This is a genomic window from Acinetobacter sp. UBA1297 (assembly GCF_002307755.1).
Lineage (GTDB): Bacteria > Pseudomonadota > Gammaproteobacteria > Pseudomonadales > Moraxellaceae > Acinetobacter > Acinetobacter radioresistens.
In genome coordinates this window covers 1-55,671 of sequence record NZ_DBUF01000027.1, presented here as the reverse complement: position 1 = coordinate 55,671, position 55,671 = coordinate 1, and the positions used below count along the sequence as shown (strand labels likewise).

The 55,671-nt window shown below is 42.6% G+C and carries 51 protein-coding genes, 3 tRNA genes and 1 riboswitch; of the genes, 27 read left to right on the top strand and 27 right to left on the bottom strand.

Annotated features, from left to right (window positions below; all coding sequences use genetic code 11):
* The first annotated feature begins 148 nt into the window (after positions 1-148).
* Entirely contained in the window at positions 149-1,426 is a 1,278-nt protein-coding gene (locus B3R63_RS12045; protein WP_286731390.1) for a M20/M25/M40 family metallo-hydrolase, read from the top strand.
* Between the two features lie 49 nt (positions 1,427-1,475).
* Here the strand turns inward: B3R63_RS12045 and B3R63_RS12040 are convergent, their stop codons facing one another.
* The gene (locus tag B3R63_RS12040) at positions 1,476-2,858 is read right to left on the bottom strand and encodes a dihydrolipoyl dehydrogenase (protein ID WP_286731387.1); all 1,383 of its coding nucleotides are present in this window, start codon (positions 2,856-2,858) and stop codon (positions 1,476-1,478) included.
* 207 nt (positions 2,859-3,065) lie between these two features.
* On the opposite strand from B3R63_RS12040, the gene B3R63_RS12035 reads away from it, so the two are divergent.
* Positions 3,066-7,388 (top strand): Ig-like domain-containing protein, encoded by a 4,323-nt coding sequence (locus B3R63_RS12035; protein WP_286731384.1) that lies wholly within the window; start codon positions 3,066-3,068, stop codon positions 7,386-7,388.
* Between the two features lie 162 nt (positions 7,389-7,550).
* Here B3R63_RS12035 and B3R63_RS12030 read toward each other — a convergent pair whose 3' ends face one another.
* A complete protein-coding gene (locus tag B3R63_RS12030; RefSeq protein WP_005018431.1) occupies positions 7,551-7,985 on the bottom strand; it encodes a beta-lactamase hydrolase domain-containing protein in 435 nt (144 codons plus the stop codon).
* On the bottom strand, positions 7,978-8,313 hold the full coding sequence (locus B3R63_RS12025) for a TIGR01244 family sulfur transferase (RefSeq protein WP_005018435.1): 336 nt from the start codon (positions 8,311-8,313) through the stop codon (positions 7,978-7,980). The genes B3R63_RS12030 and B3R63_RS12025 overlap by 8 nt, the downstream gene beginning before the upstream one ends.
* 262 nt (positions 8,314-8,575) lie before the next feature.
* On the opposite strand from B3R63_RS12025, the gene trxC reads away from it, so the two are divergent.
* Both trxC and B3R63_RS12015 read left to right on the top strand, forming a co-directional pair.
* Positions 8,576-9,007 (top strand): thioredoxin TrxC, encoded by a 432-nt coding sequence (gene trxC / locus B3R63_RS12020; protein WP_286731379.1) that lies wholly within the window; start codon positions 8,576-8,578, stop codon positions 9,005-9,007.
* A 55-nt stretch (positions 9,008-9,062) separates the two neighbouring features.
* The gene (locus tag B3R63_RS12015) at positions 9,063-9,431 is read left to right on the top strand and encodes an acyl-CoA thioesterase (protein WP_171071758.1); all 369 of its coding nucleotides are present in this window, start codon (positions 9,063-9,065) and stop codon (positions 9,429-9,431) included.
* 42 nt (positions 9,432-9,473) lie between these two features.
* On the opposite strand, the gene B3R63_RS12010 is transcribed toward B3R63_RS12015, so the two are convergent.
* A complete protein-coding gene (locus tag B3R63_RS12010; protein ID WP_034680273.1) occupies positions 9,474-9,977 on the bottom strand; it encodes a DUF4442 domain-containing protein in 504 nt (167 codons plus the stop codon).
* A 27-nt stretch (positions 9,978-10,004) separates the two neighbouring features.
* Positions 10,005-10,493 carry a YajQ family cyclic di-GMP-binding protein gene (locus tag B3R63_RS12005; RefSeq protein ID WP_005018442.1) on the bottom strand — a complete coding sequence of 163 codons (489 nt, stop codon included), beginning with the start codon at positions 10,491-10,493 and terminating at the stop codon, positions 10,005-10,007.
* 91 nt (positions 10,494-10,584) lie between these two features.
* On the opposite strand from B3R63_RS12005, the gene B3R63_RS12000 reads away from it, so the two are divergent.
* Positions 10,585-10,899: a rhodanese-like domain-containing protein gene (locus B3R63_RS12000; protein ID WP_005018447.1), complete on the top strand. Its 315-nt coding sequence runs from the start codon at positions 10,585-10,587 to the stop codon at positions 10,897-10,899.
* 77 nt (positions 10,900-10,976) lie between these two features.
* Here B3R63_RS12000 and mnmC read toward each other — a convergent pair whose 3' ends face one another.
* The 4 genes from mnmC to B3R63_RS11980 are packed head-to-tail and all read right to left on the bottom strand — an operon-like array spanning position 10,977 to position 14,360.
* The gene (mnmC, locus tag B3R63_RS11995) at positions 10,977-12,884 is read right to left on the bottom strand and encodes an FAD-dependent 5-carboxymethylaminomethyl-2-thiouridine(34) oxidoreductase MnmC (protein ID WP_286731375.1); all 1,908 of its coding nucleotides are present in this window, start codon (positions 12,882-12,884) and stop codon (positions 10,977-10,979) included.
* Positions 12,885-12,923: 39 nt separating this feature from the next.
* Positions 12,924-13,412 carry a hypothetical protein gene (locus B3R63_RS11990; RefSeq protein ID WP_286731372.1) on the bottom strand — a complete coding sequence of 163 codons (489 nt, stop codon included), beginning with the start codon at positions 13,410-13,412 and terminating at the stop codon, positions 12,924-12,926.
* Between the two features lie 4 nt (positions 13,413-13,416).
* Entirely contained in the window at positions 13,417-13,719 is a 303-nt protein-coding gene (locus B3R63_RS11985; RefSeq protein ID WP_286731370.1) for a YciI family protein, read from the bottom strand.
* Between the two features lie 26 nt (positions 13,720-13,745).
* Entirely contained in the window at positions 13,746-14,360 is a 615-nt protein-coding gene (locus B3R63_RS11980; protein WP_005018456.1) for an inner membrane-spanning protein YciB, read from the bottom strand.
* Between the two features lie 44 nt (positions 14,361-14,404).
* Between B3R63_RS11980 and B3R63_RS11975 the strand changes: the two genes are divergently transcribed.
* A complete protein-coding gene (locus B3R63_RS11975) occupies positions 14,405-15,271 on the top strand; it encodes a PHP domain-containing protein (protein ID WP_286731368.1) in 867 nt (288 codons plus the stop codon).
* A 6-nt stretch (positions 15,272-15,277) separates the two neighbouring features.
* Here the strand turns inward: B3R63_RS11975 and B3R63_RS11970 are convergent, their stop codons facing one another.
* Both B3R63_RS11970 and radC read right to left on the bottom strand, forming a co-directional pair.
* Positions 15,278-16,189, bottom strand: coding sequence for a bestrophin family protein (locus B3R63_RS11970; protein WP_005018461.1), 912 nt, complete (start codon positions 16,187-16,189; stop codon positions 15,278-15,280).
* A gap of 42 nt (positions 16,190-16,231) precedes the next feature.
* A complete protein-coding gene (radC, locus tag B3R63_RS11965; RefSeq protein WP_005018462.1) occupies positions 16,232-16,957 on the bottom strand; it encodes a RadC family protein in 726 nt (241 codons plus the stop codon).
* 111 nt (positions 16,958-17,068) lie between these two features.
* On the opposite strand from radC, the gene coaBC reads away from it, so the two are divergent.
* The gene (coaBC, locus tag B3R63_RS11960) at positions 17,069-18,334 is read left to right on the top strand and encodes a bifunctional phosphopantothenoylcysteine decarboxylase/phosphopantothenate--cysteine ligase CoaBC (protein ID WP_286731365.1); all 1,266 of its coding nucleotides are present in this window, start codon (positions 17,069-17,071) and stop codon (positions 18,332-18,334) included.
* A 60-nt stretch (positions 18,335-18,394) separates the two neighbouring features.
* Here the strand turns inward: coaBC and secB are convergent, their stop codons facing one another.
* The 4 genes from secB to rsgA all read right to left on the bottom strand — a co-directional run bounded on the left by secB (position 18,395) and on the right by rsgA (position 20,727).
* Positions 18,395-18,847, bottom strand: a complete 453-nt coding sequence (gene secB / locus B3R63_RS11955; protein WP_005018466.1) for a protein-export chaperone SecB — start codon at positions 18,845-18,847, stop codon at positions 18,395-18,397.
* A gap of 27 nt (positions 18,848-18,874) precedes the next feature.
* Positions 18,875-19,132: a glutaredoxin 3 gene (gene grxC / locus B3R63_RS11950; RefSeq protein WP_005018469.1), complete on the bottom strand. Its 258-nt coding sequence runs from the start codon at positions 19,130-19,132 to the stop codon at positions 18,875-18,877.
* A gap of 11 nt (positions 19,133-19,143) precedes the next feature.
* A complete protein-coding gene (locus tag B3R63_RS11945) occupies positions 19,144-19,566 on the bottom strand; it encodes a rhodanese-like domain-containing protein (RefSeq protein WP_005018472.1) in 423 nt (140 codons plus the stop codon).
* A 102-nt stretch (positions 19,567-19,668) separates the two neighbouring features.
* A complete protein-coding gene (gene rsgA / locus B3R63_RS11940) occupies positions 19,669-20,727 on the bottom strand; it encodes a small ribosomal subunit biogenesis GTPase RsgA (RefSeq protein WP_075041306.1) in 1,059 nt (352 codons plus the stop codon).
* 126 nt (positions 20,728-20,853) lie between these two features.
* Between rsgA and orn the strand changes: the two genes are divergently transcribed.
* The gene (gene orn, locus B3R63_RS11935; RefSeq protein WP_005018477.1) at positions 20,854-21,417 is read left to right on the top strand and encodes an oligoribonuclease; all 564 of its coding nucleotides are present in this window, start codon (positions 20,854-20,856) and stop codon (positions 21,415-21,417) included.
* Positions 21,418-21,505: 88 nt separating this feature from the next.
* On the opposite strand, the gene B3R63_RS11930 is transcribed toward orn, so the two are convergent.
* From B3R63_RS11930 to B3R63_RS11920, 3 genes are all read right to left on the bottom strand, one after another.
* Positions 21,506-23,287, bottom strand: coding sequence for an acyl-CoA dehydrogenase C-terminal domain-containing protein (locus B3R63_RS11930; protein ID WP_286731358.1), 1,782 nt, complete (start codon positions 23,285-23,287; stop codon positions 21,506-21,508).
* A gap of 170 nt (positions 23,288-23,457) precedes the next feature.
* Positions 23,458-25,260 (bottom strand): acyl-CoA dehydrogenase C-terminal domain-containing protein, encoded by a 1,803-nt coding sequence (locus B3R63_RS11925; protein ID WP_286731355.1) that lies wholly within the window; start codon positions 25,258-25,260, stop codon positions 23,458-23,460.
* Between the two features lie 309 nt (positions 25,261-25,569).
* Positions 25,570-25,977, bottom strand: a complete 408-nt coding sequence (locus tag B3R63_RS11920; protein ID WP_005018481.1) for a hypothetical protein — start codon at positions 25,975-25,977, stop codon at positions 25,570-25,572.
* Between the two features lie 133 nt (positions 25,978-26,110).
* On the opposite strand from B3R63_RS11920, the gene baeS reads away from it, so the two are divergent.
* Both baeS and B3R63_RS11910 read left to right on the top strand, forming a co-directional pair.
* Positions 26,111-27,778: a sensor histidine kinase efflux regulator BaeS gene (gene baeS, locus B3R63_RS11915; RefSeq protein ID WP_034430262.1), complete on the top strand. Its 1,668-nt coding sequence runs from the start codon at positions 26,111-26,113 to the stop codon at positions 27,776-27,778.
* Positions 27,779-27,790: 12 nt separating this feature from the next.
* A complete protein-coding gene (locus B3R63_RS11910; protein WP_005018483.1) occupies positions 27,791-28,477 on the top strand; it encodes a response regulator in 687 nt (228 codons plus the stop codon).
* Positions 28,478-28,811: 334 nt separating this feature from the next.
* Here B3R63_RS11910 and B3R63_RS11905 read toward each other — a convergent pair whose 3' ends face one another.
* Together B3R63_RS11905 and B3R63_RS11900 are read right to left on the bottom strand one after the other, a co-directional pair.
* Positions 28,812-30,254, bottom strand: coding sequence for a protein adenylyltransferase SelO (locus tag B3R63_RS11905; protein ID WP_286731349.1), 1,443 nt, complete (start codon positions 30,252-30,254; stop codon positions 28,812-28,814).
* A gap of 173 nt (positions 30,255-30,427) precedes the next feature.
* Complete coding sequence (locus tag B3R63_RS11900) at positions 30,428-31,591, bottom strand: acyl-CoA desaturase (protein WP_005018486.1); 1,164 nt, start codon at positions 31,589-31,591, stop codon at positions 30,428-30,430.
* A 196-nt stretch (positions 31,592-31,787) separates the two neighbouring features.
* Between B3R63_RS11900 and B3R63_RS11895 the strand changes: the two genes are divergently transcribed.
* Positions 31,788-32,321 (top strand): META domain-containing protein, encoded by a 534-nt coding sequence (locus B3R63_RS11895; protein WP_286731347.1) that lies wholly within the window; start codon positions 31,788-31,790, stop codon positions 32,319-32,321.
* Between the two features lie 9 nt (positions 32,322-32,330).
* Here B3R63_RS11895 and B3R63_RS11890 read toward each other — a convergent pair whose 3' ends face one another.
* The 3 genes from B3R63_RS11890 to B3R63_RS11880 form a co-directional block, all read right to left on the bottom strand.
* Positions 32,331-33,044 (bottom strand): glycerophosphodiester phosphodiesterase, encoded by a 714-nt coding sequence (locus B3R63_RS11890; protein WP_286731344.1) that lies wholly within the window; start codon positions 33,042-33,044, stop codon positions 32,331-32,333.
* Positions 33,045-33,088: 44 nt separating this feature from the next.
* Positions 33,089-33,667, bottom strand: a complete 579-nt coding sequence (locus B3R63_RS11885) for a cob(I)yrinic acid a,c-diamide adenosyltransferase (RefSeq protein ID WP_111282340.1) — start codon at positions 33,665-33,667, stop codon at positions 33,089-33,091.
* Between the two features lie 99 nt (positions 33,668-33,766).
* Positions 33,767-35,623, bottom strand: a complete 1,857-nt coding sequence (locus B3R63_RS11880) for a TonB-dependent receptor plug domain-containing protein (protein ID WP_286731340.1) — start codon at positions 35,621-35,623, stop codon at positions 33,767-33,769.
* Between the two features lie 39 nt (positions 35,624-35,662).
* Positions 35,663-35,867: riboswitch (cobalamin riboswitch) on the bottom strand.
* Between the two features lie 145 nt (positions 35,868-36,012).
* Between B3R63_RS11880 and B3R63_RS11875 the strand changes: the two genes are divergently transcribed.
* The 4 genes from B3R63_RS11875 to B3R63_RS11860 all read left to right on the top strand — a co-directional run bounded on the left by B3R63_RS11875 (position 36,013) and on the right by B3R63_RS11860 (position 39,892).
* Positions 36,013-36,654 carry a phosphoribosylanthranilate isomerase gene (locus tag B3R63_RS11875; protein ID WP_111282336.1) on the top strand — a complete coding sequence of 214 codons (642 nt, stop codon included), beginning with the start codon at positions 36,013-36,015 and terminating at the stop codon, positions 36,652-36,654.
* A complete protein-coding gene (gene trpB / locus B3R63_RS11870; protein WP_005018505.1) occupies positions 36,638-37,867 on the top strand; it encodes a tryptophan synthase subunit beta in 1,230 nt (409 codons plus the stop codon). The genes B3R63_RS11875 and trpB overlap by 17 nt, the downstream gene beginning before the upstream one ends.
* 264 nt (positions 37,868-38,131) lie before the next feature.
* Entirely contained in the window at positions 38,132-38,641 is a 510-nt protein-coding gene (locus tag B3R63_RS11865) for a DUF1543 domain-containing protein (protein WP_286731335.1), read from the top strand.
* Between the two features lie 255 nt (positions 38,642-38,896).
* Positions 38,897-39,892, top strand: a complete 996-nt coding sequence (locus B3R63_RS11860) for a DUF2804 domain-containing protein (protein ID WP_005018509.1) — start codon at positions 38,897-38,899, stop codon at positions 39,890-39,892.
* A 74-nt stretch (positions 39,893-39,966) separates the two neighbouring features.
* On the opposite strand, the gene B3R63_RS11855 is transcribed toward B3R63_RS11860, so the two are convergent.
* Positions 39,967-40,845 (bottom strand): metal-dependent hydrolase, encoded by an 879-nt coding sequence (locus B3R63_RS11855; RefSeq protein WP_286731332.1) that lies wholly within the window; start codon positions 40,843-40,845, stop codon positions 39,967-39,969.
* Positions 40,846-40,971: 126 nt separating this feature from the next.
* Here B3R63_RS11855 and B3R63_RS11850 point away from each other — a divergent pair, with 126 nt between their 5' ends.
* Positions 40,972-41,997, top strand: a complete 1,026-nt coding sequence (locus tag B3R63_RS11850; protein ID WP_286731329.1) for an AraC family transcriptional regulator — start codon at positions 40,972-40,974, stop codon at positions 41,995-41,997.
* A gap of 41 nt (positions 41,998-42,038) precedes the next feature.
* On the opposite strand, the gene B3R63_RS11845 is transcribed toward B3R63_RS11850, so the two are convergent.
* Entirely contained in the window at positions 42,039-43,370 is a 1,332-nt protein-coding gene (locus tag B3R63_RS11845; protein ID WP_265761543.1) for a Na+/H+ antiporter NhaC family protein, read from the bottom strand.
* 353 nt (positions 43,371-43,723) lie between these two features.
* Between B3R63_RS11845 and trpA the strand changes: the two genes are divergently transcribed.
* From trpA to B3R63_RS11825, 4 genes are read left to right on the top strand one after another with little or no spacing between them, the layout of a single operon-like run.
* Entirely contained in the window at positions 43,724-44,527 is an 804-nt protein-coding gene (gene trpA, locus B3R63_RS11840) for a tryptophan synthase subunit alpha (RefSeq protein WP_286731325.1), read from the top strand.
* Positions 44,524-45,420, top strand: a complete 897-nt coding sequence (accD, locus tag B3R63_RS11835) for an acetyl-CoA carboxylase, carboxyltransferase subunit beta (RefSeq protein ID WP_005018522.1) — start codon at positions 44,524-44,526, stop codon at positions 45,418-45,420. The genes trpA and accD overlap by 4 nt, the downstream gene beginning before the upstream one ends.
* Positions 45,417-46,700 (top strand): bifunctional tetrahydrofolate synthase/dihydrofolate synthase, encoded by a 1,284-nt coding sequence (gene folC / locus B3R63_RS11830; protein ID WP_119879581.1) that lies wholly within the window; start codon positions 45,417-45,419, stop codon positions 46,698-46,700. Before accD ends, folC begins: the two co-directional genes overlap by 4 nt.
* Complete coding sequence (locus B3R63_RS11825; protein WP_005407027.1) at positions 46,691-47,698, top strand: SPOR domain-containing protein; 1,008 nt, start codon at positions 46,691-46,693, stop codon at positions 47,696-47,698. Before folC ends, B3R63_RS11825 begins: the two co-directional genes overlap by 10 nt.
* 8 nt (positions 47,699-47,706) lie before the next feature.
* Here B3R63_RS11825 and B3R63_RS11820 read toward each other — a convergent pair whose 3' ends face one another.
* A complete protein-coding gene (locus B3R63_RS11820; RefSeq protein WP_286731319.1) occupies positions 47,707-48,237 on the bottom strand; it encodes a dual specificity protein phosphatase family protein in 531 nt (176 codons plus the stop codon).
* 149 nt (positions 48,238-48,386) lie between these two features.
* Positions 48,387-49,028: a peroxiredoxin gene (locus B3R63_RS11815; RefSeq protein ID WP_075041321.1), complete on the bottom strand. Its 642-nt coding sequence runs from the start codon at positions 49,026-49,028 to the stop codon at positions 48,387-48,389.
* Positions 49,029-49,367: 339 nt separating this feature from the next.
* Here B3R63_RS11815 and secA point away from each other — a divergent pair, with 339 nt between their 5' ends.
* The 7 genes from secA (at position 49,368) to B3R63_RS11780 (ending at position 55,646) form a co-directional block, all read left to right on the top strand.
* Positions 49,368-52,097 (top strand): preprotein translocase subunit SecA, encoded by a 2,730-nt coding sequence (gene secA / locus B3R63_RS11810; protein ID WP_017401168.1) that lies wholly within the window; start codon positions 49,368-49,370, stop codon positions 52,095-52,097.
* 135 nt (positions 52,098-52,232) lie between these two features.
* Entirely contained in the window at positions 52,233-52,592 is a 360-nt protein-coding gene (locus B3R63_RS11805) for a hypothetical protein (RefSeq protein WP_286731393.1), read from the top strand.
* A 164-nt stretch (positions 52,593-52,756) separates the two neighbouring features.
* Positions 52,757-53,977 (top strand): bifunctional glutamate N-acetyltransferase/amino-acid acetyltransferase ArgJ, encoded by a 1,221-nt coding sequence (gene argJ, locus B3R63_RS11800; RefSeq protein ID WP_034683709.1) that lies wholly within the window; start codon positions 52,757-52,759, stop codon positions 53,975-53,977.
* Positions 53,978-54,117: 140 nt separating this feature from the next.
* Positions 54,118-55,182 carry a quinolinate synthase NadA gene (nadA, locus tag B3R63_RS11795; protein ID WP_286731313.1) on the top strand — a complete coding sequence of 355 codons (1,065 nt, stop codon included), beginning with the start codon at positions 54,118-54,120 and terminating at the stop codon, positions 55,180-55,182.
* Between the two features lie 153 nt (positions 55,183-55,335).
* Positions 55,336-55,412 (top strand) — tRNA-Pro (locus B3R63_RS11790).
* 45 nt (positions 55,413-55,457) lie between these two features.
* Positions 55,458-55,534: transfer RNA gene (locus B3R63_RS11785), tRNA-Arg, on the top strand.
* Positions 55,535-55,570: 36 nt separating this feature from the next.
* Positions 55,571-55,646: transfer RNA gene (locus B3R63_RS11780), tRNA-His, on the top strand.
* Positions 55,647-55,671 lie beyond the last annotated feature (25 nt).

Sequence of the window (55,671 nt, the reverse complement as noted above, 5' to 3'; positions counted from 1 at the left end):
TGAGGGGGCTTTTTTTTATGCGGAGGGTTTTATATAAAATAATAATTACTTTTAATAAATAAATTATTATATTGATTTTTCACTTATTTAAACTTCAGCTTGTGAGCTGTATTTATAAAGCAGATAAATTGATAGGGATTATTATTAAATGAAAAGACAATTAAAATATGGCATAGGTATAGGTGTATCACTTTTTATTTGTACTTCAATCAGTCATGCCGCCTCAGCTCAAGAATTAATAAAAGTAGCTGAGTCACAAAAGCAGCATTTTTTAAATACTTTAAAAGACTTAGTAAATATTGAGTCCAGTAGTCGCGATATAGAAGGGCTGAATATAATTGCCAAGCAGGTAGCCCAACAACTTAAAAATACGGGTGCTCAAGTAGAAATTATTACTAATCACGATATTTATCGTATGGATGATACGCCCGAGCAAGTGGGACCAGTTGTGAAAGCAACCCTTAAAGGTAAGGGGCAAATTAATATTATGCTAATTGCGCATATGGATACAGTTTATCCAAAAGGCTCATTAGCAAAACAGCCATTTCGCATTGAAGGTGATAAAGCATATGGTTTGGGAATCATTGATGACAAGCAGGGAGTTGCATCGATTATTCATATTCTGTCTATACTTAAAAAATTAAACTATCAGGACTACGGCACCATAACAGTATTGATGAATTCAGATGAAGAAATCAGTTCGCCAGGTTCCCGTAAACTGATTAGTAAAATTGCTCAACAGCAGGATGTCATATTTTCATTTGAGGGTGGGGGAACAGATGGAAGTTTACGCTTGGCTACCAGCGGTATTGGCGCTGCCTATTTAGAGGTTAAAGGTAAGGCCTCTCATGCGGGTGTTAAGCCTGAAGATGGGGTAAATGCATTAACTGAGCTTTCTCACCAGATATTACAGCTGCAGGATCTGTCTGATGCTAAAACAGGTTTAAAATTAAACTGGACAGTTGCTACAGCTGGCAGAACCCGTAATGTAATACCAGAAGAGGCTCAAGCCCAGGCAGATGTACGTGCCTTAGACAATGCCGATTTTAAGAAAGTTGAAAGAATATTGGCTGAGCGGATAAAAAATAAAAAATTAAAAGACAGCCAAGTGGCAGTTAAATTTGAATTGCGCCGGCCTCCTTTATCTGCAAGTGAGCAAGCTCTACCAATTGCCAAGCAGGCCCAACAAATTTATTTGCAAGAATTCAAACAGCCGTTAAATATTCTAACTGAGGCAAAAGGTGGAGGGACAGATGCTGCCTTTGCTGCGCTGGATTCCAAAGCAGCAGTCATCGAAGGAATGGGAGTTTCAGGATATGGAGCCCATTCCAATCAGGCCGAATATATTCTGGTAGAAAGTATTGTTCCACGTTTATATATGGCTACTCGGCTCATTATGGATATTTCAGAGCAGAAAAATAAATAGTTTTATATAAGACTAGAGTAAAGCCATGAATTCTTATTCATGGCTTTATTTAATTTAGGACATTTAATTGTCTGCGTGCGTGCTTTAATGCTGTTCTTAATCCTTCTTCCATAGTTGGGTGATAAAATGGTTTTGCAAGTAAGCGATCAACAGTTATATTTTCGGCCATCATCCAGTTTAGCAGATGGGCAAAATGTTCAGCATTGTTTACTAATAGTTCTGCACCCAGTAATTGTTTAGTCTGTTTATCTACGTATACCTCAACTTTGCCCATATTCTTTCCTAATACGATGGCTCTTCCCTGTTTCTCATAAAAAACTTCTCCAGTCACAAATTGAGAGCCTGCTTTAACCAGTTGTTGATAACTTTTTCCAACTATAGCCATTTCTGGTTGGCTAAATACAATAGATAGGGGCGTAAATAATTTTATAGGTTGAATATGGGGGTAACTTAAACAGTTATGTACAGCAAGCTTGCCTTCTTGTGCTGCCTCATGCTGAATGGGAGTATCTGTATATGCATCGCCTACTATAAAGATAGGGTACTCTGCAAGCTGTTTGGTTTCTGGATGAACAGGAAGATTTTTAATATCTTTAAAATCAGAGTGAATCTGGTCAAGTTTTAATGTATTTAGAAGACTTTTCCTTCCGGTAGCTACTAACAAATAATCAACTTCTAAGTCTTTAAATTTTCCATTCTGCTGATAACTTAACTTTACCCCATACTCTGTTTTTAATACCTGTTCAGGTAAGGTGTTATATAAAATAGATAACTCTTTAGCAAATTCCTGCTGGGCGATTTTCTGAAGTTCTGGACTACTTAAATTACCTATCCGCTGACTACGTGCAAATATGGTTGTTTTTACATTTAAACGTTGCATGGCTTGTGCGAGTTCAAGGGCAATTACACCGCTACCCACTACGGCCAGTGAATTGGGTAGAGTCTCGAGCTCAAAAATATCATCTGATGTAATTAAACGATCCTGAAGTTCTTTTTTCCATTTAATATCGAAGCTTGGAGTTGAGCCAACTGCAACAATAAAGCTTTTAGCCTGATAATGCTGGCTATTCACTTCTATGGTGTTGGCATCAATAAAATGTGCCTGTCCAGAGATTTTATGAGCTTCATTCCAGCTTTTTACATCCATCAGAGTAGCTTTTACAAATTGATCTCTGAGCCGTCGTACATGTGGCATGACGTGAGCTGTATTAATCTTGCTTTTAGCTTCTAAGCCAACTTCATCTGCATGATGTATATCATGCATCCGGTTAGCTGAAGAAATCAGAACTTTACTTGGCATACAACCTACACGGGCACATGTAGTATCCCAAGAGCCATCATTGATAATTAAAATATTTTGTGTATGTTTAATTGCCTCCTTATAGGCACCGATGCCGGCTGTGCCTGCCCCAACAATAATAAGATCGTACATTTATCTACCTATTTTAAAAGATTTTTTATATTCAAGGATTCATCATATAGTGTTGTAATTTTTGGTTTGTATCTTTTGTTAAAACTAATTAAAGAAAGGTATTAATAAAGAATCAGATTGATAAAAAATGTTATTTTAAGTAAATTTCACTTATAACTAATCAATTTTTAAATGATTTGAATTTTACAAGAAATATAGGATCTATAAATGTCTAACTATTTAATCAAGTTGAAAAAACTTGGGGTAAATTTTACTCTTCTTGCTACCTCTATATCGTTAGTAGCTTGTGGAGGTGGAGGAAGCGAAGGATACTTTAATAATGAGGGCAGCGGCTCTTCTCCTGGTAATAATTCTGGAGGTAATGAGTCAACTCCAGATTCCTCTCAAGTTGCTGAAAGCTTAAATATCAATTTGCGTGATAGTTCTGGTGAAAGCTTGATTCAAGCTATTGATAATTCTAATGTACAGATTACTGTACAAGTACTCAATGCTGATAAAGGTGGAATTTCAAACAAAAATGTACGTCTCTCTATAAACGATAGTGAAAATCTGGGTATAACTAGTAAAAGTTCTTTAGTCACTACAGCAGAAAATGGTATTGCTGTATTTGAGGTCAATATACCTCGATTAAATACTCAATCTGGAAAGGTGCAAATTACAGCTACTTTAGATGGAACAACTATCAAGCAGATTTATACTTTGAATATTGCTAAGACATCAACAGTTCAGAGTAACTATAATTTAAATGTCCAACAGGGAGTTGTCCTTAATATACCAAAAGGTTCAGTCACAATTAATGCACAAGTAACTGACCAGAATGGAGGAGTTAAAACAGGACAAAATGTTATCTTAGCCCTTCCAAAAGAAATGCAGGAAAAATTTTCTATCTCTTCTGGCTCCTCATTGACTACAGATAATAAAGGTAATGCTTCTTTCACAATTACTTCAAATTCTGATTTAAGTGCTGAAGAAATTCAAAACTTTATTGGAACTTCACAGAGTCTGGAATTCAAGCTTATTGATGAGTATCAAGCACAACGTATTGTTAAAGCTGCAATTACCTTTAAAGACATATCTCAAATAGTACAAAAGCTTGAAATTATTAAAGAAGATACCCCTATTGTTGCACAAGGCGGTTCTACTATTATTAAAGTCCGAGCTAAAAATAGTAATGATATACCTTTAGCAAATAAGAAAGTAAAGCTAATTTTTACAGATAAGAGCGATGCTTACGGCGTGAGCCTGGATCAAACCGAAGTAACGACCAATGCTGCCGGATATGCAGAATTTATAGTACGTACTAATTCCTCATACCCAATTGCACTTTCTCAGCAAGGTATTAATTTAAAAGCTCTCTATACAGATAATGCAGAAGTTTTTGCCCAAGATACGGTTTCTGTAATTACTACAAATACTGGTGCTACTGACCAGCTAGCTTTACAGCGTTTAGAAATAGCATCATCTTATAAAATTAACGCGAAAAATGACTCTGTTAGTATTACTGTAAAAGGTATTAATAATAAAGGAGAAGCTGCTACTAAAGGTAAAGTAACTTTGAGTTTAAACTCGGAAGCTCTCGCGAATGGGGTAACTTTTGAAGGTAGTGCAGAACAGGAATTCAGAACAGGTTATGTCACTTATATTTTAAAAACCAATGCTAAGACAGAGGCAGCAGTAGCAGATTTAGTTCAAGCCGGCATTACTGCAACGTTTAAAACAGACAATAATTTAACTAATACTATTAAAATTGCTGTAGAGGATGAAGCAAAGTCTGAGGAGGCTGTAGGTTATCTGACAATTGATCCCATTAATAATGCTTTTGATTATACAAAAGATCAGACTGTTGAATTAAGAGTAAAAGCAGTGGGCGTTAAAGGAAGCGCATTAAAAGGTGAAACAATCAACATTAGCCTACCTGCTTTAGTTACTTCAGACTTACAAGCTTTAGGTCTAAGTTTAATGGGCCAATCTTCAACTAATACTGATGAAACAGGATATGCCACATTCCGTTATCAATATAAAGCAAATAATAGTGAGCGACAGAGAGAGCTGGTTGGAGGAGGTATACGTATTACAGCTACATCAGCTTCTGATAATGCTCAGCAGTCTATTATTTTAAATTTTAAAGCACCTACTGAACAAAATGAAATAGATTTAGATTACTTGACTGTAGATATGCCCGGGAATCTGGTATTGAAACCAGGGATAGAACAGACAATTCAAGTGGCAGTTAAAGCTACAGGTACGAATGGAACAGCCTATGCAAGTCAGAAAATTGGCATAGGTTTAAATGAAGCAGCTCTAAGTAATGGCGTCAGCCTTGCAACAGCTTCATCTTTAATTACTAATTCAAGTGGGCAGGCTGTTTTCAGTTTAAAGGTTAAAGCTAACAGCGTCACCGAACTAACAAATCTGATAGCAAATGGCATTACGATTTCTGTAAAAGGCTACCGTAAGGATGGCTCTAGCTACCTACTGACACGTAAAATTGATATTAGTCAACCACCTGTAATTTTACCAAATTTAGTAGGTCTAGCAATTTCTTATGATATGCAGACTGTATCAGTATTAGGTGGAGAAGTCCGAGTTAAAGTTATCGCAAAAGATAGTGCAGGGAATATCATTCCGAATACCCCGTTGGCTCTTGCATTGTCTGGTCTAGCCGGCTCAAGAGTTTCTTTATCAGATTCAGCTCTTTCTACAAATAGTAAAGGTGAAGCTGAGTTTTCAGTTAAGGTCGCTGAAGGTACATATGATGCTAATTTGATTAAAAATGGAATTACTTTTGCAGTTGTAGGGACTAATTTAAATAATGGTGATCGTATCCAGCAGACTGGAACTATTCAAGTGGCAATACCGAGAGATTCAGTTAATCTGCGTTTAACCTCGGAACAGGATAATCTTGAGTTGGGTAAAGCTTACCAGATTCAAGTTGCAGTAAAAGATGAATTAGGTGCTAATACAGCTTATCCGGTCAATTTAACTTTAAATAGTGAAGCAGTTACAGCAGGAGTTAGACTCAGTGCGGATTCTGTAATGACTTCTGCAAATACTAGTGTTCCTGTTTCAATTACTCTTCCGAAAAATATACCGGAGATTACTAAGCAGGCATTGTTAACATCAGGCATTAAGGTTTATGGCTTTATTACCAATCCTAAGGGTGAAAAACTTGAGACTGTTCTAAATTTCACAGTTTCTGAAGTGATTAATACCAACCATTTAATCTTGCAAAGTTCAAAAACAAATTTAAGTGTCAATGGTGACAGAGCAATTATCACAGCCACATTGTTAGATCAGAATAACCAACCTGTTCGTAATCAGGCAGTTAAATTATCAGCAAATAATTCAGCAACATTAATTATCGGTACTCCTGGAGCAGGTCATCCTACTAATACCAGTGAACCACAAACTGTAATAACAGATTCAAATGGTAATGCATTCTTCTCAGTAGAAATTGATAGTAAAACAGTTGATGGTGGCTTATTAGTTGCCAGTGGGATTGAATTAACTGCTAGTCATACTAATGAAGCAGGTACTATTACACAAATTCATCGCTTAGCACCTTTTAGACCTGTATCAGTTGACCCACAGCCAGCTCGTTATAATGTACGTATACAAGCCACAAAGCCAAGTTTAAATGTACGTAATGATTTAACTGATGTCACAGTTACTTTAGTCGATGCAAATGGTGGTGGAATTTCTGATAAATATATTGAGTTAGCTATTGAAGATTTTAATCGTAATGGAGCAATTATTGTTGGCCCTTCAGGATTAACTACCAATATAAATGGTCAAGCTACATTTAAGGTTCAGATTGATGAATTTGCGCGGGCTGTGGGTTATGATGCCGCCTCCTTTGCAGCAGATGATCTAAAACTGACTGCAAAATTTAAAGAAGATGGTTACCTAGAAGCTACACAAACAACTCAAGTGAATATAGTTCAATCACTAATACAGAATCCAGTAGCTTCAATTGTAATTGGCGTAAATCCTACCGAAGTTACTTCATCTACAGATGGGGTGTATTACACACGTAATCTTTCAGTTAGTGTAGTAGACTTTGATGGTAAACCTCTGTCAAAACAGGAGGTTAAAATGGATATTACCCCGATTCTGTATACTAAAGGCCAATATAAATGGGAACTTGTAACAGATGCATTAGGTAACCAAAAAGAAGATTGGGTTATACATCCAACAGCAGGATGTCTTGCTGATCCTAATGGTACTGCTGTAACAAATGGGCAAGTAATTAATATTCCTGTGAAGGTACCTACATTCTTGGGATCAGAAAGTACAGTTGCAACATATACAACAGATGCGCAAGGAAAATTTGATTTTACGATTCGATACCCGAAAATATATGCACAATGGTTAACTGTTCAAATTGGGGCGGCTTCTACTGTAGCCACTTTGCCTGCCCGTACAACTTATAATCTTGGTTTAGCTTCACTTAAATCTGATTATAGTACAGATGGTTCTTATGGTCCTAATTTAACAAGCCCGTATGGTACGAATTTTTCTTGTCCTTAATAGATGAAAGAAGCTAAAAAACAGCGCCTAGGCGCTGTTTTTTTATGAATGTCCGTATCTGAAAATTAAAGTGAGGTTCCCACACTTACCCCAACAGTTGGGCGTACATTCATAGAACTGCAGCCCATCAAGGTAAGTGAACATAAAAGAACGAGTAAAATTTTATTCACGTAATAATCCCTGTTGCTTGGCCTGATTAAATAGAGCAGTCGAGCGCCCCCCACTACGACAGACCAGCAGAATCGGTTTGGGCAGGCTATTATAATAACGAGCAAACTCAACAATATCTGGCTGTGAAACTTTTACACTTTCAACAGGCTGGTAAATCAGACTGACATGAGACTTTTCTGCAACAGTCCGGAGCTGGTTTACGGTTACAGGATTGCCGAGTTCACCGTCGGGCCGGTTAACAATGACTGATTTAAAACCCTGCTTGAGTAACTGCTGAAACTTTACCAAATCCATCTGTCCGGCTACGCTAACCTCTTCATTTAAAGGTTTGCTGATGGCCTGGTCAGTAACAGCAGCATTGACTGAAGAGATGGCACTTCCACACCAGCCCAGACTGAGCAGAAGGGCGCATATGTATTTAGTCATCCAGCAGGTCCATCTGTTTTGCTAATTGATAGAGGTTATTTGAGCGATTGCCAGTACGGCAGAACATTAAAATAGGTTTTGGCAGTTCATTATAGTGATTTGCAAATGTGCGCACATCAAGTTCACTGATCTGGCCAGCAACAACAGGCTGATAGACATAATCTAGGCCCGCAGCTCGAGCGGCCTCTTCAATCTGCGCACTGGTAGGCTGTTCAGCACCACCTTCCATATCTGGACGGTTATTGATGATCGATCTGAAACCTTTTTCAACTACTTGTGACACATGATCAGGGCCAATCTGGCCTGCAAAACCTACATTCTCGCTCATTTTTTTACTCCATAGACTCATAAGGAATTTATGCAGACATGATAGCATTAAGCAAGATTATGCGTCGAAATCGGTAGAAAATTAATAAATTTTTCCCAACAAAATATTAATGGATCTGATGAATATTTTTGATTGTAAGGTTTTTTAATCATATATGGGCTGAGGGCAGATTTAGAGTTTCTATTCTTATAAAATAATACTATTTGAAAAGTCGGGCATACTCGCATTAAAATTTTCATATACATTGACTGGATGAAAATGAATGATTCTTGTATGTCCAAGCTGCAGTGCAAAAAATCGTGTACCAGAGGAAAAGCTTGATGCAGCTCCGAATTGTGGACAATGTCATGCTGCCTTGCTTCCACTAGCACCAATTGAGTTAACTGAGCAGAATTTTAGTAATTTCATGAGTCATAGTGATCTGCCTGTACTGATTGATCTATGGGCCGACTGGTGTGGGCCATGCAAAATAATGGCGCCACATTTTGCTGAGGCTGCCAAACATAACCCGCATGTTATTTTTGCCAAGATTAATACCGAGACTTCTCCACGCTTAGGTGCTGCATTTAATGTCAGAAGTATCCCGACCCTGGTACTGATGAATAAAACCACAGAAGTTGCTAGAATAAGTGGCGTCCTTCGATCTGCCGAGTTACAACAATGGCTGGATCAGCAACTTAAAGTCCGGAGTTAATGTGTCAGATACTAATCTAAAACCTGAAGGGGTATTGTCTCTTCAAACAATTGCTATGCCTGCTGATACCAACTGGAGCGGAGACGTGTTTGGTGGCTGGATCGTTTCCCAGATGGATTTAGCTGGTGCAATTCATGCTGAACGTTTTAGTAAAGGACGATGCGCCACTATTTCGATTAACCAGATGACTTTTCTGGTACCGGTTAAAGTGGGCGATGTAATTAGCTGTTATACCAAGATTTTAAAAGTTGGTAATACTTCAATCCAGATGCAGATTGAAGTCTGGGATAGCCATGATTCATCACGGCCAGCTAAACGTGTTACAGAAGGAGTTTTTACTTTTGTCGCTGTAGACGTAAAAGGTAATAAACGCATAATTCCAGAAGAGGTTAAGCAGAAGTTTTTAGAGTCACAACAGGTTTAAAATAAAAATCCCAGACATAATCTGGGATTTTTTATATTGTCATTAAGACGGTTTAAGCCGATCTTTAGCGACCCAGGCCCACAGCATTTCACACTGAATGGGCTCTTCACCAGACTCGTCTACCACTGAGACTGTAACGAGCGTTTCGCCTTTCTCAGAGGTTTGCATCATCTGCTGCTGTTCAGCAGACAAAGTTGCTACAGCGGTCATCGCTCCTTGAGTGGGCCGTTTAAAGTCAATTTTAAAACTTTTAATCAGTACAATAGCATTTTGAGGAACATTCATTGCAGTTACAAAACCAGTAGCAGTTTCGGCAAGAAGTGTCATGGCACAGGCATGAATCTGACCAATATGGTTCTGCATGACATGATGATTTGCCATACTGACTACCACTTTGGATGCGGTTACTTCAAGATAACGAATCTTTGCTGTACCTACCATTGGCACCACCCGACCAAATGCTCTACTCCACAAAGTACTGCGCAGGCCTTTAGGAAGCTTTGAGGTGGTCTTGATCAGTCTGGACAAGCGATTATTATGGGCCATGAGGTTTCTCTTGCAAGCAATAGTGTCTTAATCTTTGAAGTTGTTAAATTGTAGTGGCAAGCCAAACTGCTGCTCACGCAGAAAGTTCATTACCTGCTGCAGGGTATCGCGCTTTTTGTCTGTTACACGGATTTTGTCACCCTGAATCGATGATTGCACTTTAATCCCACTTTCTTTAATGGCTTTATTAATTTTTTTTGCCGTATCTGAGTCAAGGCCATCTTTAAGTTTGATCACCTGGACTACATTTTTTCCTGAAGCAGTCGCTTTTTGGGGATCGAGTGCCTGTACATCAATTTTACGTTTATAAAAGTGATTCTCTAACATGCTATACACTTGTTCACATTGGAAATCACTTTCTGTGCTAATTTTAATTTCTTTATTTTTTTCATTTAGTTCGATGGAAACATCCTGGCCGCGGAAGTCAAACCGGGTTGCAATTTCCTTTTGGGTATTTTGAACAGCGTGATTAACTTCAAATAACTCTAATTCGGATACAATATCGAAAGATGGCATGGTTTAGACCTTTACAAAGGGAAAGAATATCTGAGATGCTAGGGATGTTTTCTTCATTTGCCAAGTATTGTTTACATCAAAGGAGTGCGCAATGATCCGTAAACAAGAAATTACTACATTTGAGTTCCCAGAAAATGCTGTTATCTGGGATGTCCGTGACACAGGTGCATATGCAGAAGGTCATATTCGAGGTGCGATCAATCAGCCTATCAATGATCTGAGCGCAGAAAGCTTGTCTCAGGTAGCAGCGGATCAACCGATTTATATCCTGTGCGGTGGTGGCAGTAAAGCCCCGCGTGCGGCTGAAATGCTTGAAAGCATAGATGACTCGCGTGAATACGTGGTGTTGATGGGAGGGACCCGAGCAGCACGTGATGCAGGATTGCCTTTGGAACAAGAAGGATAGAAAAAAGCGCCCCAGAGAGGGCGCTTTTTTTCAGACTATGAGTACTGTACTGTCCAGCTTCGCACAGGCTGGTTGATTCAAGAATTTCTTTGCTGTTTTAAACGTTTTTGAAACCGTTGAGGGTTGAGCTTCTGTACTACACTGGCCGGTACAGGGCAGGCTTCTTTAAATACCAATGCGGCCAGTATTTCACTGCATAAGGGTGCATACAGAAAACCTTTAGAGCCTAAACCGGAAAAAGTATAGATTTCTGTATCAGACCCCGTTTTGCCGAGCAGGGGAAAGTAATCCATAGTTTGGGCACGAATAGAGGCACGGCCCTGCCAAGCTTCTATAGGTAGCAAAGTGGCTGCATATTCTGGAAATACTTTTGCAAGAAGTTCTGCATTATGCTGATGATCTTCCGCCAGGACTTCATCATCTTCACGGCTTGGTAAGAACGAAGCGCCAAGAAGCAAATTTTCAGCATCAAATTGCAGACAATAGCCGCCATAACTGATGGCTTCCTGCATATTCAAAGGTTGTGCCGTATTATTGACCCAGCTTACTTGCCCTCGAATTGGCCGTAGTGTCGGGCAATTGCTGAGCAGTGACTGGCTCTGCCGAGCACAGCACACCACCACATGGTCAAATTTACCCAGAGATTTACCGTTGGCGTCATATAAGACGGTGTCTTGAGCTTCCGGAATAATACGTTCCACGGCTGCCTGCGCAAACTGGATCAGTGAATGTTCTAAAATCTGGTCACGTAACAGATGTGGAGAGACACCGCCAGCTCGATTAAGCCGTATACTTTCAGACTGTGTAGAAAGCGGGTGACATTGAGCAGTTTGTACTGTAAGTAATTCATCCGGATATTGTTCTGCCAGACTCAAAAGCTGCTCGCTTTCTTTTAAAGCCATCTGGTGAATCTGTAATGGCCGGAAAGCTCTAAATTGCTGATAATGATTAAGTGCATATTGCCAAGTAACTGTCATTAAATGGGTATGACTTTTTTCGATCTGGCTGAGCTTCGGATTTAACAGGGCAAGTGGATTTCCGGAGGCGCCAGCTAAAGGCGCATTGTAGTCAAACAGTTTAACCTGATGGCCACGCTGGGCAAAAGACCAGGCTACGCTTAGTCCGGCAATACCTGCACCAATCACAGCGATCTGTTTTTGCCGATGAGTTGTTTTAACAGCTATTCGGGGGGGGAGTTGCCCTGAAGACAGACTCTCTGGTTTTTCCTGCTTTTCAGTTGCAGCATCGGCAACGGACGGCTGCCAGATCGCTTTTAACATTTCACGCTTATGACCAAAACCACGTGGACGTGTAACCTGAATGCCGTGACTACGTAACCCCCGCTTGAGAACACCGGCGACGCTGAATGAAGCAAATGTAGTACCATGGTCAGATAAACGGACAATATGATTTAAAACCTGTTCTTCCCACATATCCGGATTACAAGAAGGCGCAAAGCCATCCAGAAACCAGGCATTTACAGATGCTGTCTTTTCCATAAGGGGGAACATATCATGTGCATCTCCCAGCCATAGGTCAAGGCTAAAGCGTTCTTCAGGAAATGACAGCCGGTGACAGCCTGCAATCAGTAAGGGATACTGCTGGAGCAGCTGCTCAGCTAAAGGAGCAAGTTCTGGCCAGGCTTTTAATGCACGGATCAGATCAGGTTTGCCAAGCGGAAACTTCTCTACACTGATTGCATGCAGATGGCTATGATTATCAGGTCTGACCTGTTGCCAAAGTTGCCATAACGCTAGAATATTCAGTCCAGTACCAAAACCGGTTTCACCTACACAGAAATATTCAAAGTCGTTTAAGGTAGCGAGGCGTTCAGTCAAGTCATTGCCATTTAAAAAAACATGGCGTGTTTCCAGCAGACCGTTATCTTTGGAGAAATAGACATCTCCAAACTGTCGGGATACCGGTACCTCAATATTATCGATAAGTTGCCAGTCTAAAGCAGCTGTTTGAATCGGATAGGACAAACCATAAAACCCTTTATTTATGCAGAGAAAAAGTGGAAATTACCACTGACGCCGGCGCTTGGTGTATACATAACTTGCAATAAGAAAACCCATCAATACGCCTACAGCTAAAGTTGCTGCGCCGTAGAGAAACATCTGGGCACTACGTTCACTCTGTAAAACCTGAACCTGTACAGCAAGGCTATCATTTTTTAATTGCAGTTCCTGATTTTGTGCCAGTGCGTCCAGATTGGCTTTTTCCAGTTGTTGCAAGCGTATACCTTGATCTTTGATCAGTGTTTTAATCTTGGCATCTTGCAAGGCCTTGTTTTTGGCGAGTTGTTCAGCTGTTAAAGGCCGGACTTCCTGAGGTTGGCCTGTAGGGGCGACTGTTGCAGCAACAGCCATAGCGGCTGGCCGGTTAACTGTATTAGCATTTAGTGGGGCTGTTACAGGTGCAGCTGCTATAGGTTCACTGACTACTTCAACAGCCCAGGCGGTAGAACAAAAAAATAGAATGCCCAGACAGCTTTGGACTACAACACGCATGAATTTATCCTTGAGGAAAGGCTTTATTGAAAGGCTTGACATCGATATGCGCATAAACACCAGCTTTTAGGAAAGGCTCTTCTTTAAGCCAGACATCCAGTGCTTCACGGCTATCAAACTCAACAATCATAGTACTGCCATAAAAACCTGCCTGAGGATCAGCAGGGTCTTTAGGCATCGCACCTGCTACGATCAGGCGGCCTTCGTCATTTAACTTTTGTAACCGTTCAATGTGTTGAGGACGTGTGGCGAGACGCTTTTCAACTGTACCCTCGTGATCGGTACAGCTTAATACAAATAAAGGCATGAAATTTTTGACCTGTATGACACACCTTAAGCTTCGGGTGACTTAAAGTGTTTACGTAAGACTATGAACTGAATAATGATAAAGGAAAACATAACAATCATGTCACCAAATGCCGTAAATTCTCCCCAATATTTTCCATTCATCCAGATAAAGGCAAAGAAAATATGCAGGCAGGCCATGACTACAAACATGGCAGCCCAGGCAAAGTTCAGATTCTTCCAGCCTTTTTCGGTCAGGTTGAAAATAGGACCAAATAAACGCTGGATCAGCGGTTTACGTTCTTTACCGAAAAATGGCGATAAAAGGAAAGCTCCGGCAAAGACCAGATTCAAAATAGCTGCCTTCAGACGGATATAAAAATCATCGCTAAGCATTAAAGTGATACCACCAAAAATTACGGTCATAAACAGCACAATCCACTGCTGTTTATCCAGACGGAATTTTTGCATGACAAATAAAGCACCATACACTACCAACATGGAAATGATGAGTCCTGTGGTCGCCACCAGAATATTATTGTTATCTACACCGCCCGCAGAGCCGATCAGTTGTAAAAGTGGATGTTGGGTATCATCTGGTTCAACCGTCTTGTACAGATAAAAGAAAATAATCAGTGGAACAAAGTCCAGAAGCGCTTTCATGTTAGAGTATCAGTTCTGTTTAAATAAATAGCATAGTATAAGAGATGCACGGCATAGATTTACATACACACAGCAATATTTCTGATGGAACTTTGTCTCCAGAGGCGCTGGTGCATGCTGCTGTTGCAGCAGGTGTTCATACCTTGGCCCTTACAGATCATGACAATATGGACGGCATCCAGCGGGCTAAAGCCTGTAGCCTGACACTTGAGGCTCCTTACTCACTCAGGATTATTTCTGGTGTAGAGATTTCAAGCCAGTGGTCACGTCCTGCCACCAAAAAGAGTTATGGTGTACATGTGGTTGCACTGGGCATGCAGAATCCAGCCCCATTATTGCAAATGCTTGAGCAGCAAAAACGGATACGTGCAGCACGTGCCAGACACATTTGTCATCTGCTCACCGATATTATTCAGGTAGATATTTATGAGCAGGTTTTGGCGCTGGTTGAAGGTGAACCTGACCGAATCACCCGAACACATATTGCCAAAGCACTGGTACAGCAACAGATTGTATCCCGGCCACAGCAGGCTTTTGACCGTTATTTAAAAGAGGGGAAAAAAGCTTTTGTAAATTTTGAAGGTCTAGGCTTGGCCGAAACCATTCAAGTTATACATGCCAGTCGTGGTTTTGCAGTTTTGGCTCATCCAACTCGTTATACCTTGTCGGCCACCAATATCCGTTACTTGGTCGAGTTATTTGCAGAGTCTGGCGGAGATGCCATCGAATTGCCACCGGCCAGTGACCCGACTTCTACTCGCCAGATGATTGACCGGCTGATTCAGCAGTATGCACTGAAGGTTTCAATTGGTAGTGATTATCATGGTGAAAACATGCCCTGGCTCAAACTGGGCAATGTACCTTCACTCCGCCCAGAACAGATTGGGATTTGGGAAAGTTTTTCGCTATAAACCTGTTTAAAGAAGATTATCGTCCTGTGCCTGAATTGGGGGAGGCGTAGGCTTACCTAAAGTGCCGAGCAGTTCAATTTCAATCAGTCGTACCATGGAGTCTAGCGGTAAGTCATTACTTTGGGTGCCAAACGGTTCTTCAAGTTCTGTACTCAGTGCGTCAAGCCCCAGGAATGTATAGGCCAGCAGCCCGACCAGAAATGGGGTAAGCAAACCTAAAGTCTGGCCCAGACTAAAAGGCAGCAAGAAACAGAAACAATAAACAGTACGGTTAAGCAAAACCGAATAGGCAAACGGAAGAGGCGTATTGGCAATCCGGTCGCAACCAGTCTGGACCTCACTCAGTGCTGCTACATTTTGATTCATCTGTGTATAGATGATGTCGGAAATTTCGCCTTCTTTTAAAGCCAGCAACAGTTCCCACTGAATCAGGCTCAAAGTATACTGCGGCGCATTATGGTGCTGATAAAGCTGGGTCAGTGCCTGCTGTGACATACCGCTGGTCTGTAAAAGTTCAGTAGGATTAGCAGTCTGATGACGCAAACGGTCACGTAATACATTGGCAAATACAATGACGTGCTGAATAATACGTTCACGACGTGCCTGTGGCAGTACACGGCAGTCACGGTCAAAATGGCGAGCATTGGCAATCAAAATACCCCAGAGACGCCGGGCTTCCCACCAACGGTCATAACAGGCGGTATTTTTGAAACCCAGAAAGATCGAAAGTACTACTCCAATTAAAGTAAAACCGGCTAAAGGAACTTCCGGAAAGCGATACAGATCAATATATTCAATTCCGCCTACAATGGCTGAGATGAGCATAACAATCCCAAGCGGCGGCAGAATTTTAGGTAAAATCGTACCGCGCCAAGAAAATAATAACTTTAAAACATCGGGTTGCTCGCGGACAATCATATCTGCTAAAACGTCACTGGGTTTAAGCTGATCTTTACGGCTTCAACCGGCTTTGTCAACCTTATTCTCGACCTGTTCTGAAGTATTGAATAAGCCCTGCTCAGCAAAGGAAAAACTGCATTCTGGAGAGATAATAAAATGATCAAGCAGGACAATTTCTACTAATTTACAGGCCTGAGATAATTGCCGCGTGAGTTCCAGATCAGCCGGTGAAGGTTGTGCCTGTCCAAAAGGATGGTTATGTGCAATGACCAGATGACAAGCATGCTGTTTTAAGGCATAGCGCAAAATCTGGTTAATAGATACGGCACAATGATTCAGTGAACCAAAAAATAATTTCTTGAAACTGAGCTTGCGCAGGTCATTATCCAGACAGAGCACTGCAAAAACTTCCTGCCGTTCTCCCAGCAGTTCGTAACGTAAATAGTCTAGCACCTGAGCTGAAGAGTTAAGCTCGAGCTGGGGCTGGTGGAAATATTGCTGGAGGTAACGCCGTCCTAACTCTTTAACTGCCATGAGCTGTGAATATTTACTAGGTCCCATGCCATGGAACTGGCTTAGGTCACTCAGTTCGGCATCAAATACTGGACTCAGGCCACCAAAATGCTGAATCATCTGTCGTGCCAGCTCCACTGCTGAATGCTGTCTAGAACCTGAACGCAGGAAAATGGCCAGAAGTTCTGCATCGGAAAGACTTTGTGCCCCTTGCTGTAATAGCCGCTCTCTGGGCCGTTCCTGTTCCGGCCAATGCTTGATTGAATTTTGCATAATAGTTCACTTTTCTTGTTTATTTTCGTTTTTATATTTCCAGCCGAGAGGCTTGGGTCAGCAGATATTTAATGCTATTGTGAGCGGCACTGCAACAGAGGATTACTGTTCGTGAGCTTTGATTTAAGTGTAATTTCAAATAAAAATATTATTGTCGCTGTCACAGGCGGAATCGCCGCCTATAAATCTGCTATTCTGGTCCGCCGGCTAAAAGACTATGGTTTTAATGTCAGAGTAGTGATGACGCATGGTGCCCAGGCTTTTATCACACCGCTGACTTTCCAGGCCCTCTCAGGTAATCCGGTACATACTGAACTTTTAGACCCTGAAGCTGAAGCAGGAATGGGACATATTGAACTGGCACGCTGGGCAGATCTGGTTCTAGTTGCACCCACCAGCTGCGATACACTGGCAAAGTTCGCTGCCGGTCTTGCAGATGATTTGCTGAGTACCTTATATCTGGCGACTAAAGCTCCAGTCTGGGTAGCGCCAGCAATGAACCAGCAAATGTGGGCAGCAAAAGCTACACAACGAAATCTGGCGACACTGGTTGAAGATGGTGTTCATGTGGTTATGCCAGAAGCAGGTGCTCAGGCTTGTGGTGATGTCGGACTTGGTCGCATGCCGGAACCAGAAGATCTGGCCCGTCAGGTTAAAGACTATTTTCATAAAGCCCAGCGTGCTATTGCTGAAAAATTTGGTCTGCTGGCCAGCAAACATGTGGTCATTACAGCAGGTCCGACCCGCGAAGCGATTGACCCGGTACGTTATATTTCTAACCATAGTACCGGAAAGATGGGTTTTGCTCTGGCCGCAGCCTGCTATGCAGCGGGAGCTAGAGTTACCTTAATTGCTGGCCCGGTAAGTCTGGATACGCCTAATGGGGTAAGACGCATTAATGCATCTTCAGCAGTTCAGATGTTAGAACACAGTATGCAGATGCTGGAAGAAGGCTGTGATATTTTTATCGCCACCGCAGCTGTTGCCGATTATCGTGTCGCAGAAGTTGCTGAGCATAAAATCAAGAAAGCTGGCAATGAGCTGAATGTTTCCCTGATTAAGAATCCTGATATTGTGGCAACCATTGCCCAGCAGCAAAAGCGCCCATTTATGGTCGGTTTTGCAGCAGAAACCCGTAATGTAGAAGAGTATGCAGCTGGGAAGCTGATTGCGAAAAAGCTGGATATGATCGCTTGTAATGATGTATCACGGAATGACATCGGTTTTGCTTCCGATGAAAATGCCATGATTGTATTTTTTGCCGAGCAGTATCATCTGCAAAAACGTGAGCTGGAAAAGGCGTCAAAGCAGGAAATTGCCCAGCAGCTGGTTGAGGCTGTCGCTGATGCACTGCATCAAAATGCCGCTGTATCCTGATATATAAAAAACAGTTAATAAAAAAGACCGCAAATTGCGGTCTTTTTTACAGGCTGTTAATTAAGCCTGACCTTCAGCATCGGCAGCCCGTTGCATATTAGCTTCAAACTCGGCATCAAAGTTGATTGGAGTTAAAAGCAATTGCGGGAAGCTACCTTTAGTAACCATATCATTTACAGCTTCACGCAGGAACGGAAACAGGATATTCGGGCAATAAGCACCCAGAATGTAAGGAAGACGCTCTTCCTCAACATTATCTACCAAAAAAATGCCTGACTGGGTTACATCGACAATAAACGCAGTATCGCCGGCATTGTTCGCTTGAACTACTACTTTGAGTGAAACCTCAAAATGAGTCGGATCAATTTTCTCTGCGGAAGAGGATAAATTAATATTCAGTTCAGGCTGCCATTCTTTGGTAAATACTTGTGCCCCTGGTACTTCAAAAGAAATATCCTTAGTATAAATACGCTCTAAGGCAAGTTGTGGTTGAGTTTGTTGTTCTTCACTCATTCTTTATATCCTTGATATGGAAACGGGTTAAGCTAAAAGACTATCGAGTTTACCTTCGCGCTCAAGAGCATAGAGCTGATCAAAACCACCGATAAACTGATCTTTAATAAAAATTTGTGGAACAGTACGATGATTAGTGCGCTGCATCAACTCCACACGTACTTCAGGTGCTTCATTTGATAAGTTAATTTCTTTGTATGCTACACCTTTACGCTCAAGAAGCTGTTTAGCACGTACACAGTACGGGCAGAAGGTGGTTGAGTAAATTGTTACTTCAGCAGCCATAAAATATCTCCTTAAGCTTTGGTGGTTTTATTACCTTTTACCAAGGGTAAACCTTGGGCTTTCCAGTTGCTAATGCCACCGTCGAGACGGTAACTGTCATTATGTCCAACTTTCTGTAGCGCACTACCTGCAACCTGACCCAGATTGCAGATAAAAACTAAAGGACGTTCTGTCGCTTTTAATTCGTCAACATGATTGGCGATCTGGCTATAAGGGATATTTCGACTACCACTAATATGGCCTTCACGAAAATCTTTAGCATCACGCAGATCGATCAGCATGGCATTTTTTGCCTTGACCAGAATTCCAAGTGACTGCGGTGAAATTTTGCGGCCATTTCGCTGTCCTTCAAAAATGAAAAACAACACCAGCAAAACCCCTAACGTACCAAACAAAAAGGGGTGATTCCCCATAAATTCAAGCCAACGTTCCACAAGTCACCTAATTCAAATCAAAACTGATCTAGAGTATATCGTATATATATGGTGATCAAAATCATCCCTTCAAGGGATGGGCTTTAGAAAACCGTAATAAAACTAATTTTTTTGCTGAGCCTCAGCAATCTCATCCTGCAAGCGTAAATAGCTTTCCAGACGACGGGGCAGAATTTCTCCATTCTTCGCCGCCTCTCTAAGCGCACAATGTTTTTCATGTGTGTGAGTACAGTTACGGAACTGACAGTGCCCTAATAGATTTTCAATTTCAGGAAAACCGCGCTGAACCTTATCTGCATCCAGATGCCACAGGCCAAATTCACGAATTCCAGGCGAATCAATCAATGCGCCGCTAGTTCCAAAACGGATTAAACGCGTAGAAGTAGTCGTGTGCTGACCTAAAGCAGAATTCTCGGAAATTATATTGGTTTTCTGAGAGGCATCAGGAACAATTGCATTGATCAGGGAACTCTTTCCTACACCAGACTGGCCTACAAATGCGACAGTTTCACCATCCAAGCGTTGTGCCAAAGCAGACAGATCACCTTTAGACTGTGTTTGCATGACTTCATAACCCAGTGCTTCATATTCGGACACTAGCTGTAAAATAGGATCATTCTGACTGAGCAGATCAGTTTTGTTGAGTACTAGAAGCGCAGGTATCTCGGCATCTGCACATGCAACTAAATAGCGGTCAATTAGCATCGGGGCCGGTTCTGGCAAGACAGCAAAAACGACTACGATCAGAGAAATATTAGCTGCAACCGGTTTGACCTTATGATAGCGATCCGGACGGGTGAGTAAGGAAGACCGCGGATGAATCGCTGTGATAATACCTAAACCGGTATTGGGGTCGGCTTGCCATTTGACCCGGTCTCCGGTAACCAGTAATTCTAGATTGGTACGGGTATGGCAGCGCCAGATACTGCCCAGTTCAATCGGTTTCCAGAATGGCTCCGGTTCACCTGGCTGGGTCACAGGTTGTGGCGGATGTTCAACAGGAACAGACAAGGCTTCCACTTCAAGCTGGCGGCCATAATGCTGTACCACCAGACCTTCAAGGTCATTTGAAGTATCGATTTCTTCCTGACGTGTTTTTTGCTGTTTCTGAATCCGGCGTTGCTGTTGTTCAGTCAAGCGACGTTTACGAATTAATGCCATTCATATCCTGAGAAAAACCACCTGTTAAGGATGGCAAAAATAGCATGAAGCGGGGTTGAAGTTACAGCCAAGATACAAGAAATTTGCTACTATTATTACTTTCCAAGTACATTAAGATGGTCTTTCATGAGTAGTACCCCAGATACACGGTTAATTTGGATTGACCTGGAAATGACCGGTTTAGATACCGATAACGATCAGATTATTGAAATTGCAACAATTATTACAGATGATCATTTAAATATTCTGGCTGAAGGTCCGGTACTGGCTATTCACCAGTCTGATCAGGTCTTAAATGCAATGGATGAGTGGAATACTCGCCAGCATGGACAATCGGGTCTGATTCAGCGTGTACGTCGTAGTACTTTAACTGCTCTTGAAGCAGAACAGCAGACGATAGATTTTCTAAAAAAATGGGTTAACCCGAAAACTTCACCAATGTGTGGTAACTCGATCTGTCAGGATCGCCGTTTTCTGCACCGGTTAATGCCAGAACTGGAACAATTCTTTCATTACCGTAATCTGGATGTTTCTTCAGTCAAGGAACTGGCGAAACGCTGGCGGCCAGAAATTATGAGTGGCCTTAAAAAGCAGGCATCGCATCTGGCAATGGATGACATTCGTGACTCAATCCGTGAATTGAAATATTATCGCGAGTATTTCTTTATTACACATGATAACCAGCATTAAGATATTTTTAGACTCAAATATGCTGCTGAATAGAAATATCAGTCATAAAAAAACGCCTGAATTTACAGGCGTTTTTTTAGATATTGAATCAAGATTGTGATGTAAAGAACTCTTCACTAAATTCCATCACCAGGTCAGAGCCAGCATTAATCTTGGCAATACGCATAGACAGTTCAGGTAAAATGCGCTGTACAAAGTAATGTGCCAAGGTCAGTTTGTTCTGGTAAAACTCACCAGATTTATCTTTTGCTGCCGCTGCAATACGTGCAAACATATAACTGAAGCTGAGCAGGCCAACTGCATGCAGGAAGTCAACTGCAACAGAGTTAGAGAAATCTGGTTTTTCTGATGCCTGTTCAATGATAAAACGACTTACCGCTTCAATATCAGTTGCCGCGTCTAGTGTTGCATCTTTAATGAAGTTGAGATGAGTATCCATATTGTTGGCAAAATCACGGATCTCTGCAATGTACTCTTCCAGGAAAGCACCATTATTTTTTATCAGCTTACGGCCAATCAGATCTTGTGACTGTACACCATTGGTGCCTTCATAGATCTGGGCAATACGCAGATCACGAACACATTGTTCCATACCCCATTCGCGAATATAACCGTGCCCGCCTAAAACCATTTGTGCATCCAGAGTTGCCTGGAATGCCGTATCCGTTAAATATGCTTTAGCAATTGGAGTGAGCAGGGCCACGCGATCATTGGCTTTTTTCACAGCTTCAGGGTCAGTAGAGAACTTGGTAATGTCCAGTTGCTGACCTACATACACCGCAAATGCACGTGATGCTTCATTGTTAGCACGAACATTAAGCAGCATACGGCGTACATCGCCATGAACCAGAATACTGTCGGCAACCTTGTTGGGTGATTTTATACCTGAGGCGCTACGACCTTGAATACGGTCAGTGGCATACTGGGCTGCATTCTGGTAGGCGAACTCGGAAGCTCCGATACCTTGAATGCCCATTGACAGACGTTCATAGTTCATCATAACGAACATGGCTGCCAGGCCTTCATTCTCTTTACCAACAATAAAGCCTTTAGCGCCATCAAAATTCATTACACAGGTAGCGGAGGCTTTAATACCCATCTTATGTTCAATAGAGCCTGGTCCGACAGGGTTACGTTCACCTAGACTGCCATCTTCATTGACCAGAAATTTTGGAACAATAAAGAGCGAAATACCGCGTGAACCAGCAGGGGCATCCGGAGTTTTTGCCAATACCAGATGAATAATATTATCACTCAGGTCATGGTCGCCACCGGTAATGAAAATTTTGGTACCGGTAATACTGTAACTGCCATCTTCATTTCGTTCTGCTTTGGTTTTAATAATACCCAAATCAGTGCCCGCATGCGGCTCAGTCAGACACATGGTCCCTGACCATTCACCTGAATAGATTTTTGGCAGATAGGTTTCTTTTTGTTCCTGCGAAGCATAACTGTTAAGTGCCATACCTGCACCTACAGAAAGCAGGGGATAGAGCATGAATGCCGGATTGGTCGCAAACAGCATTTCATCTGCCAATACAGTCAGCATTTTTGGCATTGCCTGACCGCCCCATTCTTCATCGGCGCCCAAGCCAATCCAGCCACCTTCTGCATATTGGCGAAAAGCTTCCTTATAGCCCGCAGGAGTAGTGACTGCACTATTATTATATTGTGCACCTTCTTCATCACCACTGCGGTTTAATGGCAGAGTCACGTTCTGTGCAAACTTGGCCATTTCTTCAAGAATTGCTTCAGCAGTTGCTGCATCTACATGGTTTAGGTTTTCATTGGCTTGCCAGAATTGTTCTGCCTGAAAGACATCATTCAGAATAAAGCGCATATCTGCAAGAGGTGCATTATAAATTGGCATAGTTCACCTGTTTATTGTTCGAATCAGTAGATTTTAATCAAGTTAAGTAAAGTGCCGTTATACCTTAACCGATTACGTACCAGATTTTGAGTATTTGATAAAAGAAAAGGACTGTCCAGAATAATGCTGTGCAGTCCTTTCCCATGAAAACTCGCTATAACAACGTTTTGTTAGAAGACGAAATGTTCAGCATCAAGTGCCATGAGTGAATCAAGGCCGCCTGCGATTACGTCAACATGTGAGCGTACACGTGGCAGGATTTTCTTGAAGTAGAACCGTGCAGTGGTAATTTTGGCATTGTAGAAATCAACTTCTGTACTGCCAGCTGCCAGCTGCTGCTGAGCCAGAAGCGCCATATGTGCCCATAGGTAAGCCAGTGTTACATAGCCCGAGAAGTACATGTAGTCAACTGCTGCTGCACCTACTTCATCCGGATTTTGCATTGCTTTCATACCAATTTGCATAGTCAGCTCACCCCACTCTTTATTGAGTTTGGCAAGTGGCTCGATGAACTCGGCAAGTTCTGCATTATCTTTGTTTGCTTCGGCAAATTTATGAATGATCTTGGTGAAATCTTTCAGCATGGCACCTTGAGTGCCCAGCACTTTACGGCCTAGCAGGTCAAGAGCCTGAATTTCAGTAGTTCCTTCGTACAGGCAGGCAATACGGGTATCACGTACAATCTGTTCCATACCATGTTCAGAAATGAAACCATGACCGCCATACACCTGAATACCTTTATTCGCAGCTTCCAGACCGGTTTCAGTCAGGAATGCCTTGGCGATTGGGGTAAGAAGTGACAGAATATTGTCAGAGAATTTACGCTCTTCTTCAGTTGCGCCTTTTTCAACAACATCAGCATGCTGGGCCAGCAGATAAACCAGTGCACGGCCACCTTCGGCAAATGCTTTCTGAGTCATCAGCATGTTACGTACTGCCGGGTGAACAATAATTGGATCAGCTTCTTTTTCTGGAGCTTTAGGGCCAGAAAGCGAACGCATCGCCAGACGGTCTTTTGCATATACAATAGACCCTTGGAATGCTGACTCAGATGCAGCCAGACCTTGTACTGCCGTGCCAATACGTGCCGTGTTCATGAATGTGAACATACAGTTCAGGCCACGGTTTTCAGGACCGATCAGGTAACCAGTTGCGCGATCAAAATTGATAACGCAGGTGGCATTACCATGAATTCCCATTTTATGTTCAATTGAACCACAACGCACGGCATTACGCTCGCCAACTGAACCATCAGCATTTACATTGAATTTTGGCACAATAAACAGGGAAATACCTTTGGTACCTTTAGGCGCGCCAGGCAAGCGGGCAAGAACAATATGAATAATATTCTCTGCCATGTCGTGTTCGCCAGCAGAAATAAAGATTTTTTCGCCAGAGATTGCATAGCTGCCATCAGCATTTGGTTCAGCTTTGGTACGAATAATACCCAGATCAGAACCTGCATGTGACTCGGTCAGGCACATGGTGCCAGTCCATTCACCTGATACCAGTTTCGGCAGATAGGTCTCTTTTTGTTCATCAGAACCATGATGCTCAAGAGTACGCACTGCACCATGAGACAGACCCGGGTACATGCCCCAAGCCCAGTTAGAACTACCTACCATCTCAGAAATAGCAATACCCAGCGAGTTTGGCAGGCCCTGACCGCCGTACTGCTCTTCAGCAGAAAGAGATGGGAAGCCGAGTTCGATATATTTTTGATAAGCTTCTTTAAAGCCGGTTGGTGTAGTCACTACACCATCATTCCAGCTACAGCCTTCACGGTCACCAATCTGGTTTAACGGAGAGAGTTCGTTTTCACAAAAGTCTGCAGCCGCTTCAAGATACTGATCTACTAAATCACGGCTTACATTTTCCTGAAAAGCCGGTAATTTTGCATAATGTTCTTCAGCATTTAACAGTTCATGCAGAACAAATTGCATATCACGTAAGGGCGCTTTGTATTGTGGCATATCGGGTTCCTCAATACTGGTTAAACCAGATTTATAATCCTAATAAACGATTTACGTGCCAGCAGCGACACATATATTTGTACGCTTACATCGTGCAATAAGTTGCACCACCACACAAGCGTCGAAGGGGTATTGTTGGTGACTGTAAAGTCAAAGAAAAGACACTTGAAAAATCTAACCTGTTTGAGTGTAAACAGTTTTTATTATTTTAAGCTGACACAAATAGTCAAAATCGTAAGGGAATATGTATGGTATGAGCAAGGAATTAAATAAAAAAGACACCCAAAGGTGTCTTTAATAGTTTTAATTTCATGCTACCGGTTTAGCAGCAGGCTGCGGTGTTAATGGCTGAGCAGTTGAAGGCTGGGGCGCCACTGTTGCTGTCCGTTTAGGCTTAAAGCGCATTTCACAGGTGCCTTCAATGGTTTTGTCGGCCATCTTGAGCTGAACGGTTTGTCCGGCAGGCTTACCTGCGCAGGCCTGCTGGAGCTGCTGATAATGCATCTGCCGTTCAGTACGGCGCTTATCCCACTCTGCACGCTGTTCCGGTGTCATATTCCGATGATGGCGTTTCATATGATGACCTCTATCACCATCTTTGTGCATCATTGGGTGATGTGGTTTATCTTGTGGAGCTGTAGAGGATTGACAGGCAGTCAGGCCCATAACAGCAGTCAACGCTGTACCCAATAATCCGGCCTTGATTAAAGATTTCATTATTATTACTCCTGAGCCAACTATATTTACCAATAGCTTAAGATTAAATAATAAAGATGTAGAAACAATGAAGAGTATTTTTGCCAGAGCTTGGTTACAATGATGAATCAGAAGAATAAATTGAGAAATTGTTTTGAAGATCCGCCGAGTTCCTATTGCCTTACGCCTGTTTCTGACCGTGCTATTTACGACGTTATTCATTACGACGCTCAGCTTGGGGGTATTACATTGGACCATGCAGAAAAACTTTGCCAAGTATGTGGCAGATGTAGAAATGCAGAAGCTGGATCTTCTGATCAGTAATCTGGCTGGTGTATACGGTTTATATCAGGACTGGGGTAATGCTATTCAGGCGCAGATTTTACAGATTGAAGGTGAGGCTGCACCAGACGACTATGACCGTCTTTCGCGGTGGTGGCTGCGCCGTCAATACGATATTGCCTTGCAGCAGCGTTATTTTCAAGAACATTCCATGATGAATGTCTCTCCCCAGTTTCCGGCCAATGAACAGTTACGGCAAAAAATGGTGGATACTGAAGAACTGCGGTTTATTGAAGAAAATTTACCTTCCGAATATCAGCCTTTTGAAGGATTGCGTTTTCCGTTAAGTGCTAACCAGAGCATGACCCATAATCCGGAAAAGAAAACCAATCCCTCTACGCTTCAAAGCGTAGAAGCTCAAGCTGGTAAAAAACGGTTCATTTTTATGCCAGACCGTCTGGGGCTAAGTTCGCGGTTATCACTGTATGATGCCCAGCGACAGTTTGTAGTCGGTGAGCCCTCTGATCAGGAAGTATCTTATCGTCCTATAGTGGTAGGTAATCAGGTAGTCGGCTATTTGGGCTTAAAACCTGTGCTGGATCAGGATGATGCTTTAAGTATCAATTTCTTCAGTAACCAGAAGCGCTACCTGCTTTTAGTATACGCATTAACCATTTTGGCCAGTTTGATTGCTGCTATATTAATGGCAACCTATTTTAAAAAACCGATTCAGCGCCTGCTGCGTGCCACACAGGAATTAACTCGAGGTAATTATCTGCATCAGGTCAAAATTCGCCGTAATGATGAGCTGGGTGATCTGGCCAATGAGATTAACCAGTTAGCAATTATTCTTGACCAGCATGAGCAGTCACGCCGGCAATGGGTTGCAGATACTTCACATGAGTTGAAAACACCGTTAGCGGTACTACAGGCCCAGATTGAAGCCATGCAGGATGGTATCCGAAAAGCTACCCCTGAGCATCTTGCTGCCATGATGCGTCAGGTCAGCAGTCTGAAAAAACTTACTAAAGATCTGGCGGATCTGGCCCAGGCCGAGGCCCAGCAGCTCAAGTGCTATTTCTCTAATGTTGATCCGTGGTCTGTGGTACAGCAGGAAATTGAAAACTTCCGGCCGAACTTTGAACAGGCAGGACTCTCAGTACACTCAGAGGGAACAGGGGCTGAATTACAATTGGATGTAGACCGATTCAAACAAATTGTGGTCAACTTGCTTGGAAACAGTATTCGCTATACAGAAAGTGGTGGAGAAATCCGTATTCATACTGAACAGTCTGATACGCATTGGAGTCTGTATGTGGATGACAGCCCATTTGGGCTCAGCGATGAGCAACTGTCACGTCTGGGTGAGCGCTTTTACCGAGTAGATGATTCGCGTACACGCAGTACCGGCGGAACCGGATTAGGTCTGGCCCTGTCCTGTAAAATTGCCCAAACCATGGGCGGAGAATTAACATTCCATCATTCACCACTCGGCGGTTTGCGTTGCAAGCTGACTTTTCCCAAATTAACCACTATATAAGGAAGCACACTCATGAAGCATGTCATGCTGGTAGAAGATGAAGTTGAACTTGCTGGACTGGTACGCGATTATCTTGAGGCTGGCGGTTTTGAAGTGAGCGTCTTTCATGATGGGCAAGAAGCCTATGACCATTTCCTTCAGCGCAAACCAAGTCTCATGATTCTGGATCTAATGGTACCGCGTATGGACGGGTTGACTATTTGCCGAAAAGTACGTGAACAGTCAGATATTCCTATTATTATGGTCACTGCCCGGACTGAAGAAATTGATCGTGTACTTGGCTTAAATATGGGTGCTGATGATTACATTTGTAAACCGTTTAGTCCTAAAGAGCTGGTGGCACGTGTACAGGCAGTACTGCGCCGTCTGGACCGCAAGGCTGAACCTGAACAAAATAGTCTTTTCAGAATCGATAAGGCGCAACAGCGTATCTGGTATCAGCAGAAATCCTTGAATCTGACACCCACAGAGTTCCGCCTGTTAGAGCTGTTTTTAGAACACGTGGGACAGGTATATTCACGTGCCCAGCTGTTAGATCATATTAATCCTGACAGTTTTGATGTAGCCGACCGTGTGATTGATAGCCACATTAAAAATCTGCGCCGTAAAATCACTGATGCAGCTAATACTGGCAACCGCCATGAGTGGATTCAAGCAGTTTACGGGGTAGGCTATCGTTTTGAATACCCAGATGAATAAATAGCAAAGCTTTAATTTTCTCACTAAAAAGCGGACAGCATATGATCCGCTTTTTATTGATTAGCTCTGGTTAGAGGCTGTGGATGCTGAGGCTAAGAAGTTGTCTGATGATCAGTGCGGTGCAGAATATGATAAGTCTGCTAGCCATATATTATTCTCTTGTCTTTATACGACAAATACTCTATTTCTTATAAAACCCATTAGATAAATTGTTTTTAGAGAAATAGTTGCTGAACAAATACTTATAATTCCCTGTATTTTTTCTAATTAGTTGGCTCTAATCGGATTAGAGGTGTGGATAAAATGTATCTTATCCACACCTCTACAGTTTCAGCTATGAAGAGCAGCTAACCATAATTTCAGGTATATCACTTGGTAGAGGAGCCAGGTCTTCCGGTTTCTCGGTTTCTGGCTGAAAAATAAACGGCTGACTGAGTAAGGTGAATAAACGGTCTACTTCAGAAAAGTCATCCTGTTCTGCCAGTTCAATCGCTTTTTGTGCCATGTGGTTACGCAGAATATAGCGAGGATTAACCTGTTGCATGGCCTGATCCAGCTTATCTGTGTCCTGATGCTCACGGATTTGCTGATACAGGGTTAAGAAGGTATCAAACTGCCGGATATCGAGACAGTCATCACGAAGAGCCTTATATTCCTTTTGCTGTAAGCGGATAAAACTGTGAGTGTAGTCCAACTGTTCACTTTGCAGAATTCTTAAGAAGGCCATACCAAATTCCATACTGTCTTTATGGAATTCGGGTAAGCCCATTTTCTGACATAAACCAAATTGATACTGTTCCAAAAAGGTCGGTTCAAACTGTTCCAGACATTTGGCAAGTTCTTCCTTGAATTGTTCCTTGTCGGTTTCTTCAGCCAAAGGAATAAGGTTATTTAACCAGATCCATAAGTTCCAGTGAGCAATACTTGGCTGGTTCTGGTAACTATAGCGCCCCTGATAATCCGAGTGGTTATTGATCCAGCCCGGGCGGAAACGCTCCATAAAGCCATAAGGACCAAAATCAAGGGTCGAACCAGTAATATTAAGATTATCGGTATTCATCACCCCGTGGGCAAAACCAACCAGTTGCCACTTGGCGATCATGCTGGCAGTTCTTTTAATCACTTCTTCAGCAAACGCCAGTACAGGTAATTGTGTTTTCAGACAATCCGGATAATGCCACTCGATACATTGATATGTGAAATCTCTAAGTAACTCTGGAGCATACTGGTTAATCCACTCAAAATGTCCGAAGCGAATATGGCTATCAGCAGTTCGCAGTAGCATGGCACCTGGTTCCAATGTCTCGCGCTGTATATTCTGGGTGGAACTGGTGAAACCTACGGCATTGCTAGATGGTACACCCAAGGCATTAAGTGCATGACCAGCCAGATATTCGCGGATTACCGAACGCAATACTGCCCGGCCGTCACCCATGCGTGAATAGGGGGTAGGTCCTGCACCCTTAAGATGAAGGTCAATCGTCTGGCCTTGTCGGTCAAGTACCTGTGCAATCAGCAGGCCGCGGCCATCTCCAAGTTGTCCGGCCCACTGCCCAAACTGATGTCCTGCATAGACCATGGCTAAGGACGGACATTTCTGAAACGTTCTTTGTCCGCTGCAAATTTCAACCCAGTTTTGTTTTTCTTCTTCAGTCCATTGCAATTCTTCCGCCAGATGCAAGTTAAAGTGGCCCGGCTTGGCACCTCGTAATGGTACAGGCTGTTGCTGATGATAAAGTCGGGAGTCGAGGGAAGAATATCTTGGATTAAATTGCATAAGGTACCAGACAAATAAAAATATAGATTTACTATAACAAATTTACTGTTCCAGCCTAGCACTAGTTAAGGCGTGATAAGAATTGGATACAAATACCTTAAAAACATAACTGCTTTAAAAGAAAAAAGGCTAGAACCCATTTCCGGTTTTAGCCTTTTTTAAAGTTTTAAAAATCAGGTGGTCTGTTTTTTCAGACCACGCATAACTTCTTCTAACGATTTACGGTGATGAGCCAGACGCTCCTCTACCTGCTGGAATTCACCTTTTAGGCGGTTATCCATCTGGTGGATTTTTTCTGCTACAGCAGCTTTTTTAGCATGAAGCTCCTGTTCCTTGAGTTTAGCCCAGTCATTTAAGGTATGAGTAAAAGCTTCGTATTCCTGAGCAAGCCGCTGTTTAACAGTACTAATATCTGTATTCACATCATGGCCGTAGATAGCAAGATCTTGTTCAGCATATTTAAACTTCATTGCCAGTTCAGCTTTCTTGATATTAAAGCTTGGTATGCGGCGCAGATTTTTAGCAAGTCCCAGTTTTGAACAGCTCCAGATGAGCCACTTGGTAGGGTCGTATTGCCACCACTTTACACCATTACGATAGTCGTACTGGAAAATGTGGTGATAGTTATGATAACCCTCACCCCAGGTAGCAATTGCCAGCCAGAAGTTATCACGTGCTGTATTTTCATCTGTATAGGGACGTTTGCCCCACATATGACAAAGAGAGTTAATAAAGAAAGTCACATGATGACTTAGAACCAGACGTAACAACCCACCCAGTAGAACTACTCCCCAGATATCACCTACAGCCCAGCCAATCCCGCCCAGAATTGCAACATGTACGGCAATTACCAGCGGTACATAGTACTTGTGCTGAAACATAACCAGTTTGTCATTTAAGAGGTCAGGTGCATTTTTATAGTTAGGTGCTGCAGCCGGATAGTCACGAATCATCCAGCCCAGGTGGGCATACCAGAAACCATTATTGATGGAATACGGATCTTCTTCTACATCATCAACATGACGATGATGGGTACGGTGGCCAGAAGCCCAGTATAAAATACTATTTTGTACTGCAAACGTTCCACCAATCATCAGGAGGATTTTTAAAGGCAGGGAGGCTTCATAGGCACGGTGCGCCCATAACCGATGGTAACCTGCAGTAATACTTAAGCTACTAAATGCTAACAAGAAAAATAAGCTGAGCCATGCACTTAAGCTAAAATCATGATGATACGCGTAAAGCGGAATCAGAACAGCGGCAGCAATGGGAGTCCCAAGTAGAGTAATACTGGCGGTCCAGTTAATTGGGGCTTTGGTTAGGGGAGGATTATTCATCTCCAGTAACGCTCCTACAAGCCTTTGCAACAAAGGCAAAAACGAAACAGCGCAGCTATTTTCTGTCAAAAATAGCCATAAGACCCGCATCTTAACATGTGAGTACAGCTGTTCACTAGCATTATTGTACGCTTGTACACCTTAAACCGTAACAGAATGAATGTTTGTTTTTCACGCGTAAGCAGGAGAGTACAATATGAAGAAATATACTGATAAAGCGTTTAAAAAATATACCTTTTTGAATCTAAGGCTTAGCATGCTTACAGGCAGTTTAATGTTATTGATTGGGCTTGCAGGCTGCCAGTCATCACAACCTTCCACTTCTCTAGAAACCCGCCCAGTCTTAAAACAAAAAGTAGTGACTCAAGCGTCATCTAAGCAGCTCAGCCGTGACGGTGTTCAGGATGTAAATTGGCGTATTGTCAAAATTAAAAGCCAGCCAGCCAAATTTTTCAATCAGGTACCTTTTATCCGTTTAAACTCTGTATCAAGAACCGTGACCGGACATACAGGGTGTAATATTGTCTTTGGGCGTTATGACATCAATACAACCCAGAAAACCCTGAACTTGACTGCTAAGGCAGGACATCAGAGTTGTGATCAGGCACTGGCACAGGAAGCTAATCTGGCTGATGCTTTAGAGCGGGTCAGCCGTTTCCAGCTGAATAATAAGCAGCTGTATTTGCAGGACCGGGCTGGCCAGATTCTGATTCAGGCCGAGAAAAACTAGTCAACTGATTTAAAGCTGGCTCTGCATGGTTTTGGGAATGTCGGTAATAAGACCTTGTACCCCTGCATCACGCAGGGCTTTTGCCCGCTCAATACTGTTGACTGTCCATACACTAATATTCAGTTGAGCTAAATGAGACAGTTGAATCATTTCAGGAGTAGCCAACTGGTCCATCCAGCCAATATGCGAGCAGCCTAAATGATGGGCTTTTTCGATTGCCTTGCTTTTAATATCATCTTCTACCAGAAGGCCGCGTTTAAATCTGCTGCGTTGCTGCTGCAAGCTACTTAAGACTTTTTCATCAAAGCTGGTGATAGTAACCTGTTGCTCCAGACCTTGTAGCTGTTGTTCCAGGCTCAATGTCAGTTTTTCTGCTTCTGGAAGTGTAGTAACCGGTTTAATCTCAACTTCAATATGCTCAAAGTCATTTAGCAGACTAAGCACCTGCTGTAATTTTGGCGTGTTTTCCGTTTTAGGCCAGTTGGTCCACTGATGCCGGTGGTCATAATGTACCAGATCACTTTCAATACATTCATACAGGGGGTGAGGCAAGCCTGCGGTTCTCAGAAAGTTATCATCATGAATAACAGTAAGACAGTTATCCTTGAGCTGCCGTACATCAAACTCGACAGCACGGACTCCCAAATCACGTAAATACTGGAAGCCCCCTAGTGTATTTTCAGGAGCTTCACCACGGGCACCACGATGGCCAATAATTTTCATGAAACAACTCGAACGAGTTTTGAACTTAACTGAATATTATAAACCTAAATTGTGTCATTTATATTTTTTTGCCACAGAACCTCATTGCCACCCTCAGCCCGTTGCAAAGCACGTGAAGCCACGAACAACCAGTCCGATAAACGGTTCAGAAGTTGTAAGGATGTCGGTTGGATATTCTGGTCACGGCTATGTACAGACATCAGGGTGCGCTCGGCACGACGGCAAACAGCACGTGCCTGATGGGCATAACTACAGGCTAAAGTGCCTGCCGGTAAGATAAAGTCCTTTAACATCGGTAGATCTTCATTCATCCGGTCAATTTCCTTTTCAAGAAATTCCACTGAAACTGGTTGTAGCAGGTTGAAATTTGGAATACAGACTTCACCTCCTAAGTCGAACAGCCAGTGTTGAATTAAACTCAGAGATTTATCCCAGCAGCTTTTGTCTTTGATTGTACTCACTGCAATTTGTGCACGTAAGACGCCTATACATGCATTCAATTCATCCACATCCCCTAAAGCGTCTATACGCAGATCATCCTTGGCGACGCGTGAGCCATCTCCAAGGCCGGTAGTACCTGAGTCGCCTGTACGGGTATAAATTTTACTTAAACGGTGGCCCATAAGTTTTCCTTAAACTGAAAGCAATAAAAAAGGATAATGCCGGTCAGAACATTATCCATAAACTGCGCTGTTTTAAATATATTTTTTAGAGTTCAAATATTAATAACGGAATGTAACACCAGCTGATGCTAGGCGGCCCCCGTTAACATAGTAAATATTATTTCCGTTGTAAGCTGTTTTATATTCGACATCGCCAATGTTTTCAATATTAGTAAAGAGTTTAACCGTAGGTGTAAGTTGCCAGTAGGCATTTATATTGGCTGTTATATAACCAGGAATTGTAGATTCAGAAAAATCTTTAGCTTTTGATTTTGCTATTACAGAAGCTGAGAGGCCATATATTCTATCATCCCACCCCGCTGTTAATGTTATATTTTGACGTGGCCGACGATTTAAGTCTTTCTTGGTAATATCATTTTTAGCCTGAATATAGGCGTAAGCCATATTTAAAAATAGCTCATCTTTCTGCCAGTTAATAGTAGCTTCACTACCTGTTAATTTAGCTTTATCTATATTAATTAGCTGTGAGCCTCTTGAAGAAATTAAATCATCAATCTGGGTCTGATAGACAGAGAATCCGGCAGAAAGCTGCTGAGTTAATTGATGATCAAAACCTAGTTCATAAGATATGCTTTTTTCAGGCTCTAAATTAGGATTTGCTCCCCATCCAATAGCATACAAGTCATTATTTGTAGGAGCTTTAAAAGCAGAACCAATATTAGTATAAATACTTGTAGATGGGGAAAGGAAATATCGGGCAGCAATTTGTCCTACTGTATGATTACCGAAACGCTCATGATCTTCAAGACGAATACCTGCTTGTGTATTCAGTATATCTGTCTGGTATTGATGCTGAACAAAGTAACCTGTTGTTTTAACATCTTTATTATAAAAAACATCTTGACCAGGATAATATACACCATCCCACTCATAACCTTCACCTTTAGAAAAAATATTGGCTTTAGTGTTCTTGTGTGAAATACCTGTCAAGATATTTTGGCTAGGTGAAAACTGCCATTTTGTATATAGTTCAGCTTCCTGAGTTGTACTGTGTACATAGTCAGGAGAGTTATTCTGATCGATATTATCTTTAAACTGTGAAAGGCGAGTATGAATAGCAACCTGTTCTGAAATATTTAAGCGGCTTTTAAAATTAACAATTTCATTTTCAAAATCTTGAGATACTAAATTGTTATTTTGATCATAGTCGCTATTACCTTGGTTTTTACTATAATCTAAAGATGTAGCATAAATATCTTTTTCTATTCCAACTTTTAGACTATAACCTTTTTGGTCGAAACTAGCTCTTTTATTATTTTTTGCATTAGTTACAGGCGTGCCATCGGTTTCTAAACGTTGACCACGAATCTGTGCATAGAATCCGTTTTCTGCCAAATCAGCGCCAATTACAGATTTATAAGTTTTATTCTCACCTACTTCACCTGTAATAAAAGCACTGTTTTTTTCTGGGGTTGTGGAAATTATTTGTATAACACCACCGATCGCATCTGTACCATATAAAACAGATGCCGGCCCTTTTAAAACTTCAATCTGTTTAACATCTGTAGTATCAATAAAAGGTAAGCTAGCTTGTCCTGATGTATTTGAATTTAAACGTACTCCATCTCTTAATATTAGTGCTTGAGATGATTTTGTTCCTCTAAGATAGATCTCTGAATATTGTCCGTAACCACCAGTCTGCACTACATTGATTGATGCATCGGTTTGCAGTAGCTGAGGTAGTGAAGCTATTGAAGACTGCTCAATAATCTCAGGTTTAATAATCGTAATTCGAGCAGGTATTTCACTTGCTTTTTCAGCACTTTTTGACGCAGTTACTACAATTGGGTCAAGTTGAGCCGATATAATCGTATCTTCAGCAAAAATGGCAGGAGAACACCCCATCGCAATAGCGATAGCCCCTACCAGACGGGTAGGTTGAAATAAAATAGACATGACTTTATGCTCCATACATTCACCCCCCGTGAATGATTGAGTTGACAGGCGCAACAAGCAGGTCTCCGGACTCAAATATAAATATTGCTTTGCAATATTGGCATATTCGCCTTCCCACACTTTATGCAGTGGCGTAAGTTAAAACTTAAATAATATGCGGTTCATTTTACCGTTGCGGGGGCAGTGTTGGATTTGCACCAACTTCCCTAAAGCTCTAAGCTAGACTTGTTGCAATCGCGCGCAGTATAAAGTTTGCCTGTCAATTAAACAATCCATATCAAGAATATTCAGGATGAATTTTACGCAAGCCAAAAAAATTGCATTACAATGAACGGCCCGTCATATTTATAGATGAACTATAAACCAGGCAGTCTAAGAGCCAGAACTGTATGCGTACCCGTGCTAAAATTTGTGGAATTACCCGAACTTCTGATATTCAGGCCGCTGTTGAGGCGGGTGCAGATGCTATTGGGCTGGTGTTTTATGCACCAAGCCCCCGATATGTCAATATCATACAGGCTAAAAATCTGATAAAACATATACCTGCTTATGTCCAGATTGTTGGACTATTTGTTAATGCTACTGCAAGTGATGTCTGTCAGGTACTGCATGACATTCCATTAGATGTGCTTCAGTTTCATGGTGATGAAACGCCTGAACAGTGCCAGAATATTGCAAAGCAGGCTAAACGGCGCTGGTATAAAGCAATTCAGGTCAAACCTGATCTGGATATATCGGCCCAGATCAGTCATTATCAGCAAGCAGGTGCAAGTGCTGTATTACTGGATGCCTGGCATCCTGTACTTAAAGGTGGTACAGGACACCAGTTTGACTGGTCAAAATTTCCTAAAATCGATGTACCTTTAATCCTGGCAGGCGGTTTAACGCCTGAAAATATTAAAGAAGCTATTCAGACTACCGGAGCATTTGCGGTAGATGTCAGCGGAGGCGTAGAGTCCGCAAAAGGTATTAAAGACCAGCAACTCATTGAACGATTTATGCAAGGAGTCCAACGTGGATCAGCAAAATAATGTGATTGACTACACCCGGTACCCGGATGCCCGTGGGCATTTTGGTATCCATGGCGGACGTTTTGTGTCAGAAACGCTGATGGCGGCTTTAGAAGATTTAGAAAATCTATATAACCGCATGAAAAATGATGAGCAGTTTCTGGCAGAATTCGACCGTGATCTTGCCTACTATGTAGGTCGTCCTAGTCCTTTATATTATGCTGAGCGATGGTCAAAAGAATTAGGCGGTGCGCAGATTTATCTGAAACGTGAAGACTTGAATCATACCGGCTCCCATAAAGTGAATAACACGATCGGACAGGCTCTGCTTGCTAAGCTTTCTGGTAAAAGACGGATTATTGCAGAAACTGGCGCCGGTCAGCATGGAGTAGCTACCGCTACAATTGCAGCACGTCTGGGAATGGAATGTATCGTTTATATGGGCGCAGAAGACGTTAAACGACAGGCCATGAACGTGTACCGTATGCGTTTGCTGGGCGCGACTGTAGTACCGGTAGAAAGTGGCTCTAAGACACTCAAAGATGCCATGAATGAAGCCATGCGTGACTGGGTTACCAATGTCGATTCTACTTATTATGTAATTGGTACAGTAGCGGGTCCGCATCCATATCCACAACTGGTTCGTGACTTTCAGTCGATTATTGGCCGTGAAGCCCGTCGTCAAATTCAGGAGCAGGCCGGACGTTTACCCGATGCACTGGTTGCCTGTGTAGGAGGCGGCTCTAATGCTATGGGACTATTTTATCCGTTTTTAAATGATGAAAATGTCCAGATGTATGGTGTAGAGGCCGCAGGACACGGTATCGAGACAGGCAAACATTCAGCACCATTGAATGCTGGTCATGTCGGTGTATTGCATGGTAACCGTACTTATTTGATGTCAGATGCACAGGGCCAGATTATTGAAACCCATTCTATTTCGGCAGGTCTGGATTATCCGGGAGTAGGGCCGGAACACAGTTTTCTAAAAGACATGAAACGTGTGAATTATGTGCCCATCAATGATACAGAAGCCTTGCAAGGTTTTCGTGATCTGACCCAGATTGAAGGAATCATTCCTGCACTGGAAAGCTCACATGCCATGGCTTACGTTTCCAAGCTGGCACCGACCATGTCAAAAGACCAGATTATCATTGCAACCGTATCAGGACGTGGTGACAAAGACCTGATGACTGTTGCCCGTATTGACGGTGTAGAAATGGTTGAGATGTAATTCTCGTTGTTTTTATACACCTAAAATAGCTCGTGCTGGATTAAACTCTAGCACGATTTTTTTATTTATCAGATCAATTAATGCTTTTATCAATTTTAGAATATTAAAAATATTTATAAGTAGAGTGGCTATTAATATAACTTGGTATTTCAATGATTGATTGCTAAAAATATAAGATCTTTTTCTGGTTGGCTCGATTTTATCAAGACAGGATAAAATTATGGCCAATACAGCTCATCTATAGATATTTTGACAGGAGTATCAATGCCTAGTCTATTTATTGTTATGCTTGGCGGACGACATGCACGTGCCAATACTGAAGTACATGATGTGGTGCTGGCAGTCGGGGATACACTTGAAGAAGTTTACCCCCAACTCAAGCAGTCGTGGTTTGGAGAACAGAAAGGCCTGCACATAGATGCATGGGCTAAAATCAATGGTATAACGTTTGAAGAAAAGAATTATCAGATCCATTTTACCCAAGCTCAGCCTCAGGCTTCTGAACAGAAACTCTATTTAATTAACCTTGGCGGTTACGATGCACAGGAATTTGGGGAACTGCATCGTTATGTACTGGTCGTAGCACAGAACCATATGATAGCCAAACAGCGGGGGAAGCAGTATTTTGCCAGACATTGGAAAAAACAGCATACAGACCGCGTATTAGATATTGATGACTGTATTGCCATTGATCAGGTTTATGGCTGTTACATACAATTGATAGAAGGTAATTTTTTTGGTAATTGTTGGGAAAATACCTATCTAACCATTTAATCAAAAAATTGGTAAAAGAAGTTCTGGATATTTTCTGGAAAAGCATAATTGACTGTTAAACCCAACTGTTTAATACTTGAACAGTGTTTTTTCTATATTGTTTTGAAGTTTATGGAAGAGCCTCCTTAAGCTGTTTAAATGAGCAAAAAAAATAAAGGGAAATATAGAGAGTAAAATGATCTTAGTAGGCAGATTATAATTTTTAAAAGCTTGAATAAGCTGATATAGCTTAGGTTTGGGAGCAGGGGAAATAAAATGGATTTGATTCAGGCAAATGGACAGCCGCGTTATGGGCGATTTTCTCAATTGCCGAGTAGTATCAGCCTTGACCAGTACGAGTATAAAACACCCTATGGGGAGGTCCTTCAAGGCTGGCGTAAAAAGCTAAAATATAAAAAGTTTAAATTCTGTAGTATTCAGCATGAACATTATTCAATTGGTCTGGCAATTGTTGATATTGGCTGGGCCGGCCATGCTTTTTTCTATATTTATGATCATGCAAATGAGCAGGTGCAGCAGTGGAATGCAATCCAGCCTTTTGGCTATAGAACCCATCTGGACGAGCAACCACTTTATAATCAGAGTCATTTCTACAAATCACCCTTCGCAATTGAAATCCAGCATGCCAATGGGGTGCGTTATATCCGTATAACCAGACATGGCGAAGTTAAATTAAGTGCACGAATGTTTTGTGCCGGTACCCAGCCCTTGAGTTTGTGTAGTCCAAATGGAATCAATGGGTGGACTTATACCCAGAAACTGACCACCTTGGCCGTAGAAGGTTATTTTGTTAATAAACAGAAACAGACCATTCAGTTTAATGAAACCAGTTTTGCTTCCCTGGATGACACCTGTGGTTTTCTAAGGCCGGAAACTGCCTGGTACTGGCTGTCATGCAATTTCTGGGATGCTAAAAAACGGCGAATTGGATTGAATCTGGCCTCTGGGGTGAATGAAAGCTTTGGTAATGAAAACTCGCTCTGGATTAATGGTGAGCTTTTTGCTTTAAGTGATGTATTATTTGAACCGATTGATGACAAAAGCTGGAGTATCCGCGCATTAGATCAGCGTTTAAATCTGGTGGTCCAGACCAGCTGGCGTCGCTATGAAAGTATTAATTTACGAATGGTAGGAAGCCAGTTTAGCCAATGGCAGGCAAAAATAAGTGGAACAATTCGGACTGAAGAGAATGAAACTATAGAACTTCTATTTGAACATGGCTTATTAGAACAGCACTATGCAAAATGGTAATGTTCGCTTATTTATAGTGACTCAAAAATGAAAAGGCCAAGATGACTCAGCCTTTCCATTTTTTATATATAGCTTCAGTCTTGCGCTGCCTGCCAGAAAGCCTCTCCTGCCAGAACCGGATCTCCCGTTTCTTCTAGTGTTTTTACCCATACATCATATTGCGTAATAATAGGATGCTGACTGGGATGAAAGTCTTTTTTAAACCAGTCCCGGTACTGTTTGCCCATACGTGTTAATGTACCGTGACGGCCAAAAAACCAGGGTAAACCCCGAACATTCATCTGCAAGCGTTGCCAGGCAGAAAAGCCGTCATGCCTTAACATGACGTTGGCACGATAAAGAGTAAAACCAAACATCAGGCCAGTAGTCCACGCTAAAGTAAATTTACGGGTCATTTCTGGCACATTGGCGATATCATGCATGACATCAAATGCAACATCACGATGTTCCATTTCTTCAATAGCATGCCAGGCAAACAGAGCACGGAAATAGGGATGTGCATCTTTTAAAGTTGATTTGTATGCAAAAAAAGTCTCGGCCATTAACGCGGTGAGATGCTCGGCAGCAGCAGTCATGGCAATATTATATTCAGGAGAACGCTGCTCGAGTTCAAATTTGAAAATTCTGGTTAAACGCTGAATAAACTGGTCTACGGGCATACCTTGTGCTTTCATGAGCTGGTTCATCTGATCATGGGCAATTCCATGCTGTGCTTCCTGACGGATAAAATCAGCCACCCGGTTCTTCAGCTCAGGGTCAGTAATCTGATCACGGAACAGGCGTACACTCTGAATAAAATAACGCTCACCATCAGGAAAGGTCAGACTTAATGCATCAAACATACGGGTAATAAACGGATCACCGCCAAACCAGAAACGTGGTATTTCATTCAGTTTGAAATTCAGGTGAGAGCGCACCACCGGACGGGCTTGATACTGGACTACTGCATTCATATTATTTTACTTCATATAGCCATTTATACTGTTCAGTATGTCGGGCTTTATCGCTTTTGTTTTGACAGTTCTTGCCAATTTTTATACTTTTTACGACAGCAGGACAGTTAATGGATTAAGCTGCACATGTCAGTATTCAAAATATCAAATGGTTATTTCCATTTATGGAAAACCTGCTTGCAGAGCAAAAACCTGAACTGGCGCCAGTTGGACTTATCTGCTGAACAGCAGCAACAGCTTGAGCATATTTTAAGTCTGCCGATTGATACTCAGTCAGACATGCAGTTTTTTCTTGATTTGATTGAGGTAAGCCGGCAACAGTGGTCGCTTCCGAATCTGGTGCTCGATATGGCCTACTGTATTAGCCCGGCAAATTTCGGTGTACTAGGCTATATGGCTTCCAATAGCGCTACCTTGGCACAGGCAATTCAATACGTGATGCGGTTTCATCGTTTAGTGATTGACAGTGAGCAGGTATTACCTCTGCATATTACCGAATATAAAAATAAAATCCGCCTCTATTGGCCTTTGGTTGATGAGCAAATGACAGTATTATGCGAACTGACTCTGGCTGCAATGGTACATTTGGCCCGTCAGATCATCCCTGAACAGCAGCTTTTTTTACAGGCTGTGGAGTTTGTCCATCTTCCAAAAGTTCCCTTTCTGAATTACCAGAAGTTTTTTCAGTGTACGCTAAAGTTTCAGCAGCCTTATTATGCTATTACTTTTGCACGGGAAAGTTTAAATAGCCGGCCATATCAGGCAGATTCTACCCTTATACAGTTGCTGGTCAGGCAGGCAGAAGAAGCACTGGCCTCTAAAGCGACAGCGCAGGATCTTACCCAGCAAATTCACTGGATTGTAGGTGAATATCTGAAACAGCAGCAACGGGCACCTTTACTGGAATGGATTGCAGACGAGTTGCATCTATCTGTGCGAAGTCTGCAGCGTGCCTTAAAAAAGCAGGATACTTCCTTTAAGGAAATTGTAGATCTGCAGACGATGAAGCGCTGTGAGCTATTACTGGTACAAAATGAAAGTCTAAACTGGATTGCTGAGCAGCTGGGCTATTCAGACCAGTCAGCATTAGCACGCGCCTATAAACGGGTGAGAGGCTCTACACTGCTGGCATTCCGTAAAGCACAGCAATGAGGCCATCTATATAATAATAACTGTTTACAATATAGGCTGATTCAGACTGTTTTCAGGCGTGGATAACGGAACAGGATGGACAGGATGGCAAAAATTGCCAAGACCCAGCAGTAATAAATATGGCCAAGCAGCTCAACAGGCGACAGTTTGGCAATGGAGCAGGCCAATAGCAATTGAGCTCCATAAGGAATCAGACCCTGAACAACACAAGAAAAAATATCCATTAGAGCAGCCACACGTTTTGGATCAAGTCCATATTCTTTGCTGACTTCACGTGCCATGTCACCTGAAAGGATAATTGCTACGGTATTATTTGCCACAAACAGATTGGAGAAAACTACCAGAAAACTGACCCCCAGTTCACCGGCCCGTTCACGGCTAACCCTGAACAGACGCGTAACGCTATAGATCCGCTCAATCAGCCACTGCAGTCCGCCTTCTTTTTGCATGATGGCAGACAAACCGCCTAAAAACATAGACAGCAAGGCAACTTCAAACATGCCGACAAAACCGTCATATATTGCAGTGTTTAGCTTCAACAGATTAAATTCAGGCTGTACAAACAAACCGATAAGACCTGAAAGCAAAATTCCTGTACCTAAAGTAACCAAAACATGCAAACGGCTAAAAGCCAGCAAGAAAACAGCCAGATACGGTAAAATGAGCCATAAATTATAAGAAGTATGCTCAATGGTCTGGGAGTCATGCGTGGTTAGAATATAGATCATCAAAGTAATTACCGAAGCGGGGACGGCAATCCAGACATTCACCCGGAACTTATCGCGCAATTCAACATTCTGACTACGGGTAGCGGCAATCGTAGTATCTGAAATCATTGAAAGGTTGTCACCGAACATTGCGCCACCTACCACTGCACCAATGGCGTAAACCACTTCAATATCGGTAACCTGGGCAAATCCAAAAGCAATTGGTGTACAGGCAGCGATTGTTCCCATTGAGGTGCCCATCGCCGTAGCGATAAAAGCTGAAATAATAAACAGCATGGGTAAAACAAAAGAAGGCGGAATAATAGAAAGTCCGAGCTGTACGGTTGCATCTACGCTGCCAATAGTACTGGAAACACTGGCAAAAGCGCCTGCAAACATAAACACCATGAACATGAGAATCAGGTTCGGATGACTGGCACCTTTTAGAAATTCTTCAATAGCTTCATTAATCTGGCCGCGATAGATCAGCAATGCAAGAATAATCGCTGGGAGGGCTGCAACAGGAGCTTTAACTTGATAAAAGGCAAATTCGGTTCCGATAATTGAATGGTAAATACCACTGCCTAAAAAGATGGCCAAAAATACAATAAGCGGAAGCAGTGCAAGCACGCGAGCCTGCACCTTGCTAGAAAGGTCGGAGGTCATAAAGTATAAGAGAGAATAAGAAAACCCTTATAGTATAAGGCAGGTTTCAATATTTCAGTAAATTTAAACAACCGTGCAGGAAAACTGCAAAATACAGAAAATAAAGGCTATAAAAATTAGGTCTAACTCATTTAAGTTCATTTCAGACAGCCCAAAAATAGGAAGCTTTGATCATTGAGAAAAAAACGAAAATATTGATAAATGTAGACCTCGGGTTGTTCTGGAATAGATCGCCACAATGCGCTGCTTGCTTGCTCTATCTATTGAGTAAAAAATAGCGTTACAATGCAGCGTCTTGTATTTCTACAAAACCAAGTTCTCAGTTTTCAATGATTCAAGGAATGCACAACCCTATGTCACGTTTAGCCACCCGTTTTGAGCAGCTTAAATCACAACAGCGTAAAGCTTTGGTTTCTTATGTGATGGCTGGTGATCCAGTACCGCATGTAACAGTCCCGCTGTTACATCGCATGGTGGAAGCAGGGGTAGACGTAATTGAATTCGGGTTGCCATTTTCAGATCCAATGGCAGATGGTCCAGTCATTGCTTTGGCTGCAGAGCGGGCACTGGCAGGCGGAACCAATACGCTAGATGCACTGAATATGGTAAAAGAATTCCGTGAGACAGATCAGGAAACACCGGTCGTACTTATGGGTTATCTGAATCCGGTCGAAGTAATTGGCTATGAGCAGTTTGTTTCAACAGCCAAAGCTTGTGGTGTAGATGGCATATTGCTAGTCGACTTGCCGCCTGAAGAATCTGATCGTCTGGTGACGATCCTGAAACAGCATGAGATGGATCAGATCTTCCTACTTGCTCCGACCTCAACCGACCAGCGTATTCAGCACGTAGTAAAACAGGCTAGTGGCTTTATTTATTATGTGTCGCTCAAAGGTGTAACTGGAGCTGCCAGTCTGGATGTTGCTGCAGCTGCAGAACGTATCGAAAAAATCAAAAAAGCCACCGATGTTCCAGTCGGAGTAGGCTTTGGAATTAGCGATGCGGCTTCTGCAAAAGCAATGGGCAGTGTGGCAGATGCAGTAATTGTGGGAAGCGCTTTTGTAAAAACTTTTGCAACTTTGGCCCCAGAACAAGCCGTTGAGCAAACGGTCAATAAAGTCAAGGAGCTTCGAGCAGCGCTCGATGAATTAGTATGAATCAAGAAGTGAAACCAGGGAAAATCCTTAGTACACCAACACCATGGACGGAACGTTCAGTTCCGGGTATTGAGGTACCTGACGAACAGCAGGCTTTAAAAGCCACCTTTACCGAGCCAACTATTGAGTGCCCGGAATGTCATGCCCTGGTTACACGTACGGCTATGTCTTTTAATGCGTATGTTTGTCCACAATGTGATGAACATTTGCGTATGAAAGCCCGCGAACGCCTGACTTGGTTCCTGGATCAGGTCACAGCTGAACTTGGCCAGGAATTTACTGCTAAAGATCCATTACATTTCGTCGACAGTCGTCCTTATCCGGAGCGTATGCGTGAAGCACAGGATAAGACCGGTGAAAGTGAAGCTCTGATTGTCATGCAGGGTACGCTTAAAAATCTTCCGCTAGTGGCTTGTGCTTTTGAGTTTGATTTTATGGGCGGTTCCATGGGTACGGTTGTGGGCGACCGCTTTGTGCAGGCCGCTGAGCGAGCAATCGCACAACGTCAGCCGCTGATCTGTTTTGCAGCTTCAGGTGGTGCCCGTATGCAAGAAGGGATGTTGTCTCTTATGCAGATGGCTCGTACTTCTGCAGCGATCCAGCGACTTAAGGATGCCGGTTTACCTTATGTTGTGGTCTTGACTCATCCAGTATATGGTGGTGTTACTGCATCTCTAGCTATGCTGGGCGATGTACATATTGCTGAGCCTAAAGCCATGATTGGTTTTGCCGGTAAACGCGTTATTGAGCAAACTGTTCGAGAAAAGCTTGAAGAGCCGTTCCAACGTGCTGAATACCTGCTTGATCATGGTGTAGTCGATCAGATTGTCCACCGTCATGCATTACGTGATACTGTATATCGCATTGTAGCTAAACTGATGAACTTGCCTTGAACAATGCGCCACATGCAACCGATACATTAAACACATGGCTCGATTATTGGAGCCATGTTCACGTTACAGGGATTGATTTAGGTCTTGAACGGGTCATCCCTGTTGCTGAAAAACTGGAAGTCACCCAACCTATTGCCAAGGTATTTACTGTCGCTGGTACCAATGGCAAGGGATCAACTACCACCACTCTGGCCGCAATTCTCAATGCCCAGGGTTATAAGGTGGGTTTATATCAATCTCCTCATATTTACCGTTTTAATGAACGGGTCAAACTGGCTGGTCAGGAAGTTGATGACCAGACCCTGATCAATGCGTTTGTAGCTGTAGATCAGGCCCGCCGTGAATGTGGACTGAGCCTGTCTTTTTTTGAAGCCACTACACTGGCCGCTTTTGTAATCTTTAAGCAGCAGCAATGTGATGTCTGGGTACTAGAAGTCGGGTTAGGTGGACGCCTCGATGTGGTTAATGTGGTTGATCCGGATATTGCTGTCATTACCAATATTGGACTCGATCATACTGACTGGTTAGGTGATACTATTGAAAAAATTGCCTATGAAAAGGCCGGGATTATCCGTCCCGGTATTCCTGTAGTATTTGGTGGTTTACAGACTCTGCCTCAAGCCATCCAGACAAAAGCCGAAAGTTCGCAGGCAACGCTATATACCGCTAATCGGGATTATTTCTTTAAATATAGTGAATATGGACAGTACTGGTTTTTTGCTTCATCGGGTCTGACCCTGAAATTACCAGTCGGCTCACTGGCACTAGAAAATATTGCGCTGGCTGTTGCGGCAGTTCTGCTGAGTGGTCTTAATATTACTCAAACTGCTGTTGCTCAGGGAATTCAAAAAGCTCGCCTGCCGGGGCGTTTTGAAATACGTAAATTGCAGGATCGCACTATAATTTTAGATGCAGGACATAATCCTCATGGTGTAGAATTTTTGTTAAAGCAATTGCGAAAATTTCTAGAATACAATAAACAATACACGGAAATTATAACTGTCTTTTCAATGTTGGCAGATAAAGATATTGAAACCGTGGTGGATATACTCAAACCTGCTGTTTTAAGTTGGAATATTGCCCCGTTAACCGTACCGCGTGCAGCTTCTTTGGAGCAGCTTGGCTTTGCATTACAGGAAGAGACAGTTAAACAGTTCAGCAGTGTGCAAGAGGCATTTCACTCGGCAGTGGCCGAAGCTCAACAGCACCAGCTGATTTTGGTTTGCGGTTCGTTTCATACCTTAGAAGCGGTTTGGGAGTATCTGGAAGAATGTCAATGAATAGCAAACAGCGCTGGATGGGAGGCGTTGTTTTATTAGGTGGTGGTGTTTTATTGGCAGCATTACTCTTAAAGGGTAAAGAAGAAATTGACCAAAAACATGTTCAGATTCCCCCAACTGAACAAGTACAACAACAGCGTAAAAATCCTGCTAACCAAGATCTGGTTCAGCTACAACCTTTAGCTGTAGATGTCGAAACTGAAAAGCGTCTGCTTGAGGAGCAACGTCGCGCGCGTGAGAGAGCAGTTGCCGAACAGGAAGCACGTGCTGCAGAATTTTTACAAATGCAACAACAGGCCGAAGCAGAGGCTGCAAGAAAAGCTGCTGAGGAATATGCAACGTTAAATGCCTTGCGTAATGGAAATCAGGAAAGTTCAGATAATATTCCACCTGAACTGGTTGATGAGAAAGCTAAATCAGCGCCTAATACACAAAATAAACCACAGAATACTCTGAACGCACAGCAGTCAGAAGCTCAGAAAAAGGAAGCTCAGCGCAAGCAGGAAGCTGAGCGTCAGGTGGTTGAAAAAAAGCGCAGTGAGCTAGAGGCCAAACAAAAGGCTGAGGCAGAACGCAAAGCGGCAGCAGAGAAAAAGGCCCAAGAAGAGCAAAAACGTAAAGCAGCAGAGAAAAAAGCTGCCGAGGAAAAAAACTTAAAAGCTGAAGCTGAAAGGAAAAAATCTCAGGAAGAGGCCAAGAAAAAAGCCGAAGCTGAAAAAGCTCGTAAATTACTGGAGGAAGGAGATGATGACCGGCAGTGGATGGTCCAGGTGGCTCTGGCAGCTAATGAAGCTAATGCAGATGCCATTGTCTCCAAATTACGTGCTAAAGGCTATAAAGTTACCCGTAGCCCAACTTCTAAAGGAATCCGGATTATGGTCGGACCGGCTAAAGACCGGGACACGGCAGATGAAGCACGTAAAAAAATTGTTAATGATGCCAGCCTGAATATGAAATCTGCTTGGGTTATTGACTGGGTACCACTCGATAAACGCTAATCCTATCATTATTTTTTTTCTGGACTCTGCAGCTGTTGCCGGGTCCATTGAATATTTTTTGTACTAAAAAGTCTCTCTATATTTTTCCAGATAACATGGTAACCATAACCCCCATGCTTCATTTCAAGTAAAGCCTGCTCTGTGCTCCAGTTTTCAAATACAATACGGTACATTGCAATACTGGCACCAGTACGGTCTGAGCCGTGATAGCAATGAATCAGTACCTTCTGTCCAGAGTGTTGAGCTTGCTTTAGATATCGCATAATTCCCAGCAACTGTTCACGGTTCATTGCCCAGGTGCGAATGGGCAGATGTATGACTTGAGTATTCTCTCCCTCTAAAATACCGCTATCCCGGTCGTGTGTACGCAGATTAATTACAGTCTTGATATTTTTCTGTTTTAATAAAGGTAATAAAGCGGAACTGGGCTGTTCGCTACGGTAGACCCATGAACTGACCTGATAAAAATTATGTGCTGCTGAAAGCTGGTTGCCCCAGTGCTCAGGTCGCTGATGGTCGGGCAGCGCAGGAGCAGTCATGCATCCATTGACTATCAACACGCTGCTGCATAGACCTGTGAGAATGTATCTGTTTTCTATCATCCTGCTTTTCTTTAAATTAAGTAGCTATTTATAACAAAAAGCCTATCTGCAAGAGATAGGCCTAAGAGAATATAAACAGATTAAATTTAGTCTTTATCAGGTTGTGGAGTTAAGCGTAGATAAGGTTTAACCGCCTTATAACCCTTTGGAAAACGTTCTTTTAGTTCGGCTTCATCCTGAAGAGATGGAACAATCACAACATCTTCACCTTGTTGCCAGTTTGCTGGAGTAGCGACTTTGTGATTATCGGTAAGTTGTAATGAATCTACAACGCGCAGGATTTCATTAAAATTACGACCAGTAGATGCAGGATAGGTAATAATCAAACGTACTTTTTTATTCGGATCGATAATGACCAGAGAGCGGACAGTTGTAGTTTCACTGGCATTTGGATGCAGGAAACCATAAAGTTCGGAAACCTTGCGATCCTGATCTGCAATAATCGGAAAATTTACTGTAGTGTTCTGGGTCTCATTAATGTCATTAATCCAGCCTTTATGTGATTCCACATCATCTACAGATAAAGCAATCGCTTTCACTCCGCGGCGTTCAAACTCGTCTTTAAGCTTTGCAGTATAGCCCAGTTCAGTGGTACAGACCGGAGTATAGTCGGCAGGATGTGAAAACAGAATTCCCCAGCTATCTCCAAGAAATTCATAAAAATCAATAATTCCTTCACTAGACTGCTGCTGGAAATTTGGTGCGGTATCGCCTAGGCGTAATGTCATGATTATTGCCTCTAATTCTGATTGGTAAGTATAGTCTTTATATAATATGGAACAGATCTTTAGTATTGAGAACCACTGTTTACATATTTTCTTATGAAAATTTTGTATATGAATATTTTAATTTTCATCAGTAATTCTGATGGAAAACTCTTTTCTGTGCTAGGTGAAACTGTTGTAAGTTTGCTAAATTAGCAGCATTTTCGTGCAGCGATATGCATGCCATTCAACAATTTTTTTTACAGGTTTTGTGCAAAGCCCTTGTACTTGTAAATTCTGGCATCATAATAACGACTGAGAAAAAATTACCATTTGACAAGCAAGATTTAGAGAGTCTATTACATGTTGGCAAGTCTGATCGGAGGTATCTTCGGTACAAAAAATGAGCGCGAACTCAAGCGGATGCAGAAAATTGTCGAGAAGATCAATGCGCTCGAGCCGACCATATCTACCTTAAATGATGCAGACTTATCTGCAAAAACCCAAGAATTCAAACAACGTTATAATAAGGGTGAAACGTTAGATAACCTTCTGCCAGAGGCTTTTGCTGTCTGTCGTGAAGCTGCAAAGCGTGTAATGGGCATGCGTCATTATGATGTGCAGCTGATCGGTGGTATTACCCTGCATGAAGGCAAGATTGCCGAGATGCGTACCGGTGAGGGTAAGACCCTGATGGGAACACTGGCATGTTATCTTAATGCCATCAGCAGTCAGGGCGTGCATGTTATTACTGTCAATGACTATCTGGCACAGCGTGATGCTGAGTTAAACCGTCCTTTATTCGAGTTTCTCGGCTTGTCGATTGGTGTCATCTATTCGATGCAGAATCCGGTAGAGAAATCTGAAGCTTATAAAGCTGATATTACTTACGGAACCAACAACGAGTTTGGCTTTGACTATCTGCGTGACAACATGGTGTTCTCGCTGCAAGAGAAAAAACAGCGTGGTCTGGTGTATGCCATTATCGATGAAGTTGACTCAATTCTGATTGATGAAGCACGTACACCACTGATTATTTCTGGTCAGAGTGAAGACTCGTCACAGCTTTATGCAGCAATTAATACGATTCCACCAAAACTGCGTCCACAAAAAGAAGAAAAAGTGGCCGATGGCGGTCATTTTTGGATCGATGAAAAACAGCGCTCAGTAGAGATGACTGAAATTGGTTATGAAACGGTAGAGCAGGAACTAATCCAGATGGGCTTGCTGGCAGAAGGTGAAAGCCTTTACTCCGCAGCAAACCTGAACCTGGTACATCATATTACTGCTGCGATCCGTGCACATTACCTGTATCAGCGAAATGTACATTACATCATCAATGATGGTGAAGTAATTATTGTTGATGAGAATACTGGCCGTACCATGCCGGGACGCCGCTGGTCAGAAGGCCTGCATCAGGCAGTAGAAGCTAAAGAAGGCTTGGAGATTCAGCCGGAAAACCAGACACTGGCAACCACGACTTTCCAGAACTATTTCCGTCTGTATCAAAAACTTTCTGGTATGACCGGTACAGCTGATACTGAAGCTGCGGAGATGAAAGAAATTTATGGACTGGATGTGGTGATTATTCCAACTCACCGCCCAATGATCCGTAAAGATCTCAACGATTTAATCTATCTGAATCGTAATGGTAAATATAATGCCATTATCGGAGAGATCCGAAATATTCGTGAAGCTGGTGTAGCACCAATTCTGATCGGTACCGCTACCATTGAAGCCAGTGAAATTCTGTCTGAGAAATTAACGCAGGCAGGTATTCATCACGAAGTTCTAAACGCTAAGCAGCATGAGCGTGAAGCAGATATCATTGCGCAGGCGGGTTCACCAAATGCTGTTACCATTGCTACCAATATGGCAGGCCGTGGTACAGACATTTTGCTTGGTGGTAACTGGAAAGCTAAACTGGCAAAACTTGAAAACCCGACAGCAGAAGATGAAATACGGCTCAAAGCAGAGTGGGATCAGTACCATGAAATGGTACTAAATGCCGGCGGCCTGCATATTATTGGTTCCGAGCGTCACGAATCACGCCGTATTGATAACCAGCTGCGTGGTCGTGCCGGACGCCAGGGTGACCCGGGCGTGTCACGTTTTTATCTGTCACTAGAAGATGATCTGATGCGTATCTTTGCAGGTGACCGTGTAGTGGCAATGATGCGTGCTATGGGATTGCAGGAAGATGAAGCAATCGAGCATAAAATGGTATCGCGCTCTATTGAAAATGCGCAGCGCAAGGTAGAAGCACGTAACTTTGATATTCGTAAAAACCTGCTCAAATATGATGATGTTAACAATGAGCAGCGTAAGATTATTTATTCTCAGCGTGACGATATTCTCGCAGAAAATAGTCTGCAAGATTATATTGAAGAGATGCATCGCGATGTCATGCAGGGACTGATCGGTAATTTTGTACCACCTGAGTCGATTCATGATCAGTGGGATATTGATGGTCTAGAAAATGCATTGCGTACAGATTTAGGAATTGATCTGCCAATTCAGCAATGGCTGGAAGAAGACCGCCGACTGGATGAAGAAGGTCTGGTTGCACGAATTACGGATGAAGTCATTAACCGTTACCGGGCCCGCCGTGAACAGATGGGTGCTGAGTCGGCAGCAATGCTGGAGCGTCATTTCCTGCTCAGTTCACTAGACCGTCACTGGAAAGAGCATCTTGCGGCAATGGATTATCTGCGACAAGGTATTCACTTACGTGGTTATGCCCAGAAAAACCCTGAACAGGAATACAAGAAAGAAGCCTTTAATCTGTTTGTAAATATGTTGGGTACCATTAAAGCTGACGTGGTAACAGATCTGTCACGTGTACATGTGCCGACTGCTGAAGAGCTGGCAGAAATGGAAGCACAGCAACAGGCACAAGCGGAATCTATGCAGTTAAACTTCGCTCATGATGAAGTAGATGGCCTAACAGGTGAAGTAACTCATGAAGAGACTTCTTCTGTACCAGAGCGTTCACGTCCAGCTCAGGGGAATATTACTCCGCCAGCAAGTCGTAATGCTCCTTGTCCGTGTGGTTCAGGCCTGAAGTATAAACAGTGTCATGGTAAAATCTAAATATTAGCACGTTAAGCTTAAAGCAGAACTTCGGTTCTGCTTTTTTACAAGGTGTTACATATTATGTATTCGATTGCAGATGCTGCATTTAAATGTTATTTACTTGCTCATGATGAGTTGAAAAACTGGAAAAATATGAAAAAAGTACTCAACCTTTTAGTGGCTGCTACGCTCGCTTTACCTGCTCTAGCTTTTGCCGAAACGGGTCAATTAAGTCACGCTACCCCTGCGCAAGTACAAGCTGCCCAAGGAACAGCTACGGCTCAGGCTGAATTAAAAAATGATACCATTACCCTGATCAGTCCTCGTACTGGTATTCGGTATACCATGAAAGCTACTGAACGCCCGATTATTTTGAGAACAGTGGCTATTGCACCAGTAAATAACGTTACAGTGAACCGCATTGTAGCGTCAAATCCTGCATTATCGGCTGCCAGTCAGGAACAGGCCAAACAGTCACTTCTAGGTACAGAAACAGCTCTTGCTTCAAATTAATTTTATGATTCACATATTAAAAGCCGGATTCTATTCGGCTTTTTTGTATGTATTTAATAAAGCTTAATATAAAAATCACCAATTCATTTAGAGTCTCTCGATTTTTAGAAAAATTTGCACTAAGCTGTTGTGTTTTCAATAACCATATCACTGGAAATTCAAAAATGACTGTGGGTGACGTATCAATGCCACAAATGCATGTGGTGCAAGGCGTAAAAATTGGTTCAACTGAAGCATATATACGTTATCCGAACCGACGAGATCTGGTTGTTTTTGAATTTGCAGAAGGGTCAAATGTTGCGGGCGTATTTACCCAAAATGCTTTTTGTGCTGCGCCAGTGCATATCTCTAAAGCGCATCTTTTAAAAAGTAATGCCCGTTACCTGGTGATTAATACAGGTAATGCCAATGCCGGTACTGGTAAGCTAGGGATGCAAAATGCGCTAGAGACCTGTAACAAGCTTGCCGAATTAGCTGGTGTTCAGACATCTGAAGTGCTGCCCTTTTCTACAGGCGTCATTGGTGAGCAGCTACCAATGCAGCGTTTACTTACAGGCTTGCAGCCTGCACTCGATAATTTGAAAGCAGATGCGTGGCTGGATGCAGCAAGTGGAATAATGACCACCGATACTACACCTAAAGGTGCATCGGAACAGTTCGAACTTGATGGCATTACCTACAGCATGACTGGTATTTCTAAAGGTGCAGGTATGATTCGGCCCAACATGGCCACTATGCTGGGGTTTATTGCCACTGATATACCTATTAGTTGTGAGCTGGTACAGCATCTGTTGAAAACTACTGTGGAACAGTCCTTCAACCGCATTACTATTGATGGCGATACATCAACCAATGATTCATGTATTTTGGTGGCTACCGGTCAGGCTGGCGGAGCAGAAATTACCAGTCTGGAAGATGAGCGCTATCAAACTGTACTTGAGGTCTTAACCCGCATTATGAAACGGCTGGCCCAACTCATCATTCGTGATGGAGAAGGGGCAACCAAGTTTATGACTGTGGCGGTCGAAGGCGGGGCAGATACCCAAGAATGTTGTGACGTTGCCTATAGTGTCGCTCATTCACCTTTGGTAAAAACGGCTTTCTTCGCATCTGATCCGAACTGGGGACGGATTCTGGCCGCGATTGGCTATGCAGGTGTTAAAAACCTGGATGTAGAAAAAATTCAGGTCTGGCTGGATGATGTCCAGATTTGTAAGGATGGCGGAGCTGCTGCTGACTATACCGAAGAAGCCGGAGCAGAAGTGATGGCACAACAGGAAATTACAATTCGTGTTGATTTAGGCCGTGGCGAGGCGAAAGATACGGTTTATACCTGCGATCTGTCTTATGATTATGTCAAGATTAATGCAGATTATCGTTCTTAATATCATGAATAAAAAAAGCCCTCCATGTGGGGGCTTTTTTCTAAAATAAAGGTTTTTATCAACTGTATGTTTAATACGGTTGAGATGATGGATCAAATGCCAGCGAAAAGGCTAGCAGCAAAAACAGAGAAGGCATGGTTATGACTGATGCGACATTAATTGCCAATGAAGCAAAAAATATTGTGCAGGCGCATTTGGACCGTTTAGGGGAACCCAAAAGTACTGCCCTGACTGAACAAGTGAAACAGGAAAAATTTGAACAGATCAGGGCCGAACTGAACAAGCGTGATGCTGTACTGGTTGCACATTACTATTGCGACCCTGAAGTTCAGGAACTGGCTGAACTGACAGGCGGCTGCGTATCCGATTCACTGGAAATGGCACGTTTTGGTCGTGATCATGCTGCTTCTACCTTGGTAGTAGCCGGTGTAAAATTTATGGGTGAGACAGCTAAAATTCTGTCACCAGAAAAAACTGTGCTCATGCCTACACTGGAAGCTACCTGTTCACTGGATCTAGGTTGCCCTGAAGATGCGTTTACGCGGTTTTGCGATGAACACCCTGACCATACTGTTGTGGTGTATGCCAATACTTCAGCTGCGGTCAAAGCACGTGCTGACTGGGTGGTGACTTCAAGCTGTGCAGTTGAAATTATTGAGCACCTAGATAGCTTGGGTGAGAAAATCATCTGGGCACCTGATCAGCATCTTGGTCGTTATATCCAGAAGAAAACCGGTGCAAATATGTTGCTCTGGAATGGGGCTTGTATTGTTCATGAAGAGTTTCGTGCACGTGGTATTGCCAACCTGAAAGCTCTCTATCCAGATGCAGCCGTTCTGGTCCATCCTGAATCCCCTGAATCGGTGATTGAGGTGGCTGATGCAGTAGGAAGTACATCACAATTGATTCAGGCAGCAAGGTCTTTGCCACATACCCATCTGATTGTGGCAACAGATCGTGGTATCTTCTATAAAATGCAACAGGCCGTGCCTGACAAGATCCTGCTTGAGGCACCAACAGCAGGTGAAGGGGCAACCTGCCGTTCATGTGCACATTGCCCTTGGATGGCTATGAATGAACTGGATGGAATTTTGCAGGTTTTACAAAAAGCTGACCAGAAAATAGAGGTTGACCCTGCACTTGCGCAGCGTGCAAAGTTGCCTTTAGACCGTATGTTAGCCTTTAGTGCCAGCTTAAAGCGTTGAAAATGATTAAAAAATGTCTAAAGTGCCTGATAAATATACATTTGAGGTGTTTTTTAATATTTTTTTAAATATAGGTGTTGACGTGACCATGCGTCACGCCTAGAATGCACACCGTACCGCACAAAGTGCGATACAATAAAAGCTGAGATGAATCGGAGTATGGCGCAGCCTGGTAGCGCATCTGGTTTGGGACCAGAGGGTCGTAGGTTCGAATCCTACTGCTCCGACCAATTTAAATCGGCGAAGTATCGCATGATATTTTTATCATCGGTCATGCGCCTGTAGCTCAGTTGGATAGAGCATCCGCCTTCTAAGCGGATGGTCACAGGTTCGAATCCTGTCAGGCGCGCCATTTGGTAGCTTGGTATTTAGAATCAAAGATGTTATGGTGGATGTAGCTCAGTTGGTAGAGCCCTGGATTGTGATTCCAGTTGTCGCGGGTTCGAATCCCGTCATTCACCCCATATTCGGAGTATGGCGCAGCCTGGT

Coding starts and splice junctions, on each gene's coding strand:
- B3R63_RS12010 (WP_034680273.1), bottom strand. CDS start 9,977: ATGGCCCATAATAATCGCTTGTCCAGACTGATCAAGACCACCTCAAAG.
- argJ (WP_034683709.1), top strand. CDS start 52,757: ATGACTGTGGGTGACGTATCAATGCCACAAATGCATGTGGTGCAAGGC.
- B3R63_RS11925 (WP_286731355.1), bottom strand. CDS start 25,260: ATGCCACAATACAAAGCGCCCTTACGTGATATGCAATTTGTTCTGCAT.
- B3R63_RS12015 (WP_171071758.1), top strand. CDS start 9,063: ATGCCTGCTGATACCAACTGGAGCGGAGACGTGTTTGGTGGCTGGATC.
- B3R63_RS11845 (WP_265761543.1), bottom strand. CDS start 43,370: ATGACCTCCGACCTTTCTAGCAAGGTGCAGGCTCGCGTGCTTGCACTG.
- B3R63_RS12025 (WP_005018435.1), bottom strand. CDS start 8,313: ATGAGCGAGAATGTAGGTTTTGCAGGCCAGATTGGCCCTGATCATGTG.
- accD (WP_005018522.1), top strand. CDS start 44,524: ATGAATCAAGAAGTGAAACCAGGGAAAATCCTTAGTACACCAACACCA.
- B3R63_RS11815 (WP_075041321.1), bottom strand. CDS start 49,028: ATGACATTACGCCTAGGCGATACCGCACCAAATTTCCAGCAGCAGTCT.
- grxC (WP_005018469.1), bottom strand. CDS start 19,132: ATGGCTGCTGAAGTAACAATTTACTCAACCACCTTCTGCCCGTACTGT.
- B3R63_RS11920 (WP_005018481.1), bottom strand. CDS start 25,977: ATGAAATCTTTAATCAAGGCCGGATTATTGGGTACAGCGTTGACTGCT.
- B3R63_RS11825 (WP_005407027.1), top strand. CDS start 46,691: ATGTCAATGAATAGCAAACAGCGCTGGATGGGAGGCGTTGTTTTATTA.
- rsgA (WP_075041306.1), bottom strand. CDS start 20,727: ATGGCATTAATTCGTAAACGTCGCTTGACTGAACAACAGCAACGCCGG.
- B3R63_RS11980 (WP_005018456.1), bottom strand. CDS start 14,360: ATGAAAGCGCTTCTGGACTTTGTTCCACTGATTATTTTCTTTTATCTG.
- B3R63_RS11880 (WP_286731340.1), bottom strand. CDS start 35,623: ATGTCTATTTTATTTCAACCTACCCGTCTGGTAGGGGCTATCGCTATT.
- B3R63_RS11930 (WP_286731358.1), bottom strand. CDS start 23,287: ATGCCAATTTATAATGCACCTCTTGCAGATATGCGCTTTATTCTGAAT.
- B3R63_RS11895 (WP_286731347.1), top strand. CDS start 31,788: ATGAAGAAATATACTGATAAAGCGTTTAAAAAATATACCTTTTTGAAT.
- secA (WP_017401168.1), top strand. CDS start 49,368: ATGTTGGCAAGTCTGATCGGAGGTATCTTCGGTACAAAAAATGAGCGC.
- B3R63_RS11865 (WP_286731335.1), top strand. CDS start 38,132: ATGCCTAGTCTATTTATTGTTATGCTTGGCGGACGACATGCACGTGCC.
- B3R63_RS11855 (WP_286731332.1), bottom strand. CDS start 40,845: ATGAATGCAGTAGTCCAGTATCAAGCCCGTCCGGTGGTGCGCTCTCAC.
- B3R63_RS11990 (WP_286731372.1), bottom strand. CDS start 13,412: ATGCGTGTTGTAGTCCAAAGCTGTCTGGGCATTCTATTTTTTTGTTCT.
- radC (WP_005018462.1), bottom strand. CDS start 16,957: ATGCAAAATTCAATCAAGCATTGGCCGGAACAGGAACGGCCCAGAGAG.
- B3R63_RS12040 (WP_286731387.1), bottom strand. CDS start 2,858: ATGTACGATCTTATTATTGTTGGGGCAGGCACAGCCGGCATCGGTGCC.
- B3R63_RS11885 (WP_111282340.1), bottom strand. CDS start 33,667: ATGGGCCACCGTTTAAGTAAAATTTATACCCGTACAGGCGACTCAGGT.
- B3R63_RS12045 (WP_286731390.1), top strand. CDS start 149: ATGAAAAGACAATTAAAATATGGCATAGGTATAGGTGTATCACTTTTT.
- B3R63_RS11900 (WP_005018486.1), bottom strand. CDS start 31,591: ATGAATAATCCTCCCCTAACCAAAGCCCCAATTAACTGGACCGCCAGT.
- B3R63_RS12000 (WP_005018447.1), top strand. CDS start 10,585: ATGATCCGTAAACAAGAAATTACTACATTTGAGTTCCCAGAAAATGCT.
- B3R63_RS11875 (WP_111282336.1), top strand. CDS start 36,013: ATGCGTACCCGTGCTAAAATTTGTGGAATTACCCGAACTTCTGATATT.
- nadA (WP_286731313.1), top strand. CDS start 54,118: ATGACTGATGCGACATTAATTGCCAATGAAGCAAAAAATATTGTGCAG.
- B3R63_RS11805 (WP_286731393.1), top strand. CDS start 52,233: ATGAAAAAAGTACTCAACCTTTTAGTGGCTGCTACGCTCGCTTTACCT.
- B3R63_RS11910 (WP_005018483.1), top strand. CDS start 27,791: ATGAAGCATGTCATGCTGGTAGAAGATGAAGTTGAACTTGCTGGACTG.
- B3R63_RS12035 (WP_286731384.1), top strand. CDS start 3,066: ATGTCTAACTATTTAATCAAGTTGAAAAAACTTGGGGTAAATTTTACT.
- B3R63_RS11820 (WP_286731319.1), bottom strand. CDS start 48,237: ATGACTGCTCCTGCGCTGCCCGACCATCAGCGACCTGAGCACTGGGGC.
- B3R63_RS11890 (WP_286731344.1), bottom strand. CDS start 33,044: ATGAAAATTATTGGCCATCGTGGTGCCCGTGGTGAAGCTCCTGAAAAT.
- secB (WP_005018466.1), bottom strand. CDS start 18,847: ATGAGTGAAGAACAACAAACTCAACCACAACTTGCCTTAGAGCGTATT.
- B3R63_RS12005 (WP_005018442.1), bottom strand. CDS start 10,493: ATGCCATCTTTCGATATTGTATCCGAATTAGAGTTATTTGAAGTTAAT.
- B3R63_RS11975 (WP_286731368.1), top strand. CDS start 14,405: ATGCACGGCATAGATTTACATACACACAGCAATATTTCTGATGGAACT.
- trxC (WP_286731379.1), top strand. CDS start 8,576: ATGATTCTTGTATGTCCAAGCTGCAGTGCAAAAAATCGTGTACCAGAG.
- B3R63_RS11970 (WP_005018461.1), bottom strand. CDS start 16,189: ATGATTGTCCGCGAGCAACCCGATGTTTTAAAGTTATTATTTTCTTGG.
- trpA (WP_286731325.1), top strand. CDS start 43,724: ATGTCACGTTTAGCCACCCGTTTTGAGCAGCTTAAATCACAACAGCGT.
- B3R63_RS11860 (WP_005018509.1), top strand. CDS start 38,897: ATGGATTTGATTCAGGCAAATGGACAGCCGCGTTATGGGCGATTTTCT.
- orn (WP_005018477.1), top strand. CDS start 20,854: ATGAGTAGTACCCCAGATACACGGTTAATTTGGATTGACCTGGAAATG.
- B3R63_RS11985 (WP_286731370.1), bottom strand. CDS start 13,719: ATGCCTTTATTTGTATTAAGCTGTACCGATCACGAGGGTACAGTTGAA.
- B3R63_RS11850 (WP_286731329.1), top strand. CDS start 40,972: ATGTCAGTATTCAAAATATCAAATGGTTATTTCCATTTATGGAAAACC.
- B3R63_RS11905 (WP_286731349.1), bottom strand. CDS start 30,254: ATGCAATTTAATCCAAGATATTCTTCCCTCGACTCCCGACTTTATCAT.
- B3R63_RS12030 (WP_005018431.1), bottom strand. CDS start 7,985: ATGACTAAATACATATGCGCCCTTCTGCTCAGTCTGGGCTGGTGTGGA.